The sequence below is a fragment of the Streptomyces rimosus genome, assembly GCF_008704655.1.
In the GTDB taxonomy this organism is placed as follows: Bacteria; Actinomycetota; Actinomycetes; order Streptomycetales; family Streptomycetaceae; genus Streptomyces; species Streptomyces rimosus.
The window spans coordinates 859144-914929 of record NZ_CP023688.1 but is presented as its reverse complement, the minus strand read 5'-3'; the positions used below and the strand labels follow the sequence as shown (position 1 = coordinate 914929).

Below are 55786 nucleotides of genomic sequence, written 5' to 3'. Positions count from 1 at the left end.
GATCTGAAGGCGCTTCTGACTGCTCTGGCCCAGTAAGTGCGCAGCCGCTTCAGCTCACCGGGCGCGCCATCGCCGACGGCTGTTGCTGCATCGATGCGTGCTTCCCTGGCTCCGGGCCCGAACCTGGTCAGAGCGGGAACGGTTCAGCTCGTATCGGAGCCTTTGACTGCTTCGGGTCATTCGAATTCTCAATTGAGTGTGTGAACAGGGGAGATGCATGTCTGCGGTGAAGCAGCATCTGATGAGCTGGGCAACCGGCCGTGCGGGGCGTTTCCCAGGCGGGCGGGAGTCTGCCCTGACGGTGGTCCTCGAGGATCCCCGGCACCTGTCGGTTCTGCTGGGCTCCGACGTGGTGGACGCCAGAACGATGGTCTTCGCACCCGGTCATACGGGCGGCACGGATGGTCCGGTGATCGTCGGCTATGAAGGCTCACTCAGTGAACCGGGCGCGGAGTTCTCCCACGATCCCGGCTTCTACCTGCAGATACAGGCATACGGGATCAGCCAGTACATGTCCGTGGTCGGCCCCACCCTGGTCCGGGTGGCGGACGGTACGGACTTCGAGATCTACCTTCGTGATGCCGACCGCGCACGCCACGAGGGTGTCTTCGCCGAGTTCCTGACCAACCCGGTCATTCAGCTCGCGGATCTTCCCGCTCTGGGTGCGGGTTCGCAGGGGGACGGACCCGTGCTGCGACTGCACGTGGGGCAGTACGGGGAGTTGTCGACGTCCCCGGGTGGCAGGCGACTGGGCACCGTAGGTGACAGTTTGTGCCAGGTCGTCGCTGAGTGGACGCGCGTGAACTCCGAGACCGCACAGCCCTGCGCGGTGTGCCTGGGGGGAGCGCTGCCGGAGTCGACCCGGTCCTCCGCGCTGGCCGACCGGCCATGGCTCGGACGTTATCTCGCTGCCCTGCACGGCATTCGTGACCTCCGGGCGCGAGGTTTGAACATCACCGGGGTGTCCGGCTTCGGCCGTCGCCTCGTGACCGCCCTCGGCGAGCTGCCTGATATGGCGGACGCCGTCGATCCCGCGTTGCCGCTCCTCATGTGGACAGACGATTCGGTGTACGCCCACAGCGCATCCCACGGGCGAAGCTTTCAACTGGATCGCGGCACCGCCGAGGTGGCGGAGGCTCTACTGGTGTGCGGTTCGGTGGAGGCCGCGGCTCGCTTCGCCAGCCGGGAGAACCTCGAACTGGTGCGTGCTCTGTTCGACCGTGCGGGCATCGAACTCGGCTCCCGCGTGCTCAGTGCCGCGAGGACGTGATGACGGACACGACGCTGAACAGACACCTGATCCCTGGCCGCGCCGGCATGCTCTTGGCCGAGCTCGGCGACAGAGCGGTGTGCTGCGACCTCTACGACAAGGCCGGCGCCCCCGTCTACCACGACCTGGCGGGGCAGGACACACACGAGGTGCGTGAACTGCTCACCCTTGTACGGGCCGTACCCGGGCCGGTGCTCGACCTGGCGGCCGGCTCCGGACGCCTGACCATGCCCCTCCTGGCGTCGGGACGGCACGTCACCGCACTGGAGCTCTCCGGCAGCATGCTGAAGCTGCTGGATGCACGGCTTGCCGGGGCGCCCGAGGCCCTGCGGAACCGGTGTACGACGGTGCAGGCTGACATGAGCCACTTCGCACTCGGACGGAAGTTCGGCGTGATCGTCCTGGGCACGACGTCCGTCTCGCTGCTGGACGCCCCTGGCCGGAAGGGCCTGTACCACTCCGTACACGCCCACCTCGCACCCGGTGGCCGCTTCCTGCTGTCCACCGTGGATCTGGCGGCCGGCGGCAAGGCGCTTGCCGAAACCGAAGTCGAATTCACCGCCGACAGCGGCCGAAGGTACCGAATGTTCGAGTACTGGGTACCCGGAGCGGAAGCCCGCACCGTCACGGTGTTCCCGGCGGTGATCGGAGATGGACAGGTCGACGTGTGCACCACCAGTATCCGCGTCCTGTCGGCCGACCAGCTTGAAGAGGAACTGCGGCAGAGCGGGTTCGCCGTGTGCTCCCGGAGCCTGCTGCCCGACATCGGCATGCGCCATCACAGTGTGCTGATCGAAGCGCAGGTGACCGCGTGACCTCCGGCCGACACGCACTGTGGCCCTCGCTGCTCGCGCCCGATCAGCACGGCCGGGACGACCTGTGCGCGGTGTCCGCGGAAGGCGTGCGCGTGAGGTTCGCCGACGGGCGGGAACTGCTCTGCGGCACCAGCGGCCTGTGGAACACCAACCTCGGATACGGCAATCAGACCATCGCCGATGCCGCTGCCGAAGCTCTGCGCACGGCCTCGTACTTGAGCGTCTTCCGCTACGAAAACGAGTACGCCCGACGTGCGGCGGATGCCCTGGTCGAGCTCGCGGGTGCCGACCACTACGTGCGAGTGCTGTTCTCCACCTCGGGCGGCGCGGCCAACGATCTCGCGATCAAGCTCGCCCGGCAGTACCAGGCACTGCGCGGCATGGGCGGGCGCAAGGTCGTGGTCGGCTTGCGCGGCAGCTATCACGGTCTGACCTTCGGCGGCTTCGCCCTGACCGGCGAGGACCTGGGACAGCAGGTCTACGGGGTCGACCAGCGGCTGGTCCGGCACGTCACCCCGAACGAGCCCGGGGAACTGGCAACGCTCATGGCCCGCCAGGGTGCTCAGGTCGCGGCGGTGGTGGTCGAGCCGGTACTGGGCTCGGGAGCCGTGCCGCTCAGTGAGGAGTACATCGCCGAGTTGCTGCGGCTGCGCGAGGAGCACGGATTCCTGCTGGTGGCCGACGAGGTGGCCACTGGGTTCGGCCGCACCGGGGACTTCTTCGCCTCCCAGCGGTGGCCGGCCCGGCCCGACCTCCTCATCACCTCCAAGGGCCTGACCAACGGCACCAGTGCCGCCGCTGCGGTGCTGGCCGCACAGTTGGTGGCAGACGTCTTCGACGATACGGGCGTGGTCCTCAGCCACGGCGAGACGCAGGCCGGAACACCGGTGACGTGCGCAACCATCCTGGCCACCATCTCCGAGATGCACAGGCTCGACGCGGTCGCCCTGGGGCGGAGGCTGGCCGGCCGACTGGAGGAAGAGCTGGGCACGCTTGTCGCCGAGCATCCCCTGGTGAACGGCACGACGGGTGTGGGCTGCTTTCGGTCGGTTCGGGTCACGGCAGCCGACAGGAGCGGAGCTCCGCTCCCGCAGCCCGAGGTCCCTTCGCTCGTCTCCGCGGTCCGGGAAGCGGGTGCCCTTGTGCACCCCGGTCTGCATGGCATCCAGCTCTTCCCCGCACTGACCTACACCGACACCGAACTGGACGAACTCCTCGCCTGTATCCGGGCGGGCCTTGGCCTGTATGCCGACCGGGTCGCCGCGCGAGCGGAGGCCCGGGGATGAGGACCACGGGCGGCAACAAGCGGCAGTCGCTGAGCGGGGCGGACGAACTGGCGCGGCTGCTGAGGAACGACGACGCCATCCGTGGCCAAAACGTCACGGTGCTCGTCGACGACGCTGTCCGTGACAGCGCTATTCACCAGCGCGTCGCGGGCGCCCTGGGCGCGGCCTGTGCCGAGACCCTCGTGTTCCACGGACCCGGCGATCTGCGCAGCGTGCTCGCTCTCGCGGAACGTCTGGCCGGTGCGGAACTGGTCGTCGGGCTGGGCGGTGGCTCCCTGCTTGATCAGGCCAAACTGGCCACGTTGGCGGTGGCGGGCCCGCGGGTGTCCGCCCGGCTGACGGTGCCCCAGCGCAGTGGCCTGATCGTGCTCGCTCCTCAGCCGGTCCGCCCTGTACCGCTGATCGCCGTACCCACCACCGTCGGCACGGGATCAGAGTCCAGCGCTGTCGCTTGCCTGACATACCCGCAGGGAAAGCGGCTGATCATGGGCAAGGCGCTGCGGCCCGAGATTGCCGTGATGGACCCTCTGGCCACCGCCACGCTGCCGCAGGAGCTGGTTGCCGAGGGCGTGCTCGAAGCGCTCTTCCGCTTGGTGAGCCCGTATGTCGGCGACCACGGCGATCTGCCGCCCCAGGACGCACGCGTAGCGGACACCGCAAGACGGCTGGTGCGACTCGGATACGAGGCGCGAGACGCGGCACGGGCCGGACAGCGGTGCTCCGACGGGCTCCGGCTCGAGATCGCCGAGCTGAGCGGCAGCAGCCATGACGCGTGGTTCCACTCAGGCCGCGATCCGTACGCGGTCAAGGGCTGGCTCGTCGCGAACGAGCTTTCCTCGGCACTCGCGATCCGCAAGATGACAGCGGTGGCCGCCCTGTTGCCACCGTTGTGGCGGGCGATCGACGCCGGCGAGGGGCGGCTGGGCTCGGCCCGGCGGCTACGGCGGCTGTGGTCCCTGCTCCGGTCGGAAGGGCCGGAGCAACTCCCCGCAGACCCGGCCGCCGGGGTTGCCGCACTCATCGACTCGTGGGGGGTCGACCGGAGCGTCCGCCTGACGCCCGACCATGCCGAGGCCGTCGCGCTGCGGATCGTACGGGCTTGGGGCGCGGGGCTGCCCATGCTCGGCGGTCTTGCCGCCGACGACTTGTCGAGCCTGCTGAACGAGGCGGCCGGATCGGCACCTCCGGTCCAGGACCTGCCTCCGCCGGCCTGAACAGCGCCACATGCGCTCATCGAGGACTTCTGCTTCGGCCCGCAGTCCAGCGGTTCGAAGCGGGGGAAGTGAAGAACTTCGACAGAAGAAGGAGGGGAAATGCAGGAGATAGAGAAGATCCAGCCAGTGCTGGAGCTGGGTATGCAGGAGCTGGAGGCCATGGACGCGCCCGGTTGGTGGACCGCCGCCGGTGTCAGCGCCGGAGTCGTCGTCAGCGCCTCCGCTGCCTACGGCAGCGCGGCGCTCTCGGCCGCGGCGATCACCTGATCCCGGTTGCGGTCAGGTCACCGGAGCAATCGGTGACGACACGATCGTAGGAAGCGTTCGGACCTGAACTGCGAGGGAGTGTCATCAATGCAGGAGACAGAGAAGATCCAGCCGGTGCTGGAGTTGGGTATGCAGGAGCTGGAGGCCATGGAGGCCCCGGGTTTCTGGACCGGTTTCTCGTACGGCGTCGCCGTGAGCGGTACCGCCGCCGCGAGCGCAGCCGTCAGCGTGGCCGCCAGCATCGCCACCTGATGACGTACCGGAACTGAAGCCGGGAGTCTGTGGTGGCGGGCAGCATCCGCCACCACAGACTCCCGGCCGCCACACAGAAAGTAGCACCGAGCGGTGGATGAGGAGCTGGCATGAACAGCAAGAGTCAGGCGGGCATCACATCAGTGATGGCCGGCCTCTGTGCGTTGATCGCACTGGGAGTGGTGATGGCCACGGTGAACCTGTCCGGAGGCGTACGTATCGGCGTCACCGCCGTGCTCGTCCTCGCGCTGGCGGGCGGCATGGCCGTTGTCGGCGCCGCCGTGGCACGGAGCCGTCGTGAGTGAGGTTCCCGTCGTTGAGTTCCACGCCGTCAGCAAGCGATTCGGGCCGGTCTCGGCCGTGGAGGACCTGTCCTTCACCGTCCGACCCGGACGGGTCGTGGGCCTGCTCGGCCGCAATGGCGCCGGCAAGACCACATCGCTCCGCATGCTCCTCGGACTGACCCGGCCCACCGCGGGGAGCGCGACCGTACTCGGCCACTCCTACGGCGATCTGCCCCATGCCGCCCGAAGGGTCGGTGTCAGTATGGACGCGATCGGGCCCACCCCGGGAACCACAGGCCGCCGCGATCTCCTGGTCTGGGCCAGAACGCTGGGCCTGTCCACGGCCCGGGTGGACGAAGTGCTCGACCTGGTCGGCCTCGCCGACAGCGCCGGTCGCAAGGTCAAGGGCTACTCGACCGGCATGAAACAGCGGCTGTCCCTGGCCACGGCACTGCTGGCCGACCCCGAACTGCTGGTGCTCGACGAACCGGTCAACGGTCTGGACCCGGACGGCATTCGGTGGCTGCGCGGACTGCTGCGCTCCCTCGCCGTCGAGGGACGCACCGTTCTGCTCTCAAGCCATCTGCTCGCCGAGGTCGAGCAGACCGTGGACGATGTGGTGATCCTGCAGCGCACCCTGCGCTATGCGGGCGAGCTCAGCGCCCTGACCTCCGGCGGCACGGAACGTCTGGAGGACCGCTTCTTCGAGTTGGCGGGAGCGGGCAGCGGAGGGAATACGCATGCGTGAGGCATTGTGGGGCGAGTGGACGAAGGCATGGACCGGCTGCGCCTGGGCCGTGTTGACCTCGATCGCCGTCTTCATGTCCCTAGTGACGAGCTTCGGCTACGCGGCCGAGGGCGACAAGAGGATCGGCACAGGTCAGAGCGATATCGCGGTCATCACCGACGACGTGGTGCGGTCATGGATGATGACCTTCCTGTTCGCCTCGCTGTTCGGCGCGCTTCTGGTGACCCGGGAGTACTCCTCCGGCTCCGTCAGCCGCTCCGTGCTCCTGACCGGCAGAAGCCGTCTGTTCACCGCCAAGCTCTTGGTCGGCACCGCCGTGGGCACTCTGTCCGGGCTGCTCGCCGTCCTGCTGGCGGCCGTATCGAGCTGGGTGACGCTTGCCGGGTACGACCGTAGTCCTGAGTGGACCTCGGAGACCTCGCTGATCGCCCTGGGTGTGTTCGCCTGCAATGTGCTGGCCGCCCCGTGGGGCGTCTTCATCGGCTGGATCATCCGGCACCAGATCGGTGCCGTGGGCACGCTGATGGCCCTGACCCTCCTCCTGGACCCCGCTCTGCAGCGCCTGGTGCCGGACGCCGCGAAGTACCTCCTCACGATCGCCATGAGCTCGCTCTACCGGGATGTGCACACCGACCTGCTCTCTCCCTCAGTCGCTCTCCTGGTCATAGCGGGCTGGCTGAGCGCAGCCGGGTTCGCGGCGCACAGGCTGTTCCGCTCCCGCGACATCACGTGAGGCCGACCATCATGTCTTCCAAGACCGCGCCGTCGGTCGAGATCGCCCCTGAGCTCCTGGTCCGGCCCAGGCTCGCTGCCGACGTGTCGGTGCACGAGCCTGCCGAGGAAGGAGCCCCCTGGGTCATCCAAAGCGGCCAGCACAAGTACTTTCGTGTCCAGCCCGACCTGGCTCGACTGGCGCTCGCCGTCGACGGAACACGCGATCACGCCGGTCTGGCAGACACCCTCGGACCGCCGTGGACCGTGGAGGCGGTCGGCACCGCCGTCGACAAACTCGCAGCGGGTCGGCTGCTCGACGATGGCGAGCGGGTCAGGCAGCGGGGTCGGTGGGTCAAGTTCGTCCCGCCCCTGACCGTGCAGTTCACCGTGCTGAGCCCCGAGCGCCTGCTGCACCGGTTCTCGCCGCTCGTCAGGCTCCTGACGAGTCGAGCGGGGGTGGCCGCGGCCGTCGCGCTCGCGCTGTGCGGTGTGCTGGCGCTGGCCTCTCAGGCACCCCAGGTGAGGATGGCTCTGGGGCAACCGCTGCCGTTGTCCACGTACCTGGCCGTCATCGGCGGAGTCCTCGCCACCACAGCGGTCCACGAGTTCGGTCACGGCGCCGTCCTCAGCCACCACGGCGGCCGGCCCGGACGGATGGGCGTGATGCTGTTCTACATGTCGCCCGCCTTCTTCTGCGATGTCTCCGACGGCTGGCGGCTCCCTCGTAGGCAGCAGCGTGTCGCGGTGGCCCTGGCAGGCATCGCCACGCAGGTGGTCATCGCCGGCGCGGCGGCCATGGCCTCGCTGTTCGCCGAGGCGAATGTACGGGACGGCCTGATCGTCTTCTCCGTCGTCACCTACATCTCCGGGCTGCTCAACCTGACTCCGTTCGTCAAGCTGGACGGCTACATCGCTTTGATGAGCCATCTCGACATCCCGCACCTGCGGGACCGCGCCCTGGACGACGCACGGCGCTTCACAGCCCGGATCCTGTTCGGGGGAAGCCATGAACGCCGACTTCCTCAGTGGTGGGCGATTCCCTTCGGCCTCGCCTGCATGGCCTTCCCCGTCTACATGGTCGCCACGGCCATGCGGCTGTGGGCGGACTCGCTGCAGCGCCTCGGAGCCTTCGGCGCGTCGCTGGTGCTGTGCGGCATCTGCTACCTCGCCTGTCACCTGGTGCGCGGTCTGGTGCGCGTGGTCCGTGAGGCGAGGACCGGACAAGCCCCTGCCCTGCGCATCGGCGCCGTGCTGACGCTGGCCGTGGCCGTGGCCGGAGCGGCACTCACGGTCGTCAAGGTGCCGTACTCCGTCACCGGCGGCTATCTCGTGCGAGACGGCGGGCAGGTCGAGCTCATCCTCGCTCCTTCGGCCGACCAATCGGTGATTCGCGAGAACACCACAGTGCGCCTGTACCGGGCGGGTGTAGCCGCCCGAACGGAAACCGGCCAGGCTGTCGTCGCCGGCGACGACGGCACCGACACGACCGCACCCCTGTCGGTGTTCCTGCCTGTGCGCACCGACGCGCTGCCCGCGCCCGCTGTCAGCTATCCGCTGACGACGAGCAAGACCCCCAAGACCCGGGTGGGTGTGGCCCAAGTGGATGCTGGGACCAAGTCACTCGGGGCGTGGCTGTACGCCAGGTACGTCGCTCCGGCCTGGCGCTGGTAGACGAGCGAGAGAACGGCAAGGAAAAACGCATGGACTTCCGGTACTTCAACTTCTGCCAGCCCGGCGGCCCCTTCTACGACGTGCCGGACACCGCTTCCTCGGAAGGGGACTTCGCCGCCGCGAGTGCCTCTCTCCCGGCTGGCTGGCGCAGGAGCACCAACGACGACTGGGTGGTACTCACGCCCCCCGGCCTTCAACTCCCTCTCCAGGGCTGGAAGATCCACGTCTCCGCGACCCCCGAGAACGCCGAGAAGATCATCGAGGTGGTCAGCGAGTACTGCCTGCCACGCAAGGTGACCTTCAAGTTCATCCGCGGAAGCGGCGTCCTGATGCGCCGCAACAGCAAGTACGGCGATCGCGGCAGCAGCGGCAAGTTCGTTACCGTCTACCCGCTCGACGAGGCGCACCTGGCCGAGATCCTGACCGAGCTCGGCGAACTCCTCGACGGCGAGACCGGCCCGTACATCCTCAGCGACCTCCGCTGGCGCTCCGGTCCGCTGTACGTACGCTACGGCGGATTCGTGGCGCACCTCGTGCGCTGCGAGTCGGGTGAACCCGTGCACTGCATCCAGGACCCGGACGGGAAGTGGGTGCCGGATGTCCGAGGCCCCGGGTTCCGCCCTCCCGCGTGGGTGGCCCTGCCCGCTTGCCTCGAAGAGCCGCTGGCGGCGCGCAACGCCGCAACCCTGGACGACTTCCCATTCAGTCCCACGAAGGCCCTGCACTTCTCCAACGGTGGTGGGGTCTACGAGGCCACCGACATCAGGTCGGGCGACGCCGTGCTGCTGAAGGAGGCTCGTCCGCTTGCCGGTCTGGATGCCGAGGGCGCTGACGCGCTGGCACGCCTGCGCCGGGAGCACTGGGCTCTTCAGCGTCTCGAAGGGCTGGACTGCATGCCCGCGCTGGTGGACTTCCGCAAGGGGCGCGAGCACTACTTCCTGGCCCGCGAGTTCGTCGAGGGACAGCCCCTGGCGCGCGAGATGCAGCAGCGCAACCCCCTCCTCGTCCCACGCACGCCGTCCGCCGACGACCTCGCCGACTACGCGCAGTGGGCGCAGTCCGTACTCGACCAAGTCGAACGTGGCATCCAGGAAATGCACGAACGGGCAGTGGTCTTCGGCGACCTGCACCCGAACAACGTCCTCATACGCCCTGACGGAACGATTGCCTTCATCGACCTGGAGGCCAGCAGGGAGTCCGGCTCCGCCGCGCAGCAGGCGCTCGCGGCACCCGGCTTCCAGGCCCCGGCGGGCTACAGCGGCCCGGACATCGACCGCTATGCCTTGGGCTGCCTGCGCCTGGGCGTCTTCCTTCCGCTGACACAGGCGTTGCCCTGGAGCCCTGCCAAGGCCGGTCAGTTCATCGAGCTGATCGCCTCGACCTTCCCGGTTCCCGCGGACTACGCCGAACAGGTCCGGCGTGACCTCGGCCCCGCCATTCGCCCTGACCGCACCGAACCCGCTGTCACGCCGCAGCCGCTCTGGCCGGCGGATGGCCCTGGGCAGGAGGACTGGCCCACGCTGCGCGAAGGCATCGCCGAGGGCATCCTCGCCGCCGCGACTCCCGAACGCGACGACCGGCTCTTTCCCGGAGACATCGAGCAATTCCACGGCCAGGGAGGCGGTGTGAACTTCGCCTACGGCGCGTCCGGTGTCCTCTGGGCACTGGTCGAGGCCGGCCTCGCCGTCCCCGACGACCACATCGACTGGCTCACAAACTCCACCAGTCGTCTGACGGAACCACCTCCGGGGTTCTACGACGGTCTCAGCGGTGTCGCCTACACCCTCGACCGGCTCGGCCGCACCCAGGAGGCACGAGAACTCCTCGGCCGCGTCGCGGACCTGCCCGACGAGGATGCCGACCACAGCCTTTTCAGCGGCAGGGCCGGGATCGGGCTCACCCTCCTGCACTTCGCCCGCCGCGATGGCGAGAGCGCATTCCTGGAGCACGCCGTTCGCCTCGCCGATCGCATCACCGGCCAGGCAGAGCGCGCCTCCGGGCTACGGCAGCGGCCGGGCCTGATGCACGGTCGCTCGGGCAGCGCGCTGTTCCTGCTGCGCCTGTACGAGCAGACACAGGACCGAAAGCACCTGGTCCAGGGCGTCGACGCACTCAGGCACGACCTTGCCCTCAGCGGCTGGGCGTCCGGGCAGCCCGCAGCGCAGGATGCTCCGTGGCGTACGCCCGTCCTGACCGGCGGTGCGGGGATGGCGCTGGTCCTTCACGAACTGCTCGCGCACGCTCCGGATCCGGAGCTGGCGAAGGCTCTCGACGACTTGCGCGAGACGATCGCCCCGCGTTTCTTCGCCCACGCGGGATTGTTCACCGGCCGCGCCGGTGCCGTACTTGCCCGACACCAGCTGCACAGGTCCGCCGGGCAGGACGACCCCCTGCGACAGCACCTGGCGGCCTTCGGCTGGCACGCCATCCCGCACGCCGGCAACGTCGCGTTCCTCGGCGACCAGTGCCTGCGGCTGTCGACGGACCTCGCCACCGGCGCGGCCGGAGTGCTCTTCGCAGTCGACGCTGTCCTGGGCGGCAAGAACCTCGGACTGCCCTTTCTGACCCCCCGGCCCGGTGGCTGGCCGTGGGCCGAGCAGTGATGAAGACCCCATCCGCCCCCCGCATCTCGGTGATATGTCCCACCTACAACCGTTCCCGGGCGATCACCAGCACGCTCGACTCGGTACGGGCTCAAACCGTCACCGACTGGGAACTGCTCGTCGTCTCGGACGGCAGCACCGACGACACGGACGACTGGGTACGCCGGGCCGCCGACGAAGACGCGCGCATCCGGCTGATACGTGCCGGGCGGCACGGCCACCCCAGTGGCCCCCGCAACATTGGACTGGTCGAAGCACGCGGCGAGTTCGTCGCCTACCTCGACCACGACGACCGCTGGCGCGAGGAGCACCTTCAGCTCCTGCTGTACGTCTTCGGCACCGGGGCCGATCTGGTGGCGACCGGCTTCGAACGCAGGGACACGTCCGAGCGCGTCACCTCCCGCTCCGATGTCCTCGACCTCTGCTGGCACCCGGAGATCCAGGTGCTCGGTCCGATGTTCGAGCCATCAAGGGTGGCGCACCGCCGCCGGCTCGCCGACCGGGTCGGCGGTTGGCGTTCGGGAGACGGCTTGGAGGACTGGGACCTGTGGCTGCGCATGGCGGATGACGGCGTGCGCTTCAGCACCGTGCGTGACCGCAGCGCGTTCCTTCTCGACGACAGCGGCACCCGCCGGCACCGTACGGTGCGCAGGCACCGCCTGCCGCTCGCTGTGTTCGACGACCCGCGCCACGCCCGCGCGGCGCTCGGAGAGCTTCGGCACGAACGCCACGAAGCCGCGTTCCGCGAAGCCTACGCCGCGGACACCATCGCCTGGTACGAGCGGATGCAGGCCACGGCGGAGTTCACTGCACCGCTCGGTTGGCAGGGAGACCTGACCGCAGAGATCGCGCGAGCGGCCCAGAAACCCGGCCCGCTCTGGCCCGATCTCGTCGTCGTACCCGGACAAGGGCGCTTCGTACTGGCTCAGCCCTTGTGGTGCCCTACCGCCGAGCATGCCGGCCGCATCGGGGAACTCGTGCGGCGCGTACAGAGCAGGCAGCTGGACCTGATCGCCGAGATCGCTGCGGGGTGCGCCCCGTGAAGGCTCTCGTCCTGGCCGGCGGAACCGGAAGCAGGCTGCGGCCGATCACGCACACCGCGGCCAAGCAGCTCGTACCGGTGGCCAACAAGCCCGTTCTCTTCTACGGCATCGAAGCGATCGTCGCGGCGGGCATCTCCGAGATCGGAGTCGTCGTAGGAGAGACGGCCGAGGAGATCAAGGCCGCTCTGGGTGACGGCGCGCGCTTCGGCGCACGCATCACATACCTGCCTCAGGAGCGCCCGCTCGGTCTCGCGCACGCCGTGTTCATCGCCCGCGACTGGCTCGGCGACGAAGACTTCGTGATGTACCTCGGCGACAACTTCATCGTCGGCGGTATCACTGCGCTGGTCGAGGAGTTCCGCGCCGAGCGGCCCGACGCACGGATCATGCTCACCCGGGTCAAGGAACCCTCGCTGTTCGGAGTGGCGGAACTCGGCCCCGACGGGCAGGTCATCGCCCTGGAGGAGAAACCACGCCATCCGCGCAGCGACCTCGCCCTGGTCGGCATCTACCTCTTCTCGGCGGCCATCCACGACGTCGTCGCCACTCTTGAGCCCTCGGCCCGCGGTGAATGGGAGATCACCGATGCGATCCAGAAGCTGGTCGACTCGGATCGCACAGTGCGTTCCACTGTCATCACGGGCTACTGGAAAGACACCGGCAACGTCGCCGACATGCTGGAAGTCAACCGGTCCGTACTCGAAGGCATCGAGTCCTGCGTGGAGGGATCGGTCGACGAGACCAGCGAGCTCATCGGGCGGGTCCGGATCGCGCCAGGAGCACGGGTGGAGCGATCACGCATCGTCGGGCCTGCCGTCATCGGGGAGAACTGCCTGATCCTCGACTCCTACATCGGTCCCTCCACTTCCGTCGCCGACGACTGTGTGATCGGCGGCAGTGCGGTGGAGTATTCGGTGATCCTGCAGGACTCGCGAATCGAGAACGCCGGACGTGTCGAAGGCTCCCTCATCGGGCGGTCGGTCCAGGTCAAAGGGGCGGAGCGACGGGCGCACGCGCATCGGCTCGTTCTCGGGGACCACAGCCAGGTCCGGATCGACAAGTAGGGGAATGGAAGCATGTACGCATGACGCCTCTCGTTACCGGAGGTGCTGGCTGCACCGGCTCCCACTGTGCACGGACGGCGCAGTGCCAGGCCGCGCCGTCGCGGCTGCCCGAAGATCCTCCGGTGTCGTCCGCCACCGTTCTTGACGCGCTCGGATACGTGGGCAACCGCCCGCACCTGGAGTGAGCGGCCCATGCCTGTCCGGAGTGGGCTGTCATGCTTGCTCCAACTGCTGTTCCCACGCGAAGGCGTCGGCTGTGGGGGAGTGGAACGCTTCGCACAGTTGCCGGACCCACGCGACCTCGGTGCCGAAGTCGAAGCTGAGGTCCAGGTGTTCCGATAGGACGGTGAGCTTTTCGGCGGAGTCGGCCAGCGGTTGGGCGCCGGCGAGTTTGGCTTCGCAAGCGGCCCGGAGCCATAGGGCCTCGGCCAGAGCGGTGCGGCGCTCACCGTCGCGCAGGACTTGCGCGGCACGCTGGTGGGCCTGTTCGCGCAGCCGCGGGGAAGCGTAGGAGGCGAGGACGAGCCTAGCGTCGTGAATCTCGATGACCTGACGGTGGAGCCGGATGCGTAGCGTGCGGTGGATGGGGCCTTCCAGGACGATGTCGGGTACCGCCTCGGTGAGAGAGCTCCACAGCGGCCGAAGCCGACGCAGGGTGCGCCAGTCGAACAGGGCGCGCCACAGGACGCCGCAGGCAGGTACCGAATTGCCGACGACGATGAAGACGACGGCGGTGTCCTCGATGATGTGGGCGACCGACAGGGCCGTGTGATCATCGGTCACAAAGGGCTGATGGGCGAGCCGAGTAAGCAGGCGCGCTGCGCAAAAGACGGTGTAGAAAGCACCGAGGCCGGTGCCGATGCCCAGCAGGCGTAGCCCGACGCGCAGCCAGGCATCTCCGGCGTGGCGGCTGTATCCCATGAAGAGACAGGTCGCGATCACCGTGCTGACGCCCAAGTAGCCAAGGACGACGCAACAGTACGCGGTTCCCAGTGGCCGACCGGTGCATGCCTCGAAGAAGTTGTCGGCGTTGTAAGGGCGCGGTGTGACGGCGAACAGGAAGACGAGCGCGCACGCACTGACGATTCCGCAGACAGTCAGCAGTCGGCGGCTGATGCGAATGGCCTGGGGGCGGGCCACGGAGATGACGAACTGCAGGAACGCGCTGTAACCGATGATGCCCAACAGATTTCTGACCAGGGTGGCCAGGTTGTTGATGCCGGTGACTTCGTTGAGGGGGCCTTCGACGGCGGGATGCGCCAGGGTGTTGGCGGCGGCTATGGAGGCAAAGGCGACCCACACTGACCGCTGCTTGGCCACGCGGACGGCGGATGGCAGGCGCCATGCGGTTACGGCCCAGAGCGCGGCAAGGACGACGTGTTTGAGGGGGCACATGCTATCGGCGTACCGGATGTCCAAAAGTGTCGTTGAGGTGGGCGAGTGCCCTGGTGGCCCTTTTGCAGGTGGCTCGCGCCTCGTTGCGACTGGCTCGCTCCAGTATGAGTGTGGCCAGAATTTCTGCGTCCCGTTCCTGACAGTTGTCGAATTTCGTGCGTCCGAGAAGATCGACTATACGGTCGGCGGACAGGCCAAGTTCATCGTCCACGGGCTCTGATGCCGCAGCCAGGGCACGGATACGGTCTGCTTCCGCACGCATGATCCCCGCGATCGGGAGGTGCGGTCGGCTCAGGGCATCGATGGCTTCGGGAGCGCGTGCCAGCAGCCTCTCGAAGTGGTCGCTCACCGTAGCCAGTTCTTCCTCGGAAACATCTTGGCCCACGCCGAGCTGAGGGGCGACATGTCCGAGGAGCATGTGCGCGATTTCATGCAGGATGATCTGTACGCGCAAAATGCCGGCCGCTGCCGTTTCGTAGAACACCAGGTCGAGGGTGTCTAGGCCGATCCAGATGCCACAGGGAAAATCCGGTTCGGGCGAGCCGTCGAGCGGAAGAAGAATAAGCGGACGGCCGCGCTGCTGAGCGATGGACGCACAGAAGCTTTGAAGGTCGAAAGGGATAGGGATATCCAGCTCATCCGCTGTAATGCGGCACGTGCTGACCGGGCGTTTTCTTCTCCACCGCATGCCTGGCCGATCCTCATTCCGTCCTGCCACCGCTGACTGGCCCGAGCCGCTGACGCCTGTCGGTGTTCATGTCCGTTTCACCTTGGATGGTTGGTGATGTTAGACGATATAGGTGCGGGCTGGTCAGCTTTGGTCCTGCGCGGGTGCGGGTAGGTGGTTACTGCGATCGCCTGTGGCGTCGGGAACTGTGCGTCTCCACTTTCGGCAGTCCTTCGGCCTGGCGGGCGCCTTCGACGATGCTCTTGATACCGCGAAGGGCGTTGACCGACAGTCCGCGTAGGCGAAAAGCCACGGCCCGGACATCTTTGTCCTCCAGGACATCGGCCAGCTCGTCGCTGGCGTCGGCTCGCTCCGCTTCCTTCCGGATCTCCCGGATGCGCGCGTCCACGGCTGCCGCGGCCTCCTCGTCAAGGAAGTAACGAGCCCCGACGCCGAAGAAGTCCCCCAGGGCGCGCAGGGAGTCCACGCTGGGATTGGTGACCTTGCCGATGGCGATGTTGTGAATCGTGCCGTGGGAGACCGTGGGACCCTCGTTGCCCGCCCGCTGCCTGATCAGCTCCGCGATCTCTTGGTAGCTGTAGGGTCCCCGGCCCTTGGGGTGGAGCGTCTCGATCAGGTAGCCCAGTTTCTGGGCAATGGTGCGCCTGGCGGCGGGCTGCTGGTCACCCATCGTCGCGATCACTTCTCCTGTCCCGTCGCCGGGTTGCCGCTGGTGGTGGTCGCATTCTAGCCGTCGTCCACTCTACTAGATGAATCTTCCGTGCCTGGTGAAGCTGTCCCTACGCGACTTGACAGGTGCTCGATGGAGGGGCTTATGGTTCGCGATGTCCAACGTACTAGTCGGCGCGGACGGCCTGATCCGTACCTGGTTAGTTTGTTAGATGGCGCTGTTCGAGCCCTCGGCCTCCGACGGCCACACAGCTTCTCATCGCCCGAGAAGACCTGGTGGAGAGCGCTGCCATGAGGCTACGAGCTGGTCCGCCGAAAGCGTATTGCCCGAGCGAACCTCATGCCGACGGGGCGGCCACCTGCCAGGACAGAGCCATCGATCATCGAGAACGGACCCCAGGATGACTGCCTTTTCAGCCTCGGCCCCGTCGGCCGGAACAGGCGCTGCCACCCGCAGCGATGGTGCACTGAACCCATGCCGAACGGCTGTGGCAAGGGCGGACGCTCCTGGTGGAGCCGCATCCAGGGTTTCCCTGTGGCAGACGAGGCGGACGACATGACTATTTTCCTCGGACTCGGCATTGTGGGCATCGTCGTGCTGGCGCTCTCACTCGTCTTCGGCAACATCCTTGAAGGGCTGCTCGGCTTGGGCGGTCTGCTCGACGGCTGGCTGTCACTGCCGGTCGTGGCGGGGTTCGTCTCCATGCTCGGTTTCACCGGCGCCATCGTGCTGGGCACCAGTGACGCGGGCGCCGGCGCGGCCTCGGCCATGGGTACCGTCATCGGCGCTGCCGCCGGCTGGCTGACGTGGAAACTCAGCGGTGCCCTGATGAGTGACCAGACGGCGGTCACCCCACGCCGTGACGACCTGATCGGTGCCGCGGGTTCGGTCATCACCGCGATCCCCGCCGAAGGCTACGGCGAGGTGCTGGTGCGGGTGGCCGGCCAGCCGGTGAAGCTGTCGGCCAAGAGCACAAAGCCTGTGATGCGCGGCACCGAAATCTGGGTGGAAACCGCGCTGTCGACCACCTCCGTCGCCGTCCGCCCCGTCGAACGCTGACCCTTTTGTCAACAGCCCGATTCGATCTGCTGTCCCCTGGGTGGCAGAGGGGATTTTTCATGAGTCCAGTTCTCATCGCCGTGGTGGGAGTCGTCGTACTCCTGGTCCTGCTGGCCCTCGTCGTGATCACGCGGTACAAGGTCGCCGGGCCCAGCGAAGCGTTCATCATCACCGGCCGCCGCGGCAAGAAGTCCACCGACCCGGAGACCGGCCGCATCTCCATCGACAACAGCGGCCAGAAGGTCGTGGTCGGCGGCGGCGTCTTCATCGTCCCCTTCGTCCAGCAGAAGTTCACCCTCGACCTGTCCAGTCGGCACATCCCCATCGCTGTGCGCGGCGCCGTCACCCTGCGCGGCGTCAAGGCCAACCTCGAAGGTGTCGCGATCGTCAAGGTCGGCGGCAACGAGGACGCCATCCGGGCCGCCGCCCAGCGCTTCCTCCAGCAGCAGGACGGCATCGTCGGCTTCACCCAGGAAGTGCTCTCCGGGGCACTCCGGGCCATCGTCGGACGGATGTCGGTCGAGGACATCATCCGTGACCGCGCCGCCTTCGCCGGTCAGGTTGCCGAAGAGGCGGAGACCAGCCTGTCCGGACAGGGCCTGGTCCTGGACGCCTTCCAGATCCAGGACATCACCACCGAAGGCTCCTACCTGGAGGACCTGGGCCGCCCCGAGGCCGCCCGCGCCAAGCAGGAAGCCGACATCGCCGAAGCCAACGCGCGCCGCGCCTCCGAGCAGGCCCGGCTCAAGGCGGCCGAGGAAATCGCGGTCGCCGAGCGGACCTTCGCCCTCAAGCAGGCCGAGATCCGCGTGGAGACCGAGGCCGCTGCCGCCCAGGCCAATGCGGCCGGCCCGCTGGCCGAGGCCGCACGCCGGCAGGAAGTCCTCAGCGAGCAGGAGAAGGTCGCCCAGCGGCAGGCCGCCCTGACCGACCGTGAGCTCGACACCAAGATCCGCAAGCCCGCCGATGCCGCGCGCTACCAGGCCGAGCAGGAAGCCGAAGCCCGCCGGGTCGCCCTGGTCAAGCAGGCCGAGGCGGACGCCGAACGTTCCCGCCTGACCGGTGAGGGCGAAAAGGCCCACCGCGCCTCGCTTGCCGACGCCGTACGCATCGAGGGCGAGGCCGAGGCCGCCGCCATCGCCGCCAGGGGCGCGGCCGAAGCGGAGGCGATGCGGAAGAAGGCCGACGCGTTCGACCGGTACGGGGACGCAGCGGTCATCCAGATGCTGACCGAGGTCCTGCCGCAGGTTGTCGCCAAGGCGTCCGAGCCGCTGAGCGCCGTCGACAAGATGACGGTGATCTCCACCGACGGCGCGAGCCGGCTCTCGCGTACGGTCACCGACAACGTCGCCCAGGGCTTCGAACTCCTCAGCTCCACCACCGGAGTCGACCTCGCTGAACTGCTCAAGGGCTTCACCCGGCGCGCAACAGCCCGCAAGACCAGCGGGGTAGGTACCTCCCCGACCCCTGCCGCCGCCAACCGGAAGGTCAAGGTTATGGAATAACCCCTGCCCGCCACAGCTCCCGCAGTGGCCGGTGAGGCTCTCGCGCGTGGCCGGAACCATTCCATTCCCGGCCACGCCGAGCAGGAATGCTGAGCGGAGACTTCATCCACGCATCGCGTGGTCCCGTAGACAGGCTGAAGACAGTCGCCGCGGTACGCAAACACCCTCCCGGCAGTGTCGGGTTGTTGAGGGCCCCAGGGCCGTGCAGCCCGTTACAGCGGGCGAGTTCCTCCCTGGATCGCTTGTAAGGCTCGTTCGAGCCATACAAGCGATACGACAGCCATGTGAGTCAGAAGCCGGCCCCACGGGCTCTGATGCGATGAGGACTTCGCCGACTGGCCTCCACTGTCTCCACACACGTTCCGTGAAGGACAGCAACCGTGTCCGCGGGTCACCCACTCCGTATCCTCCGTTCTGAACCGCCTCCTAAATAGCAGATACGGGAGAAGCAAGGACTCAACATGAGCGAAAACCGCAATTATCAACAAGGCTACAAAAAGTCTTACATCGCGTCCATGGTTCTGCTGTTGGCGCTTCTGGTGCGTAATGCGATATCCACCGGCGCCGCCCAGTGGGTCTTCCTGGGGGTGGTTGCCGTGGCCATCATCAGCTGCTCCGCGCGCGTCGTCGCGAACATTCACGCCGAGCACTCAGGGGCGACGAAAGACACCACCACGGTCTGCGATATTCGAGCGGGCTGCAAGCGCTAGCAACCGCGCTATCCCCCCCGGAATCGGCCTGCACCCTGTGTTCTCACTCACACTCGCATCAGCGGGAAAATGATGATGCTGCCCGTTTTTCTGCCCGCCACGGGGGCGCGCGTATTCGTATCCGGCAACCTGCACAAGGAGAACGTTATGAGCGCAATCGAGAAAGCCAAGGCCAAGGTCGAGCAGCTCTTGGGCGCCGTCAAGAAGGAGACCGGCCGCGCAGCGGGAAACGATCAGGCGCCGGCCAAGGGGGCAGGCGATAAGATGAATGGAAATCTCCGGGAAGCCAAGGAAAAGGTCAAGGACGCCTTCCAGGACTGAGCTTCGGCCCGGTCGGCATGACACTGCCGGGGAAACAGCCTGCCGAGGTTGCTGCCCCGGCCTGATGAAATCTGCATTCATCAGAGTGCCCCGCCCGCGTACGGCCCGGACGGATAAGCGGGTGTATCGGCTTTTTCATCCCTGCTTGCTCGCTCGGAATGCGCGGACCGGACCGGAGCACGGGGACTTCGAGCGAAACCCATCACTCCGCAGGCCAGTTCGGCGTCATGCCGGCAAACGATGTCCTACGGACCGCGCTGAATGGGTGACCAGGAAGGCCGGGAGGGGAAATCATGACAGTACAGAGCACACTTTCCAGGAGACACAGGTGGCCGAGACTCTGAAGAAGAGTAGCTGGGTGACCGGCGCCGTGCGCGAGAAGCTCGCGGCAGACCTGAAGGAGAAGTACGACTCCGGAGCGAGCATCCGGGCGCTGGCCGAGGAGACCGGCCGCTCCTACGGGTTTGTGCACCGGGTGCTCAGCGAATCCGGTGTGACCCTGCGTGGTCGTGGCGGAGCCACCAGGGGCAAGAAGGCCGTCTCGGCCTGACCGGCAGAAAGCGCATGGCGACGCTCGGCGCGGTCTATGACGCCGAGCCCGCACCCCGCCGACCGCACGATGTGATCGTCCCGCCCGGCGGCTTCGCAGACGGGCACGTTCGCCGGCCCGGTCCCGTCGCCCGCGGCAAATGGCTGTGCGGTTCGGTCGAGCACGACGCAGAGCACGTCGTGGCGCAGGTCTTCGACCACGCCCAGGCCCGCGACCCCGACCACCGTCGCACCTGGGTCGTCCTGGTCGACGGCGCCCGCCACCAGCTCGACCTTGTCCAGGCCGAAGCCCGCCTCCACCACGTCGACGTGCGCATCGTCATCGACATCATCCATGTTCTTGAAAAGGTGTGGTCCGCGGCCTGGTGCTTCCACCAACCGGGCGACAAGAGTGTCGAGGACTGGGTCGCCGTCCATGCCCTCGCCATCTTGAACGGCGACGCCGCCGAGGTCGCCGACACCCTTCACGTCCAGGCAGGTCAGGCCGAGTTGACCGCGGAGCAGCGTCACGGTGTCGATACATGCGTCCGCTACCTGCGCAGCAACAGCGACTTCCTGCACTACGACCAGGCCCTCGCGGCCGGCTGGCCGATCGCCACCGGGATCATCGAGGGAGCCGCACGTCATCTGATCGCCGACCGGCTCGATATTGGCGGCGCCCGCTGGGGACTCGACGGTTCCGAAGCCGTCCTCAGACTCCGTGCTGTCGACTCCAACGGTGATCTTGATGCCTACTGGGAGTACCACGTCGCCAAGGAGCACCGACGCCTCTACCCCACCGGCGACCAGATCAGATACGCCCTCACCGCGTGATGCCACCTGGGCCACCACGAATACAGAACCATCTGGCCGTGGATGTCGCCGTGAGGGATGCCAGGTGGCCGACGGCTCTCCTCAGGAGTGGGCCTGAGCGATCCACCGCTGCCATTGACCAGCCAGGATGAGATCGGCCAGCTGCCGATAGCCGCCGCTGCTCGGGTGAGCACCATCACCGGCCAGGACTTCCCGAGTCCAGACCAGGTTGTCGGCCAGACGCAGGGTTGTGGCGATGAACGGGATGCGTTGCGCATCACACAGATCGTTCATCTCCTCAGCGAGTTTCACTGTCCGCTCCAAGTGCTCGGCGCCGGCGCTGATGACCGGCGGCGGACCAACTACCAGCGGGGTGACGGCCCGCCGTCGACACTCGTCGAGGATCGAGATCAAGTTCTCCAGACAACGGACCGGATCGACGCGCACCGCGCCGTTCTCCTCGACCATGTCGTTGCTGCCGAAGGAGATGACGAGTCTGTTGTCGGCACCGGGCAGCATCCGGGGCAGGACTTCCTGCCAGCAGCGACTCACTACGTCCTCGGAAGTGTTGCGCCTGATACCGAGATTGAAGGCCGTGATGTCACCGCCCCCGGTCTCCAGCACCCGGCCGACCCAGCCCCGGTATTCGGGGTCACCGACCCCTTGAACAAACGAGTCACCGATGAAGCAGATACGTATGTCCTCGATCACCCAGCCAACCGTAGCGACCGACTGGGCAACTACTCCTCCGAGTTCAAGGGGCGGACTGCCACCCAGACTTTGACAGCGATCTCACTCACCAAGAGCCGCACCCAAGTCATGTGGGAGCAATCGCCAGGCGCAGCCGGCCCGTACCCAGTACGCCAGGGCATCGATGATCTCCCGGCGCGGACGTTTCGGCGGCCGCCCGCCCGGTTTCGACGGAGGAACCAGTGGTTCGAGCACCACCCACTCCGCATTGGAAAGATCCGTCGGATACGCCCGCCGACCAGCCATCCCCACCTCCCCGAAGTGCAGGAACTACCAAGTCACCTGCCCTGAACGGAGCTTCTCAGACACCCTCTAACCGTCGGGCGGTGCGCGTTCTGGAACGGGGAAGCGGGGCGCCCGCGTCTGCGAGCGCCCCGCCAGGAAACGTCTGGCGTCAGGTTGTGGGGGCGTCAGGCTCTCAGAGCTCCGATGCCGCTTTTTCTATGTCGCCCGCGAAGGTCGACACCTCGGTGTAGATACCGGGGGATTCGGGGCGCGCGCAGCCGTCGCCCCAGCTGACGATGCCGACCTGGACGTACTCGCCGGCCTCGTCTCTGCGGAACATCGGGCCGCCGGAGTCGCCCTGGCAGGTGTCGACGCCGCCCACGTGGAGCTTGCCGGTGCAGATCTCCTCGCCGGGGGTGAGCCGGTCGCCGTACGCCTTCTGGCAAGTGGCGTCGTCGACGAAGGGCACCTTGGCCTTGAGGAGGTAGCGCTGCTGCTGGCCACCCTCCTTGTCGGCGCCCCAGCCGGCTATGTCGAACTCGCCCTCGTTGTACTTGGGGTCCTTGGCGATCTTCAGTGTGGGCTGGTCGATCGGCTTCTCGAGCTTGACGAGGGCCCAGTCCTTGCCCTTGCCGTCGTAGCCGGGAGCCACAAGGATCTTGGTGGACTTCACCTTGATCGCGTCGGGGCTCTCCAGGTCCACGACGGCGCCGGTGACGGTGATACCGGTGGCGTCGGAGCCGTCGACACAGTGGGCGGCGGTCAGGACGATGTCCTTGGCGTACAGAGCTCCGCCACAGCCCATCGACAGTCGCACTATGAACGGGAATTCGCCCTGCTCGGCGCGGGTGCCGCCGACGATACGGTTGCTGGGGTTCGGGTCCGGGTGGGGAGCCGCCTGAGCGGCCACGGACTGAAGGCTGACGGTGGCCAGAGCGATCACACCGAGTGTGACGGCTCTCTGCAATCTTCGCGGCTTGGTCTTCAACTGGCTACTCTCCGTGGGCGGGATGGGGTAGCCCCATTGGGCATGAGCCCGCCAATGCGGCTACCGCAGATTGTGGAGATCACCATATATACGGACCAGAGGGTTGGGAACCGGCCACCGTGTGCCGCCGAGGTCCGATAGGAACGGGGGGACCGCCGTACCGTGGAGGCGGATTGCGGTGGCGTCAGGAGGTGCGGACGTGCAGTCGACGGCGGTCCAGTCGTGCACAGCTACCCCCCGCCTGGTGCTGCCGTTGATGCCGAAGGGTTTGGTCAGCAGGTCTCGGGGGCCGAGTTGGCGCAGGTAGAGCACGGTGGCCAGGACTCGGTCGGCCGCGGTCAGCTTGTCCCTGGCTCCTGCTCCGCGAGCCCTGCGTCGATCGGCCCCACATTGTCGAAGGCGAAGGCGTCCACGCTCACGCAACTCGTCCAGAGCCGGCGCCGGATCGCCGACAGGGCAGTCCAGCCCCTCCTGGGGCATCCCGGCCAGTACTACCGCCCCTCCAAACAATCGGCGGGGCTCGGGCCGCCTTCGGCCTCCGATGCGCCAGCGCACCCGTACCGCCCAGCAGCTCTTTCGACGGCGAGCTCGTCCTTGCTGATGTCGGGCGACAGCCGCCCCGTTGGGGCGGCGTAGTAGCCCCGCTCGATCTGCAGCAGATGGACGTCGCCGACCGGTACGAAGGCGCGGATGTTAAAGGGCAGTGGTCGGCAGCGGCAGCCGGGCCAGGTCGTCGTCGATGAGCGACACGCGATGCCGGGCACGGTGCCGCGGCCGAAGTCCTCGGTCGGTACCTAGACCTCATCTTCCAGGAAGCCCACGGGCTGTTAAGGGCACGTCTTGAGACTCGGGAAGGTTCTGTTGGCTGAGTAATCATCGCCCATCCTGCGCACGGTGTTGTTCCTTGTCCGAATGCCTAGGGCCGAACGGCCCCTTCTGTGATTTGGATCCGTTTTCTGAACGAGGTAAAAATAGGTCGAGTTGCGCGGCTGTCGGCGCAATGGCCGGCACATGGGTCACTTGCTCGCGTGATGGACGAATGGCGGTCGAGTGAGAGCGAGGCACGCGGGTGGACAATCTCGTTGAAGCGCCTGCTGTCGGGCCAGTCCGTCCGGGAGGCCGAGACTATGGCAGTCCATCGTCGGCACGACCTTCGAGGACCATCGGGCACGGCCGTATCGAGACCGTTGCTATCGCTTCGCTGATACTTACGGACACACCGAGGACGAGCGGAACGGACCCGGAACACGTCCTGCGCCTGGCGGAAGTCAAGGAGGGGCTGCCGCCGATCCTGGTTCAGCGTTCGACCCTGCGGGTCATTGACGGCATGCACCGGGTTAAGGCCGCGATGCTGCGCGGCGATGACACCATTCCGGTCCAGTATTTCGAGGGCAGCGACGCGGAGTCGTTCGTGCAGTCCGTGCAAGCGAACGTAGCCCACGGGCTTCCGCTGTCGGCCGATGAGCGGGAAGCGGCCACCGAGAGAATAGTTCGCATATACCCCGACTGGTCGGATCGTGCGATCGCTGCAGTGGCGGGCCTCAGCCCTCCGACCGTCGCGGGCATCCGTCGCCGTTCAACTGAAAAATCCTCGCAGTTGAACAGGAGAGTGGGGCGCGACGGCCGCAGGCGCCCCGTGGACGGAGCGCCCGGGCGGAAGAAGGCCGTGGACATCATGCGGGAACGTCCGGAAGCGCCACTGCGGGCGGTGGCACAGGAGGCGGGGGTCTCCGTAGGCACCGCACACAACATACGCGCGAAACTCCGCAGTGAAACAAAGGCGGATGCGGATGGGCCCGGCCGGGAACGTAAGGACACGGCAAGGAAGAAAGGCGCTCCCGTACCGTCCGGGGAAACCACCTCCGGCGCGGCGCCGCAGCCCGCAAAAGCCCAGCAAACCCAGCGGCAGTTGCTGAGCAGCCTGCGCCAGGACCCCTCCGTGCGAATGACCGAGAAGGGCCGTCTTCTGCTCCAATGGCTCGGCATCCTCACTCTCGACGCCAAGGAGCTGCAGCAGTTCGCCGACTCCACGCCTGCCCACCAGCTGCTCTCCATGGCCCAGCTCGCCCAGGACTGCTCCGCAACCTGGCGGCAACTGGCCACCGAACTACACCGGGCGGTCCGACGAGGTCCATGAAAGCTGCTCCGGTAGCGCGCCGGCCGCGAGCCGGACGGTGCGCAAACCGGCCGTACGGATGGACGGGAACAGCCGGTGGGGTACGCCCAGGATGTGCAGTTTGCTGCCGCCTCCTCGCGAATGACGGGTCCCTCGCAGATCAGGCGGGCCCCTCGCAGGTCTGGTGAGCGGTCCGGGCCCGGCCGCCGGATCGGTGACACCACCTCGTCCCGGCCGCCGCGCGGCCCTCCTCCGCCAGCGCGCCCGCGACACCGCGGACCGCACCAGCGCCCGCGAAAGACCGCCAACCTCATCGACGTGGTCGAGCAGGAGACCGCACCGCAGATCGATCTGCCCGTCGCACGAGCCTGACAGCTCCTGGCAGCCGCACAGGACGGAGACACCGCCGCCCGTCGGCTGCTGGCCCTGGCCGCCGACCGCGGCGACGACTACGAGCTCTACCTGGACGTCCTCCCCAGCCTGGCCATGGAGACAATCGTGCCGCTCCTGCTGGACCACCCCGAGCGAATCCGCACCCTGGTGCAGGCGATGACCGGGCACGCCCGCGGTGACGGGGCACGGTTCCGTCCGCAGTGAAGTGGTGAACGACGTCGGAGGATGCTGAGCCACGTGGGGAGTCCAGGACCCGGTGCCCCCACGCGACAACGCCCTGCCGGACTCGGGGGCGGGTCCTGGCTGACCGTCGCTCACGTGCTCGGGGCCGGGCTGCCGGCTGTGGCCCGACCTGCTGACGATCGCCAGCCTGGCGCAGGCCCTGCTGTGGCCCCGCCGGAGCCATGCCGAAGAATCGCAGTCGGCGGTCCGTGCGCGGGCCCCGGGGCGCCGTGGCGGGACGTCCTGGCCGGCCTCGACGCCCACCGGGTGCGCTGGCAGCAGCAGCGGGACACGGCCATCGCCCGGGCATGTCACTACGACATCCTCCTGGCCTCCCTTCCCCGCCAGCCGGAAAAGATGACATGCGGGAGGGGCCTCCTCAGCTCATGGGCTGACGCTCCGGTGCGGAGCACGATGCTTGGTGAGCCACTGTCTTCGGGAGCGTGAGGAGGCCCCGTTATGGCCATCGTAGGCGGGTTGGACGTTCATCGCAGGCAGATCACCTTCGACTGTCTCGACGGCGCCACTGAGCAGGTCCGCCGGGGGCGGATCGTGCCCGCGACGCGGGCACGGTTCCGTTCCTGGCTGGAGCAGTTGCCGCGGCCGGCGGCACTGGCGGTCGAGGGCTGCACCGGCTGGCGGTTCATCGTCGAGGAATGCCAGGCGGCCGGCATCGAGGTGCAGTTGGCCGAGCCGGCCGATACCGCGGCGGCCGACGGCCCAAGCGCCGGGCCAAGACCGACCGGGCGGATGCCCGCAAGATCCGCGAACTGCTCGCCGACGGGCGTCTTCCCCCGTCCTGGATTCCGCCCCGGCAGGTCCTAAAGATGCGCACCCTCCTGCGGCTCTACAAGGACCTGCGCGACGAGCACACCGCCTGGGTCCAGCGCATCCACGCCACGCTCTTCCACCACGGCGTCGCCGCGCCCACCGGGGACCTCCTCGCAGCCGACCACCGGGCCCGGCTGGCCAGCGGCGACGGACTGTCACCCGCCGCCCACCAAGCCGTCCTGGCCGCGCTGCGGACGCTCAATGCCCTGGAAAACGAAATGGCCCCGCTCCGCCGCCGGCTGACCGCCTTCGCACGCAAGCAGCCCGGATGCGCAACCCTGCTGGAGCACTACGGCGTCGGGCCGGTCACCGCGGTGGCCATCTGGGCCGAGCTCGGCAACGCGCGCCGCTTCTCCTCCTCCCGCCAGGCCGTCCGCCACACGGGACTGGACGTGACCGTCTATTCGTCCGACACCAAACGCAGCCCCGACCGCCTGGCCCGCCAGGGACCGCCGCTGCTGCGATGGGCGCTGTTCGAAGCCGCCAAGTGCGCCGCCCGGCCCAGTGCCCCCGACTACGCCTACTACCAGCAGGTCAAAGCCAGGTGCGGTGGCAACCGGGCCGCGCTGTCGGTGGCCCGCAAACTCGTCCGCCGGGCCCATCATGCCCTGCGGGCCCTCGGCGGCGAGGCGCTCGCCGCGGTGTGACGAACTCCGGCACCCGGTGCGGGGCCCCGCCCGATCCCTTTAACGATGCCAGCGGCCAGCTCCTGCAGGCACCCTGCCCAGCGGCTCCACTCCGCCCGAGGGCCTCAAAAGACTGAGCGGCCGCATCCGTGAGCCCGACCCCATCGATCATCATGTCGCCGGACGCCACTCGAGACGTCCGCGCACATGCCCACACACCGCTTGACCCTGCCCCTCAAACAGATAAGCGGGCGAACTTGCAGGTCCGTCACCCGTGGACCGGGGTAAACCCGGTTCCAAGATGCACATCCTGTCCGATGCGGCAGGACTGCCCCTACGGGTCGGAATCTCCGCGGCCGGACCCACGACAGCCTCGCGCTGAAGCCGATGCTGTCCTATTTCCACAAGGGACACGAATCCCGCGCAGACCAGTCAAAGCCTCGGCGTCTGCACGCGGATAAGGCATACGACATCCCCCACCTGCGGCGATGGCTGTGGGCCATCGCATCGGTGTCCGCATCGCCCGCAAGGGCATCGACTCCAGCGAATGCCTGGGGCGTCGCAGGTGGGTGATCGAGAGGACGATGTCGTGGCTGACCGGCTACCGCCGGCTCAGTCCCCGCTACGAACGCCATGCACGCAACTACCTGCCCTTCCTCGGCCTCGCCGCCGCCCTCTGCTGCTACAAACGGCTCCTCAACCTCACCATGTAGGACACCGTCTTAAGCAGCTACCTCAGCGACGAGTTGCGCAATCGCTTCGGACGGCAGGCCCGTGATCCTCCGGTTGCTGACCATCACTGCTCGAGGCGCGTTCCCCACTATGCATGCATGATGAACGATCACGGGTTCGGCCTCTCGCCACCTGCCGTGCAAGAGCTCGTTACCCTCCCCGAAATTTCGGCCACGCTCCCGCCGTGCAGGTACCGCAAGGAAACGTGCCTGCACGCGCCTGTTCATCGTCCTCTGGCAGGAATTGCTGTTAAAGTCCGATTGCCTGCACAGCAACGAGCAGGCCAGTCCCAGGTGTTGGGCGTCTCCAGTCGGAAGGGCGGCCATATCGCGATGGCTAAGACGGCTGGTCCGCCCAAGCAGCCCGGCCCGGCACCCCGCCCCCGGGCGATAAGACCAGGCCGCAGCTCCCGGCTTAGCGTGATGGACCTTACCCGCTTCTGGCAGGGCAATGCTGAGCGAGCACGGCGGCTGATCCTGAAAAATTTGGCAAGAGAGGATTTGGCGATGAGTCGTAGCGTCACCCACGGAGCCCGAAGCGGACGTCACGTCATCATGGCAGTGCTGGTGGCATCCACCCTGGTGGCTGTGGTGCCCTCGCCAGCGCAGGCCGTAACTCCCGAACCCGGCTTGGCGACGTGGAATATTCAATCCAAGGCCGGAAACTGGGCCGACGTCGGCAAGCTGGTCAATGAACACAAAACGGACGTGGTCGCACTTCAAGAAGTTCCGAAGAACCCCCCCGCCGGCGCCAAAGCGGTACAAACTGGCGGCCGCCTGGAAGAGTATGAGTGGAATATTGGGTCGACCAGTCGTCCGAACATCCGCTACCTGTATGTATTGAGGGAGCCTTCGAAGAATTTGGGGCTCGTGACCAAATGGCAGCCCGGTACCGCCAACATCAAGACGATTACCGGGCCATACCGGCCACTGTTGTGCGTCAACGACACGAACACTTCCACACTGTTCTGCTCCGCGCACGCCAGCGCTAGCGGCGGCGGGGATGCAGCTGCACTAGTGCGGAACACGGCCAATGAGGCAAAGGTTCTCAACATACCCAACTGGGCGGTGCTGGCCGACTTCAACCGCGCGCCCGATGACCTCGCGAAGGACAAAAAGCTGCCGTCTGCAGCGCACATCTACCGCCCGAATGATCCAACTCAGCTGAGTGGCGGAGAACTGGACTATATGGTCTCCAATGTCGACTCGGACTGGCGGCGGGGCCATGTCGAAGTCGCCAGGTCTGGGGCTAGCGATCACTGGGCTGTGGTGTGGTCGCCGAAACCGAACTGATAGCGACTCGCGAAACAGCTGTGGCTCGAAGCCTGCTCGGTGCAGCGATGACGCCTCGCTTGGCAGCTTGTGAGGCAGGCAGGAGGTGTTCTCCGCGACCGGGCGGGCATGTGACGCGCAACCCAAGTGGGCCAGGTGTTATCGGCTCGACCCCGAGCAGACCATCGCCTTCCTCAATGCCTGCTACGTGATCCGCTTCGTCGGCCTCGAATCGTGTCTCGCCGTAGCGGTGGGCTCACGTCCACCTCGGCACGGGGACAACAAGTGGGCCAGGGCGCACCAGGAACTGCTCGCCCGAATCAAAAGGAGCCAGCAGCAGGATGGGAAGGCGGCGGCCCCGACCCGCTTCCGCACCGCCGTTCGTCAGCGGCGAGGACATGGCCGCGTAAGACCAGCCGTCTCACCCTCCCGGGCCGTATCGACCGCAGTCGGTACGGCCCCGCTGCGCATCCCAGCTCAGGCTGCTGCCCATTCGATGCCCATAAGCCCAGCTTCACGACCACCGGATCGGTTGCGCTGTCGACCGTGATCTCCTCGGCGTGTCTGCGCGGCACCGGCCGGTCGGCGCCCTCCCGGCCACCCACTGGGCGAGGGCTGTCAGGCTCCGCTGGAAGGCATGCCGCGCCTTGCCTGGGCCCTTCCCGCCGCCCGCCTGGCCGCCGGTGCGGGAGACGGCTCCTCGAGCGGCTTGATGCCCAGCGTGGACAGCCGCTCCTGCTGCTCTGTGATGGAGCAATGGTTGTGAGAGTACTGGGTGGCTCTGGACTGGTGCCCCGGCATTTGGTTGGAATTTGGAGCTAAGAGGGTGTCCTACGTGGTGAGCTGGGCAGGTTTCTCGTATGGCGAGCAACCGTTGGGGGTGGATCGTCCCGGACGGGTTATGGGAGATCACCCGGCCGCTGCTGCCGCCGCCACGTCTGCGACCTCAGGGCGGCGGAACTGCGAACACCGACGATGAGGCGGTGTTCGCCGCGATCGTGTACGTGCTGGTCTCCGGGTGCGCCTGGCGGGCCCTGCCGCCGTGCTTCGGCATCTCGAAGTCCACCGCCCACCGTCGTTTCCTGATCTGGTCCAGGGCCGGGGTGTGGGGCCGCCTGCATCAGCGGGTCCTCGACCGGCTCGCTGGCCGCGGCCTTCTCGATCTGACCCGCCTGGTGCTGGACACCGCCCACGTGCGGGCGAAAAGGGGGGCGAACTTACAGGTCCGAGCCCCGTGGACCGGGGCAGGCCCGGTTCCAAGATGCACATCCTGTCCGATGCGGCGGGACTGCCCCTCGTGGTCGGCCTCTCGGGCGGCAACACCGCCGACAGCGACGGCCTCAAGCCGATGATCGGCGGCTACCAAACGAAACACGACCCCGAACGCGGGCGGAACTACCCGGTGGGCAAGGTGCATGCCGACAAGGCATACGACCGGCCGCACCTGAGGCGATGGCTGCGCGGACGGCGCATCGCGGTCCGTATCGCCCGCATCGGCGTCGAACCCAGCGACCGCCTGGGCCGTCACCGGTGGGTAATTGAACGAACGTTGGCCTGGCTGTCCGGCTACCGCCGGCTCAACCCGCGATACGAGCGCCACCACGACAACTACCTGGCCTTTCTCGGCCTCGCCGCCGCCATCGTCTGCCACAAGCGCCATGCCCAGCTCACCACATAGGACACCCTCTTAAACGTGATATGGCCGAGGGGTCATGCACACGAGGGCGTAATGATTCGCGTGATGATCGTCGATGACGAAATTCTGCTGCGGACGTGTATGCAGCGTATTTTGGAGTGCGAGCCGGACATCGAAGTACCGGTGGTCTGCGACGGGCGGGACGTACTCGAAGCGGTGGACACCCACAGGCCCGACGTGGTCCTGCTGGACCTCAGGATGCCGGACGTCGACGGGCTCACCGCTCTCGAATGGATCCGCTCGCGCCCGGCTCCACCCACAGTCGCCATCCTCACGACGTTCCTGACCGACGAGGACATCGCCGCGGCGCTGCGCTCCGGCGCGGCCGGCTTCCTGATGAAGGACGCCACACCACAAGAACTGGCCCACGTGGTCCGGGTGCTGGCCGCCGGCGATACCGTACTGTCCGCTGCGGCGGCCCGGATCGTCATCGACGGTTACCTCGACACCGGCATGCGTCACGACGAACCGGACCCGCGCCTGGGCACACTCACCGAGCGCGAGCACCAGGTCCTCGAACTGCTCGCCGAAGGACTGACCAACGCGGAGATCGGACGCCACCTGCTGCTCAGCGCGTCCACCGCCAAGGAGCACGTCAGCACGATCCTGACAAAGCTGGGCCTGACTAACCGGGTGCAGGCCGCCGTGGTCGCCCACCGCGCCGCGGCCGCCCGGAGACGCCCACTGGCCACCCCGCCGGGACCCGCTGAGCGATCGGGGGAGCCTGGGGCGGCACGGGGCGGATCCGGGCCGACAGCACACCCCCCTCACCGCCACCACCCCACCCCTCGGAGACCAGCACCATGACCCTCGGCAACGCGATCTACGACCAGAAGCTGGCGAACGTCTACGACCGGATGTACCCGATCGGCGAGGACACGGACCAGGCGGTCGAGTTCATCGCCGCGCACACCCCGCCGGGCGGCCGCGTCCTCGAACTCGGCGTCGGTACAGGACGGATCGCCGTCCCGCTCGCCAGGCGGGGCCTGACTGTACACGGCCTCGACGGCTCCGAGGCCATGCTTGCCGAGCTGCGCAGACGTGATCCGCAGGAGACGGTGACCGCGCAGCTCGGCGACTTCACCGAAGAGGGCACCGGCCAGGTCTTCGACACCGTGACCCTCGTCCTCAACACCTTCTTCGTGGCCATCACGAAGGAGCAGCAGCTCGGCTGCCTCCGCCTGGCCCACGAACAGCTCGTCCCCGGCGGCCGTTTCATTCTGGAAGCGTTCGACCCGGCGCCGTACCACCACCTGCAGAAACCCGACTTCTCTATGCGGCACCTGGACGAGCGGGCCGTCATGCTGGACACCCTGACCGTGGACCGCTCCCAGCAACTCATGCTCTCGACCCACACCATCGTCGACGGCGGCGGCGCCCCGGAGACCCGGAAACACGTACTGCGCTACGCCTTCCCCTTCGAGATCGACCTGCTGGCCCAGCTGTCCGGCCTGCGCCTGGTCGACCGCTCGGAAGACTGGCGGGGCACGCCGTACACCGCCTCCAGCCTGCGGCATGTCTCGGTGTACGAACCGGACACCCACTCCCCCTGGCCGTCAGCCACCGCCGGCTGACGCACCGGCGCGCTCTTCCCGGCGGCAGGGCGCCCGAGCGGCAGTGCGCTCGACGAAAACGGTAAGCTGAACCCGGCCATGGCCGACGAAATGGCCGCCATCCGACTCATCTTGAGCTGAGGGTCGGCTGGAAGCACGGCCGTGGGCGCTGGGCTTCAGCGACATGTGCCTGCTACTAAGCGTTTTGTCCCGTCTCGGTACGAAACGGTATTCCGCCTTTGCCGTCCTGTGAGCAGGGACTGACGAGCCAGCGCATCGGGGGGGCGTCGGAGGGCCGCCGATGGCGCACCGTGTGTGGTCGCGCCCCCGACATCGTTGTCAGAGGCGCGGCCTGTGCGGGGCATATTTCTACTGGATGCGGTGAGGGCCAGAGGGGCGCCGCGTGCCGAGGCGTGTGGGCGTCTTATGGCGTGTATACGGCGTCACTGCCATACAGCTCCCTGGTGAACGCGGAGACATCGGTGCTGCGGTCGGTGCCGTCGAGGTTGTAGGTGAGGTATACGCCGTATCCTTCGCGGACGGTGCGGCGGGCGAGGCTGGCGGCTGTGCTCTGCGAGGTGCTGCCGATCGCGACGGCCGCCGGGGAAAGCTTCGTCTTGGGCAGGGCGATGCCGGGGACGCGCCAGGTGCCGTAGTACGGGTTCCAGGCGTAGTCGAACTTGGAGGAGATGTTGACGCCGCCGTAGGAGAGGCGCGATGCGGACGGGCCGATGTTGTAGAGGCTGATGATCTTGTCCGGCATGTTGGCGCGCAGCGCCGTCACCAGGTGCACGAACGAGCTGCTGTTGGGCCGTCCGGTGCCGTTGGTGCCGTACTTGGCGTACTCGTCGTCGAAGTCGATGCCGTCCAGGCCGTACTTGGCCACGGTGTCCGACAGCTGTTTCGCGAACGCCGAAGCCGCCTGCTGCGACGGGAAGTTGGCGAAGCCCGCGCCCTGGTGGTTGCCGAGCACCGAGAGGGTGACCTTGAGGCCTTTCCGCTGCAACGGCCGAACCTCGGTGGCAACGTTGTCAAGGACGCGCTGCACGTTCTCGTTGAAGTGCAGGTACGCCGTCTTCGTGTCCGTGTTGTAGTTGATGTTCGCTGCGAAGATCACGGCGACGTCGAAGACGTTGCCGCCGCCGTTGGCGAGGGTGTACTTGCCCACGTTGAGCATGCTGTGGTCGTTCACCTCGACGTAGGCCACCGAGGTCGGCCCCTGCTTCCCGGGAGCGGGGGCGGGGGCCGCTGCCGCGCCGGTCGGGGCGGTCGCGCCGAAGGTGAGGGCCGCGATGGCCGAGACCGTGAGCGCGGCCGTCCGCACTCTGCGCCGTATCAGATGGAACATGGGGGATCGGTCTCCCGTCGTAGGGGCCGGCGCCCGACCTGTTCGATGCGCCGGGTGAGCCCTGCGAGTTCTACACCCCGCCCCGTTGTCCCGGAAGAGGTCCGCAGTGTGTGAACACCGACGAGGTCACCGGCGGAGCGAAAAATGCCGTACAGGGGCCGCCGGGGCCGACGCGCCTTCGGCCGCGGACGGGACGTCGACGGCCGCGCCGAGCCCGCCAGGTGTTTCGCTGCAACGCGACCATTGCGCGGTCGCGCCGCAGAGAGGGAGGCAGTAGGCGCCTTCGAGTCCCGCCCCCTTCCGGTAACCTTTACTTACCAGCTCCGGTAAGTAAAGGTTACCAAGGAGGTAGTGTCATGAATCCGGCCCCTCAGCAGGCCCTTGAAACGGTCGGCCGGGCCCGCGACACCGAACTGGCGGTGCGCATCGCCAACAAGGCCCGCGCCGCGCTCGCCCACGAACGCACCGCCTTGGCGGCCCTGGCCGCGGCCGACGCCGGTGCCTCTCACCGCGCCATCGGCGCGAAGCTGGGTATCTCCCATGTCGCCGTCGGCGCCCTGGTCGCCAAGGCCCGGGCGCTTCCGCCTCTCGTGGAAGGGCGCGCCGGCCGCAGCCCGCTGCACATCGCCATGCGTCACGCCGCCGGCGAGATCGACCGGGACACCCTCGTCGAGGCGCTGGCCACCTGGCCGCCCTTCGCCCCGCCAGACACGCTTCCTGTGGGACTGCCCGACCACGGAGCCGCGCTGCCGGCACCGGGCGCCTTCGACGAGGTGCACGACGCACTGGTCCACGGCTACCTCGACGAAGACGTGTACGACGCGATCCTGCGCCGCCGCGCTGAGCAGCAGTAACACCCGGACGGAGTTCCCTGGCGCACCCGGAGCAGGTGTCCGCCCGCCGCCGCACCCGAGGAAGCTGCAGCCGCCGTGGAGGACCGGCTGCCCGAAACCTTGATGACGGCACAGCCGTGGCGGTGATCGCGTGACGACAGAACTGAGCGGCGACAACCTCGCGCGCCAAAGCCCGGCCCCCACCCGAGCGGCGGACAAGGATCCTCTCCGTACCGCTGTGCAGCCTGCTGTCCGGCGGCATCGACTCCACCGTCCGGGCTGCTCTGCTCGCCGGCGAAATCCGTCTGCACGGGGGCCCGGACGCTCGCATCCGCTCGTACACCGTCGACGACAGCGACCAGACCGGGAAGTTCACCAGCGACGTGCTGCGCGCCGGCCACGACACCCCGTAGGCCACCGGGGCTGGCGCCTTCATCGCCACCGACCACTCGACGGTCGTTCTCGACCCGAGTGCCGCAAAGCGGTCGTCGTGGCAAGGGACTCACCGATCGGCGTCGGCGACATGGACACCTGGCTCTACCTCCTCTTCGGAGAGATACGGCGGCATTCCACCGTCGCCTTGTCCGGCGAGGCCGCCGACGAGGTCTTCGGCGGCTACCCCTGGTCCCAGTGCCAAGGCACTCGCCGCTATGGCATTGCCCTGGCTGCTGGCCACCGGTGACGAGGCCGCCATGCCGCTCGACCACGGACTCGGCCTGCCACGTCGACGAGTTTCGCGGCGACACCTACCGCAGCGCGCTGGCTGCCGTATCGCACCTGGACGACGAGGTTCCTGTCGGGCACCGGCAGCGCGAGATGCAGCACATGTTTCTCACCCGCTGGCTGCGCCAACTCCTGCACCCAAAGGCCGGTTGAGTATGGCCCAGGGCCTGGAAGTGCGCGTGCCGTACTGTCACCACAGGCTCGTCCAGTACGCCTTCAACGTCCCCTGGGCGATGAAGAGCTACGACGGCCGCGAGAAGAACCTGCTGCGCGCCGCCGGAGCGCGGCTGGTGTGGCGCGAGCGCGTCACTTGTCGCCCGTGCGTTGGCCCAGGGTTACCTGGGCGGTGTGCTCCTTGCCGTCGCGCTTGTAGGTGAGGGTCACCTTGTCGCCCGGCTTGTGCTGGTAGATGGTGCTGATCAGGGTGGGGCCGCTGTCGATGATGGTGTTGTCCAGCTTGGTGATCGTGTCGCCGGGCTTCAGGCCGGCCTGGTCGGCGGGGCCCTTCGGGGTGACCGAGGCGGAGCCGTCGGCGCCGCCGTTCTGGGCGGTGGTCGCGCCGTCGCCGGTGTCGCGCATCAGGACCTGGGCGCCGATCTGCGGGTAGACCGGCTGGCCCTTCTTGATCAGGTCGCCCGCGACCCGCTTGGCCTGGTCGATCGGGATGGCGAAGCCCAGGCCGATGCTGCCGGACTGGCTCTCGCCGCCGAAACCGCCGCCGCCGTTGCCCGCGGACTGGATGGCGGAGTTGATCCCGATGACGCTGCCGGTGGCGTCCATCAGGGGGCCGCCGGAGTTGCCCGGGTTGATGGAGGCGTCCGTCTGGAGGGCGCTCATGTACGAGGGGGTCGCACCGCCGCCGTCGCTGGAGGCCACCGGGCGGTTCTTGGCGCTGATGATGCCGGTGGTGACCGTGCCGGACAGGCCGAAGGGCGCGCCGATGGCGATCGTCGCGTCACCCACCTGGACGTTCGCGGACTTGCCGAGCGGGAGCGGCACCAGGTTGGCGTCGGAGGGGTTCTTCAGCTTGATGACGGCGACGTCGTAGCCCTGGGCCCGGCCGATGACCTCGGCGTCGTACTTCTTGCCGTTGGAGAACGTGGCGGTCAGCCGGCCGCCCTGGGCGGCGCTCGCGACGACGTGGTTGTTGGTGAGGATGTGGCCCTGCTTGTCGTAGACGAAGCCGGTGCCGGTGCCGCCCTCGCCGGTCGCGCCCTGCGCCTCGATGGTCACGACGCTGGGCAGCGCCTTCTGCGCTATCCCGGAGACGGAGGTGGGCTTGCGGTTGAGCGCCTCGGGGTCGCCGGAGGCGGAGACCGTCGTGGAGTTCGTGTCGTTGCGGTTGGCGGCCCAGAAGCCGATGCCGCCGCCGATGCCGCCGGCCACCAGGGCGGCGACGAGCACGGCCGCGATCAGACCGCCGTTGCGGCGCGGACCTGCCAGCGGGGGCCGGGCAGGCGGGTATGCGCGATCGTGTCCGACCGGTCCGTAAGTGATGCGGTAGCCGCACAGGGCGCATTCCTCGGTGACCATGACACCGTCCTGAAGTTGGACGCGGTGCTGTTCGGGCGGACAGCCGTGTGTCGCCATGGTCGGAATCATTGCTCGTTGCCCGGGCCGCACTGCGTTCGCACAGTGCTCGGAACGGGCCAGCGCCATTTTCCTGCTGTCAGGCAGCGGGGCCAAGGCCGGCCGCCATCCGTGGTACATGAACATGTGTTTCCAGGCGGTGTGGTGCGCCGCTGCTCCCGTCCGGCAGCGGCGCACCTGCTGACGGGGCCGCTGGGAGCCGGCCCGGTCAGGTCAGCGGCGGCCCCAGTGCTTGGTGTCGACGACGCGGTGGTGGTCGTTGCGCAGGGTGGCGGTGTCGCGGTGGTTGTCCCAGACGTAGTCGCGGCGGTTTTGGAAGACGTCGCGCCAGGTGTCACGTCCGTGGCCGGTGTGCACCCGCACCTCCTGGTGGCCGGCCAGGCGCAGGTGGTGGAAGCGGTAGGTCTTGTGGGTGCGCTCGCTGGTGAGCGTCCAGTTGTCGAGGTTGACCGCGCGGCGGCTGGTGTTCTTCACGGTGACCCACTCGGCGTTCAGCGACCGGTTGGAGCCGTCGTCACGGCCGGGGGAGTCGGCCTGTACCGCGCCGATCAAGACGGGGGAGCGGTACGCGGCCGGCGGGGTGTGGGCGCCGGTGGCGGAGGCGGGCAGCGCGGCGGCGGTGACCACGGCGGCCGCGCCGAGCGCGACGGCGGCCAGACGAGCGGAGCGGATCATGACGAACCTCCTGCGGACAGCCCCGCCGCGGGCGGGGCCGGTGGGAGCCGATGCCCGGTCTTGTGCCGGGCGGACTTCACTGTGCGCCCGCCCTCGCCCCCGTGGTTGAAAATCGGACTGCTCATTACAGAACACGGACATTTGCACAACCGCGGCGCGCTGGCAGTGCACGCCCCCGCGTGCGCCCGACGATCACACGCCCCCGCCACGCCAGCCCGCCCCAGGCTGTTGAGCTGCGGGATTCGACCAGGCCGGGAAGTCTGTCCCCCCGGGGGTGTGGCCTCCCGTACGGGCGTGGCACCGCGCCGAACGTCCGCCAGCGCCCCATCACGCCGCTCCCGTGTTATGGCCGCGCCGCAGGTGGACTCGGCCGCTTCATCGAAACTGGCTCCGACCGGCCCGGTGGGGCGGGCGGTGTGCGGGCGCCCGTCCCACCGGACGGTGACACGGTGCGCTGTCCCCGAGCGTCAGTGCGGCAGTGAGCCGACCCGTGCGCGGGGCGCCTGCCCGCCTGGGTGGGCAGCAGACTCCGCCGGACGGGTGCAGTCGACTTCGCCCTGCGACGGCCCGGGAAATCGGCGGTGCCAGAGCAGCCACGCGGACGGCTACACAGTTTCTGGAACACTGTGCCCTGGGCGGTCGGGAGGGCGTCGGCACTGTGGTGCCCGTTGGCGTTCGAGACTGCTGCGGGCGCTGGGGGCAGGCGATTTGGGAGCACGCGTCGATGAACCGACGGCTGTTCTCGATCACCGCTCGGGCCGTGCGCTACCGTTCACCGGCGACCGCGGGCGACGGTCAGGCGCTGCGGCAGGGTCTTCCCGTGTCCCTGACTGTCGAGTTCGCCGAAACGGCACGGCGCCGCCTGTCCGCGCTCCCGGGAACCCGCCGGCGGTGAAGGGCGCATCGTGATGATGGGGCACCTTGACGGCTCGCTGGCAGTGGCCCTCGTGCCGGTCGCGGGTGGCGTGCGGTGTGCGTCCGGTGGCGTCAGGCCGTGCTGTGGTGCGAGGGGTCGTTGGGCTGCGCGGTGCGCTCCGCCTCATCCTGGACGAGCAGGGTCAGCAGGGAGGCCACGGTCAGGCCCATCCCAGCTTCGGCCGGGTGGCGCAGCACCTTGCCGGTGGCGATCTCGTAGGCACTGCCCGGCCCATGAGGTGCGCGTCTTGTGCGCCGACGAGCGCACAGGCGAGGCGCTACGCGGAGAACTCGGCTTACCCTCCAGCCCGTTGGTCGAGCGCGCACTGCGCGACGTCCTGCGGCGCACAGTCCGCCATCTCGACCTTCATCTCGCGGTGCCGTTCTGCGACTTCGCCGGGCTCAACATGCTGTTGCGCCCGCGTTTGCGCGCCCTGGTGCACAACAAGACCGTCACCATCGCCTCCAGCAGTCCCGCCGTCGAGCGGCTGCTGGAGGTGACCGACGCCCGCAAACTGGTCACCGCACCGGCCTGCGAACTCCGGCAGGCCACCGGCCCTGCCATCCACGGGCCGAACACCTCGCACCTACGAGCCGCCGAGGACTGGTCCGAGGAGGTCACGCATCTACGCCGTGCCATGCAGACTCGCCCGGCCATCGACCTGGCCCGCGGCATTCTGATGGCCACCTTCAGTCTCACCCCCGAAGCCGCCTGGGCAGCCCTGGTCAACACGTCCCAGAACACCAACACCAAACTGCACCGCCTGGCCGAGGACCTGGTCAACAGCGTTCACGGTCCCCTCCTGTCGGAGAACGTCCGCGGGCATCTGGGCGCTGCCGTGGCCAAAGCCAAACAAACCCCACCGAAGCCGGACGCCGGGCCTGCCCCGAGGAACAGCGTGCCCCGCAGTGGCGCATCGCAGTCGGCCGGTGACCCCTGCCCGGCGACATCCGCCCAGCGGCTGAGACGGCGACGCCTCGGGGGGCTGCTGTCGTAGCACGGGCACATACCGCACCGGACCGCTGGTCATAACCCTTGGAAAACCATAGTGAGGGTGCCGTTCGATTGGGTGTCATGACCGGTGTGTCGAACGATGCTTGCTGTGAGCTGTGGAGCCACGCACCCCCGGCTGCCTCACGTGCCTGTCACCAGGTCCGGGGGTAAGGCTCCAGGTGTTCCGGCAGGTCAGGGAAGAGCGTGCTGGGCTCGGCGCCCAGGTCTACCTGATGCCAGGTGCGGCCGTCTTGGGCCAGGGCGCGCACCGCGGCGGCACGGCCTGCAACGGCCCGTAGGAGCGGGGCGGTTCCAGTCCGTTCGATCAGTTTGCGGACGGCCGGGCAGGGGCCGGCGAGCAGGAGTTCGCCGCCGACCGAGCGCAGCCGCATGGCCTTGCGGACCAGGATCGCCAGGGCGTCGATGGTCATCCGGTTTACTGCCGACACATCGACGATCACGGTCGGCACGGTGGCGCGGCAGCGGATGGCAGCAGCTATGAGGCTGACCGTCTCCCACGATCCGTCGGGAAGCGGCAGGAGGTGGTACTGGGCGGGTCGGGGCAACGAGATCTAACCTTCCATACGCCGAGTCGAACGCCTCGAACCTCCGGGAGCGTCGTGACCCCAACGGCACAACGCGCGCTCCGTGCCGGGGACATACCCATTCGTCGCCGCTCTACCCCTGTGGCTGCGACGTCTTCGCGACCGCCCTACAGATCCACATCAGGGAAGAGACACAGGCTCAAAGGAATCACAGGGCCCCGGCCAGCTCCAGCACGCTGAGCCCGTTCCGTTCGGCGAGGCGGCAATCGAGTGCGGCCCGCAGGTTGGCGTGGTCGGCGACCGCCGCGGAACCCGCGCGCACAGACGGACGCAGCCCTGAGCGAGAGGAGACGATGGGCGTGAGCATTTCGGAGGATGAGGTGGTGCGGTGAAACAGGCCAGCACCCGGCTTACCGCCGGACCGATGGGGACTTGCAGAACCGGGCGGAGCCCGGCGAGGTTTTTCAGGAGGGTTGCGGGCCGGTGATTGGCCGGTATCGCCGTATCCTGGGGGGCGATCGTTTTTTACACTGTCCGCTACCAGGAGCAGTGGCCGCTTCAGTGGCCCCGGCGGTGCTGTGTGCCTCGCCCCGTACTTGCCCTTCCGCACCAAGGAGGCCGCGATGGCGCTCCTCGATCTCCAATCCCTGCCTGTGCGCGGTTCCGGCTGCCTCGGCGACAACCCGGGTGCCGCCGCCAGCTCAACCAGCATGGTCCATTGCTGCAGTTGCGCAAGCATCGTTTTGTGTAACTGACGCCGCGCCGGGCCGGGCGCCCTGCGCCGACGGACTCTGTCCGGCCTCGTAACCCAGGACTGCACCAGGCGGAACCAACCGCGGCCGTCATCCGGCTCTTTGCCATGCACCCTGCCGTGCCCCGGAAAGCCCGTGTAAGCGGGCGTGGGCTTGGAGATATCGAGGGGCTGCGCGCTCGGCGACGGCGGGAAAGGACGGGTGCTGGCGCCGTCCCCCCACTCGTTGTCCACCCGAAGACCGTACTCAACGGGCAGCGGAGCGCGGGAGTGAAGTGTTGGTGCCGCGCCCGCCACGCGGGAGACATCACCCAGGTCGGCTCCATCTGTTCGAGCTCCGGGGGACGGTCGCGAGGTCATCGCCACATGTGGCCGTGGGCGGCCATGGCCGGTTCTCTGAGCGAGGCGCGTTCGTCCAGCCGTCCCTGGCCGTGCTGCAGCAGATGGCCGGTGTGCGGATGGCGCCAGACGGTGCTGCCGGTGGTGTCGGCCCAGAAGATGCTGTAGTCGCCGTCCGGTGCCACGGCCCAGGCGGCGTAGGCGTCCACCGTGTCCCAGCCGGCGAAGGCGACGCCGCGCAGGGTGCGGGCGGGTACGGGGGCCGGCTGTGACCAGTGCTGGGCGGCGTCCTGGGAGAGCGCGCACCATACGGCGCCGTTTTGGTCGGGCCAGGCCAGCAGCAGGCGGTCGGCGCGCCCGGCCCCGCTCCGGCCGACCACCGAGGGCCAGGAGCCGGCCGCGCTCTGGGGTCCGGGCAGGATGTTGCGGGGGTTCCATACGGTGCCGTCGGGGGAGGGGCACAGGCGAATCGTGCGGTCGCGGCCTGCGCCGGTGAAGGACAGCCAGGTGCGGGTGGTGTGGGTGGTGGTGGCGCTGGGGCGTGAGGAGGTCATGGGCCAGCCGTTGAACAGCGCCTGCCCGGGTATCCAGAACCGGCCGTCGAAGGCGGCGTGGAACAGCCGCTCGTCGGCGCCCGGCCCTTTCCAGTACAGATGCAGTCCGTGGTGGCCGGCGACCAGGGCGGGTGAGTGGCTGGAGTGGGCGCCGGGGACCGCACGCGGTCGGCTCCAACTGGATCCGTCGCTCACGGCCCACCACAGTGCCTGGTCGCGTTCGTCGCGCCAGGCCAGGTGGAGCAGGCCGCGCCAGGCGGCTAGTACTCCAGTGGGACTTCACCATTCCTGCTGGTCAGACGCGGTCTTTCGAGCCTAGCGGGCGGACGGTGCCCCGCGGGCCGGTTCCGGGATGTCGTCGTGGACAGCGGGGCGGAACGCTCAGGCTCGGGGCATGATGGCGGACTTTGTCACGGGACGCTGGAGCGCCGAGCTCGAAGACCTGTTCTTGCGGGTGAGCGGAAGGTTCGGCCGGGTCGAGGTGCGGCGTCGGATGCGGGATTACGTGCGGGGCCTGCTGGGCCCGGTGAGCCGCAAGAACAGCTGGCAGCTGGCCGAGTACGCCGGTCACAACGGCCCCTACGGCCTGCAGCACCTGCTGTCGTGGAGCCGGTGGGACCCCGACGAGCTCCGCGATGACGTGCAGAGTTACGTCGCCGAGAAGCTCGGCGCCCCGGGCGGCGTCCTGATCGTCGACGACACCGGGTTCGTGAAGAAGGGCACCGTCTCGGCCGGGGTGCAGCGGCAGTACTCCGGCACGGCCGGACGGACCGAAAACTGCCAGATCGGCGTCTTCGCCGCCTATGCCTCCAGCCGGGGGCGGGCGCTGGTGGACCGGGAGCTGTATCTGCCCAAGTCGTGGATGAACGATGGGGACCGCTGCCGGGCCGCCCGCATCCCCGCCGAGCGTGGCTTCGCTACCAAGGGGGAACTGGCCCACACCCTGGTCCTGCGGGCGCTGGCCTCGTCGCTGCCGATCGCCTGGGTGACCGCCGACAGTCTTTACGGGCAGGAGTGGCGCTTTCGTCACCTGCTCGAGCAGGCCCAGGTCGGCTACGTGCTCGCGGTGCCCAAGTCCCAGCAGCTGAAGTCGCTGTTCGGGATCTGGCGCATCGACCAGGTCATTGCCGATGCGCCGGACGACGCCTGGCAGATCTTGTCCTGCGGCGACGGTGCCAAGGGACCGCGCGTCTACGACTGGGCCGCGGCGAAGCTGCCCGCCAACCTCGTCTTCGACCCTGATCCGCCCACGCACGAGCGGTGGGTGCTGGCCCGACGCAGCCTCAGGCGTCCCGACGAGATCGCCTATTACCTGGCCTACGCGCCCGTTGGCACTGCCGTTGAAAGGCTGGTCGGTGTCGCCGGCTCCCGCTGGGCGATCGAGGAGTGCTTCCAGGCCGCCAAGGGCCAGTGCGGCCTGGACCAGTACGAAGTGCGCCGCTACCCAGGCTGGTATCGGCACATCACCCTGGCCATGCTCGCGCACGCCTTTCTCGCCGCCATGGCCGCGGCCGCGGTCAAAAAGGGGGCGGCCGAAACGACACAGCCGGCCTGGCCCCGCTCACCGTGGCAGAGGTCCGGCGTCTGCTGGCTGCTGTCCGCCCCTGGCCGGCGCACCGCGGTGGCGGCGCACTGACCTGGTCCCGTTGGCGCAGACGCCACCAGGCCATCGCCCGCGCCTGCCACTACCGCAGACGTGTCCGCGACTGACGCGGTATCCCGGAACCGGCCCGCGGGGCACCGTCCGCCCGCTAAAAGTTGTCCCGTAACTGATGGGGCCGCTGGGACGTTGATCGGGGCATGGGTGGGGTGATGTCAGCAGACGATCCGAAGTGGATCGAGCCGTTCACCGGGCTGAGTCCGGCACAGTTCAACCGCCTGGTCGCGCTGGTGCGTCGTCGTGGCGGTGACGTCCAGCGAGGCCGGCCGTGGCGGTTGCCGCTGGAGGACCGGGTGTTACTGGTTGCCACGTACTGGCGCACGAACCTCACGTTGCGGCAGGTCGCGCCGCTGTTCGGGATCTCCAAGTCGGCCGCGGACCGGATCCTGGACCACCTCGCGCCGCTGCTGGCGATCTCACCGGCCCGCCGCAAGCGCGAGGACACCGTCTACATCGTCGACGGCACCCTGATTCCCACCCGGGACCGCAGCGTCGCCGCTTCCAGCAAGAACTACCGGTACTCGACGAACCTGCAGGTCGTCATCGACGCCAACAGCCGCCTGGTCGTGGCCGTCGGCGCTCCCCTGCCCGGCAGCCGTAACGACTGCCGGGCCTTCACCGAGTCGGGTGTCGACATCGCCTGTCGAGGCGTTCCGGTGCTCGCCGATGGCGGATATCAGGGCACCGGCCTGCTCATTCCTCACCGCCGTCGACGCGGGCAGGAAACCCTGAGCCCGCAGCAGGAAGCCGAGAACAAGGTCCACCGCAAGGCCCGCGCACGCGTCGAGCACGCCCTGTCCCGCCTGAAGAACTGGAAGATCCTGCGGGACTGCCGCCTCAAGGGCAGCGGCGTTCACCAGGCCATCCTGGGCATCGCCCGCCTCCACAACACAGCCCTCACCGGATAATCCCCACCCCATACGGGACAGCCTTTAGGCTCGAAAGACCGCGTCTGACCAGCAGGAATGGTGAAGTCCCACTGGAGTACTAGGGCCGGGCGTTCCATCGATGTTGCGCCGAGCACCTGTTGTTGTGGTGTCCAGGTGGTCCCGTTGCGGGTCTGGGACCACCACAGTCCGGTATCGCCCAGCGCGCCTCGCCAGGCCATGTACAGCGGCACACCGCCTCCTGCCCGAGGCTCCGTACGGGCCCGACCACCCGCATCACCAAAGATGGCCCGGCATCCGCCGGCGTTGCCCGGATCGGCAGATGTGCCCCGTGCGGCTTACGGGTCTGGAGGTGCTGTCGGTGCCTTGGCCGGGGGCCCTTCCGGCGGGGTGGGGCGTGACCGGGGCGGTGTGCGGCGGCGCGCGTGCGCCCGGGCGTGTGCGCCTGGGGGCGGCGGAGCGTGGGGGAAATGAAGAGGTCCATGTTGCGTAATGGCCCGTCAAACCGGCAACCACCCGCGTCCGGGTGGTTCCACAGTGGTCTTCGTCCGGCGATCGGTCGGCACTTGGGTACTACCCGCCCCGTACGTCGGGGCGGCCTTCTGGAGGATCACGTGATGCGTTTCGTACCGCGTCTGGCCGCTGCTGTGGCGGTATCGGCCGCCCTGGCCACCGCCCTGGCGGGTCCGGCGTCGGCCGCCGGCCACCAGCTGCCGGTCGGCCACCGTTCTCCGGTCGTGCTGGGCGCGGTTCAGGCCGACAGTCCCGGACGGGACGACGGTTCCAACCGGTCGCTGAACGCCGAGTGGGTCACGGTGAAGAACACCGGCCGCCACGCGGTCAACCTCACCAGCTGGACGCTGACCAGCCGGCGCACCCACGCCACCTACCGCTTCCACCTGCGCCTGGGAGGCCACCAGCAGGTCCGCGTGCACACCGGCCGCGGCCACGACACGATGCGCGACGTCTACCAGGACCGCCGCACCTACGCGTGGGACAACCACCGCGACACCGCCGTCCTGCGCAACGACCACCACCTCATCGTCGACACCAAGCACTGGAACCACCGCTAACAGGCCAGAGCCGGCACCGGCCCCGGGTGTGCCGCAGCCGAGGGGGCTGCGGCACACCCGGGGCCGTACTCCCGCGCGGCGGCACGCTGCGGGGCCAGGACGCTGGCCCCGCAGCATGCACGGACGGAAGCAGGCCACGCAGTCACAGCAGGTACCGAAACTTCACGCTCCCGGGGGCTTCCCGTACCGCTGGGGCCTGCCAGTCTGGTCATGTCCCCGCACTCCCGGAGGCCGCGATGTTCCTGTCTTCGTCTGCGCTGCGGCCGACGGTGGCCGTGCTGCTGGGTACTGTGCTGCTCACCGGCTGCAGCGGCGGCAACGGCGGTGGGTCCGCCAGCGGCAAGCACCGTGAGAGCGCCGGGGCGTCCGGCGCCGCGCCGGTCCGCTCGGCCGCTTCCGGGAGCGGCGGTGCCGCCGCGTCGCTGATTGCGAAGGGGCCGGGCCCGCAGGCGCACTATACGGTCCAGGCCCAGCCCGCTCCCGGTATGTGTCACTACCGCACCGTCCACGGCCAGCCCCTGCAGGACGCTTCGTGCACTCCGGGTGCGCTGAACCCGGACGTCACCCAGGCCACGCTGAAGACCACCGTGTGCCGTACGGGCGGCTACACCTCGAAGATCCGGCCGCCGGTGTCCGTCACCAGCGTCGAGAAGGCCGCGAACGCCCGCTCCTACGGCTACACCGCGGGCCTGCACGACGCCGAGTACGACCACCTCGTCTCCCTGGAGCTCGGCGGCGACCCCAACGATGCCAGGAACCTGTGGGTCGAGCCTCCGTCTCCTGGTCATACGCCCGGCAGCGGCCCGAACAACCCCAAGGACGCCGTGGAGAACAAGCTGCACCAGTCGCTGTGCTCCGGGCAGATCACCCTTGACCAGGCCCAGCAGGCCATCGCCACCGACTGGACCACCGCTTTGGCCACCCTCCACCTCACGTAAACGGCATCACTGTGGGTCGCATGCACCCAGCCCGGACATCTCACCAGTCCATCACCGGACCGAGGTGGATGCAGTGGCTGCCCAGGAGGCCGCGGCTGCGGAGGCACTGTGGTGATCCTTGTCCTTGCGGCCCAGACGAGGCTGGAGCACGAGTGTCGGCCTATGCGGGTACCTGGCGGGAGGGCCTGCCCCGGTCGTTGTGGTGCGGCGGGGTGGTCTGCGATGACGCAGCGACCGGCGGAGTGCGCGCAGGGCTGCCGCTCGCGCTCGGCCTGCGTCCCGGCCGGCGCCATGGAGATGCTTGGCCCCTGCCTGCTGATCGAGCGTCCCGGCATCGTGGCCGCCGCCCAACGCACGCTGTGCCGGCGCCGCCGTGAGCTGTTCGTCGTCGACCGCCTGGAGGCCGGCGGCACCCAGCGCACGGGGGGCTGGGCGGCGTCACGATCACCCGGACGGTCACGATGCTCAAGCCGGGGCGGCATGCTGCTGGGTGAGATGGGGCAGCTCGAGACCTCGCCGAGGCCTGCCGCGCCGACGGCCACTGGGACGACTGCTTTCTCACGGCCACGGCGCTGCGCATCACCGGCGGGGCCGGTTCCCCCGTCAGCCCGGTCGCTATCCGCTGATCCGGCTGCGGGGCCGTCGGGTTACGGTGGACGGCAGCTCGTTCGAGACATGAGGGTGAGGGCGAGGATGATGGCGGTGGCGAACACGGCGCAGGCAGCGGCGGTGCCCGAGTGGGTCGTGAAGTTCATGGGCGCCATCGACACGCTGGAGTTCGATGAGGGTTTCGCGCCGTTGACGGAGGACACCGACATGTTCTTCGGCACCGCGCACATCCACGGTATCGAGGCCATCAAGGCGTTCTTCGTCAAGATCGACGAGCCGCTGGTCATCACGCACGAGGTCCTGGAGTTCTGGACCGCGGGCGACGGTGTCCGCCTTCTGCGGGGAGAGGCCACCATGGCCAAGAAGAGCGAACCGGACCGCGTGGTGCGCGCCCCGTTCACGCACATCTTCTACCTCGCCGACGAGGATCCGGTGCGCGTTCGTGAACTGCGCTTCACCGCAGGCCCGTTGCAGACCGACGCGGTGATGTAGCCGCTCGCGCCGCCTGGGCGAGCTCGGGCCCGCAGGTGGCGCAGTCGCAAAGGTGCCATGCACTGCGGCGACCGTTCAGTGTCGTTTCTCGCAAGCAGCACTCGCCCCACCGCCGCTGGTCTCCCTGCGACAGTGCGACGAACACATCGGCAATGGAGTCCGCCCCGGGAGCCATTCTGCCCCCGAATCTCACAACGCCACCCTGCCGCAGGGCCGGCAAGAATGGCGCAGCCATTGAAGCGCTACTCGGGAAGCGAGACGTAGGCGATCCATCCGCCCGTATTGCGAAGTGGGTGTGAAAGCCAGTTCTGGGCCAGTGCGGGCGGGGGAGCGCTGATGCTGGTGGTGAGGACGGCGGTGGGTTCGCGGGCGGCTCGTCGGCGCAGCTCGTTCGGGGTGAGCGAGTGGTTGTTGCCCTGAAGGTCGCCGGAGGCGCAGCCGAGGTTGTAGCCGACAGGTTGTGAGTGGGGGCCGGAGACCAGACACGGCGGGTGGACTCCGAGCCGGCGCAGGGTGCTGGCGGCCTGTCGGTAGCGTCCAGAGAGGGCGGCTGCCTGGGCCGTTGTCTGGGTGAGGACGCCGACCTGGCTCGCCAGGTGGGCCAGAAACAGCAAGCCGATGGCGGTTGCGGTGGCCGAGCGGCCTGGGAGGCGGGCGAAGGAGGCAGCGCGCTGGCCGGAGTCGCGTTGTGTGCCTGCGATCAGTGTGGCGATCGGTGGTGCCAGCGGGGCATAGGCGGGCAGGAAGAAGCGCGGCGCGGAATAGTCGATGAGGAAGAGGTAGGGGAAGGCCAGGAAGCGCAGCAGGCCACCGGCAGGGCGGTGAGGGCGAGTCTGTGGCGTCGGCGCGCGGTGGACGCCAGCGCCGCTGCTGTGAGCAAGGGGAGGGCCAGCCACCACAGGACGAGCGCGGGGGCGTGCAGTGGGACGTCGCAAGGGCGGCAGAGAAGCGGCCCGTTGAGGCTGTGCAAGGCGCTTGCGACGCCGGAGGCGAAACCGTTCCCGGGCCCCATGCCGCCTTCGGTGGCGCTGGACAGGTGCAGCCGTTCACCGACTCCGCCGAAGCGTATATACGCTTCCACGACCCATTGGACGCTGCCGGACGCGACTCCTCCGATCACTGCGGGAGCGGCGGTCCGGTACGTGCGCACGCAGATGGCCGTCGCCAGGAGCGGCAGGGCGAGCCAGCAGCCATCAGGAAAGCGGAGGAGTATCGCGAGGCCGATGGCGCCGGCCAGCCACCACCGGGCGGACGGTTCCGCGGGGGCCCGCAGGAACCATCCGACCGCCGCGACGACCGCCAGTGCCTCCCACAAATTGGGGCATGACCTGGGAGCCGTTGAGCATGGTGGTCCACAAGCCGGCGAACAGCGATGCGGCGAGTGCGGTCGTACGACGGCCGAGCAGCGGCGTCCACACGCGAAACGCGCCGTACAGAGCCATTGCCGAGGCGAGCGCCAGCACCGTGCGCAGCAGGGTGACGGAGGGCGAGACGGCGAGGATCGGTGCGATCAGGAAACTGATGCCGCGTGAGCGCGGGGCGCTGAAGTAGGCGGCTGGTGTGCGCGGGTCGCTCTGGGAAACGTACACCGTCTCGTCCCAGCCGAGCCCGTCGCGGGTGTGCGGCAGTACGAGAATGACCTGGATCAGTGCATAGGCGAGGGCGACCACGGCGGGACTGGACGGAGCCACCCGAAGAGGGGGAGCGGCGCGGCCATGCGTGGTGTGTCTGTACCAGGTGTGCCGTCGGTGCGAGGCGCGTCCATACGGCTCCTTCCGATGCGTACGGATTCTCGCTCCATCGTGCGGGTGGCAGGAGGGCCGTGCCGGTCGTCCCGCCGCCAGGTGGAATCGACCGGTCTTCGGCTCCGCCGGGGATCGGGCTCAGTGGGACGGCCTTGGCGGGAGCGGCGGCAGCCGTGGCTCGGAGAGCCATCGGCACAGCAGCGGCCGTACGGGCCGGTCGGCGACCGCCTCGGCGTGGGCCAGGAACGTCTTGGTATCGCAGCTCCCGCCGCGGTGCGCGTCGTGCCAGCCGCGCAGCAGCGCGAAGAACCGCGCGTCGCCGTCGAGGGTGAGCCGCAGGGCGTGCAGGGTGCAGGCGCCGCGTACGTACACTCGGTCGTCGAAGATGCGGCGCGGTCCGGGCTCGGCCAGCCGCAGGACCCGGTCACCGGGCCCGATCCCGCACCGGACCAGCGCCCGTGCCCGCCGCTCGGACTCGGCGCACACAGGGACCGGTAGTCGAGCCGGGTGTCACCCGTATCGAGGGCCACGGCGTCGGGGTGGCGCGCCGCGGTGGCGTCCAGCACGTCGAGCAGGGTACGGGGCGATGCCGCGGGGGCGCTCCGGTAGATGGCGGGGCCGTCGGGCGGCGCGACGGTGGGCGGTTCGGGGTCGGCCGGCCCGTACACGGACCCGAGCAGGGGCGAAGACATCGGCAGCCTTTGTTCGACGCGGATGAAGCGGATGGAAGGATGTCCATGGACAGCTGCTTCTGGAGAGGTGCGGTCACCTGCGGGGGGTTCGCATGGCGACGTCAACATTCCGCAAATCGAACACCGGCTTCTGTCCGGCTCCGGCGCTTTCCGGCTGGTCCTTCGGCGGGCACACATTCGTGAGCTGGCCAGGCCATGGAAAAATCTTGACGTATACAGTGCACTGTTTTCGCGCCATGCACGCGCCGTACACCGGCGGTGTCATGTGAAGCCGGGGCTTGGCATTCTCCGGGCACGTGGAACGTCCTGCTGACCAGCGTGCTGGTACTGCTGATATTTCCCGTCTGGGCCGCTGCGATGTTCGCCCTGGAGGCGGACCGCGCATCAATTCGGGGCACACCTTTTCGACCGGGTTCTTTTTCCGGTAACACGGGGAGCACTCGGAAGCTCTCGACGAGCGCCTGGGGGAAAGCCGCGTCCGAGCGCAGCCAGGGGAGACGCCCACGGCGAGCACGATCCATCCCTTGAAGCGCGGCATCGGCAGCGATGCCAGCAGGTCACGCAGGGCCTCGGTGTCGAGCCGGCCGTGATTGAGGGCGCCGTACAGCGAGCCGTAGCCGCGCTGGTGTTCGGCAAGCAGTGACAGCTCCACCGGCGTCCGCGTCGGGCCGTCCACACACCGCAACGCGTCGGTCAGCTCGAAGAACGCATAAGCCCGCGCGGACAGACACTCATAGAAAGCCGTCCGGAAGCGCGACAGTTCTGCGAGGGCCTCCCGTCCGCCGGCCCACACCAGCTCACTCATCCCCACGGCCTCCACCACGAACTCGCTTACCTAGAGACAGGGTTCAGGGCCATGAGGAGGACGGGCCACCTACCCGTCCATCACTTCGGAGAGTCACCGAACGACCAGATCCGTGGTTAAGGAACAAGTTTACAGTCTGTGCCTGAAGCCCTGATGTGGATCTTGAAGCTGGCTGCGGTCAGTGTCCGGGCTGGCGTGTCGGTGAGGCCCTTGGTGCTGTCGCCTTCTGCGGGGGCACTAGGCTCGGTTGCGGCCTGCGCCGGTATGGGGTGTGCGGGTCAGGCCCCGGTGCCCTGTGACGGGATGAGTACGCAGCCGGGGCCGCACCCGAGCCTGCGGCCGCCGTGGGAGACGGCCGATACGGAACCCACCGGCGGGGCAGGCTCCAGGTATGGAACCTGACTTACCCGATGACGAGTTCGCCGATGAAGACGACGACGATTTCGTGGGCCTGATCGACTGCGACGAGTGCGGGAAGATCATGGAGCCGGACCTGTTCGACGGGGACGATCCGCTGCTGGCGGCGCTGCCGGACTCCTCAGCGATCTATGAGGACCCGACGAACGACGGCAAGCGGTTGGTGATGCTCTGCTCGCCGGAGTGCCTGGAGAAGATCCAGGAACGGTTCGGCCGACAGCCGTTCGTCCGCGAGGAGCTGTGGGCAGGCAAGATCGTCCGTTCGGTGATGAAGCATCCGCAAGGCGTCAGCCCGCGCGTCCTGGAACAGGAGACGGGGCTGTCCCCTGCGCAGATCCTGGCGGGGTTCGCCTGGGTGGAGCGGATGCGTCCGGCGGGGCGGGGAAAAGGGCCCGGGCCGCAGGCGGGAGGGGCCGGCGGCGCATCCAGATGAGATCAGGCGGGCCTGAGTCATCACGTAGCCGTGGGCGGCGTCGCGGCGTTCGGCGGGCCGGGCCTGGCGGCGGGTCAGCCGCCGGGTCATCAGGGTGATGCAGGCCCAGGTGATCAGTGATTCGCTCATCTCGGGCAGCCGTTCGTGGTCGGGTCCAGCAGGCCATCTCCACCGACTGGACCACTGCCCTGGCCACCCTCCACCTCACGTGAACGGCATCCCCGCCAGTGGGGCGGGCCCACTTCGGACGTCTCGCCGGGCCGAGGCGGATACCGCGGCCGCGGCTACGGAGACACTGTGGTGCCCCAGTGGTCCTTGCGACCCTGGCGAGGCTGATGCAACGGTGTCAGCCTACGCAGAGCTCTGAGGGACGAACATGGCTCGGATGTCCAGGCTGATCTGGTTGTTGTGGTGCGGCGGAGTGGTCTGAGGCGGCACGGCGACCGGGCCGACTCGACCACGGGTACGGCTGGTACGTGCCGCCGTTCCCGCTGCCCGCCGACCTCGCGCGGGCCCGCCCCGCCAGCCAGGTTCGCACCGGCCCGGGGTGGAGCTTTGAGGCCAAGGCCGACGGTTCTGCCAACACGAGAATGTGTTTCACCGCAGGTGCTTGATAACGGCCTTGCTGCCGTGAAGCTGCTGCCAGCCGTGTGGCGGGCGGGTTCAGGGAGGCCAGGTGCTGCTGTTCTTCACTGACAAGCGGAAGGTCTGGTGGGCCGGGGAAGTCGCCGGCCTTGACCACGGCCAGCTGCGGTCGCTGTTCGAGCGTCGCCGGGTACCGGCGGGATGCCGCTGCTCCTGGGCGAGGCGATGCGTCCGGTGGAGCCGCTGTGCTCCTGGTTCCGCCGTCTGGCGATGGGCCGTATGGATCCGAAGTCGATGAAGGCCTACGCGCACACGGCTGTGTTGCTGGCCGGCTTCCTGCGTGCCCGGCAGCAGGATCTGCTCTACTTGCCATCTGCTCCGTAGCGTCTGGCGAGGGCGTGGAACGCCTCCTTCGGTTCCCAGGGCATATCCGGGTAGGTGCGCTGGCTGACGGGGTAATCACTGTGTTCATCCAGTATTTTGACGATGCCGTAGGAGGCGAGATCCTCGTCCGGCCCGGTCGTCCGGTGGGGCGTGCTGAAGCCGGCGAAGCTGAACCAGAAGGCCGAGTCGACGCCTACCTCCTCGAAGACGGTCATGAGGTCTTCGAGGTACCTGACCTGCTCGCCCTCGTCGCGCACGAGGCCGGGCCTGAGGGTGATGCCGTCGCTTTCCTTGGCCATGTACCAGCCGGCGCCGCCGTGGTCTCCTGCTCCCCGGTAGGTGCAGCAGCCGGCCTCCATGACGGCGACGGGCTTGCCTCGGGCGCATTCCGCGCGCAGGTCGGCCCGGTAGGTGGCAGCGTTGCGCTGCCCCCGGAAGGCGTCCAGGCCCACGATGTCGAACGGGGTCCAGTCCACGCCGTCCAGGGGGCAGGAGGCGTAGCTGATGCGACCGCCGAAGAGCGGCCGCACGGTGTCGACGACCTCTGCCAGGAAGGTGTTGACCTTGTCGGGGATGCCCCGGAGTGCGGCTTCGCGGCCGGGGCCCGCCAGCACCGGGACGCGCTCGTTGAAGATGTCGCCGGGCAGGTAGCCGCGGGCGAAGATGCTGAGTTCGCAGCCGGTGACGAGGACGACCTCGGCGCCGTCGCGCCGCAGCCGCTCCGCCCGCTCGGCGCAGTCGGCGAACAGGGGCAGCATCTCGGCGTTGGTCAGCTCGCAGGGGAACGGTGAGAACCAGACCTCCAGTCCGGCCTGCGCCGCGTACCGCGCCGTGGTCTCGATCCGGTCGGGGTCGCCGCCGGTGATGCGGACTGCGGTGCAGTGCAGGTCTTCGGCGACGACCTGTATGTCCCGTTCGGCGTCCCGTGGGTCGAAGACGGGGCGCGAGGTGTCGCCGTTGGGGAAGGTGCCGGTGTCGTAGTGAATGCCTTTGCCGCGCAGCATGACAGGTGCCTCCGGATGGGATCGCTGGGTGAGCCGTACGTGCCGTACCAAGCGATCGTCCACGTTGCCGCTGCGTCAGTTTCAAGTCTTGCGGCATCGAGCGATGACGCATCGCGGCACGTCCACGGACGTGACACCGGCTCCCAAGCGCGACCGGCAGGCGCCGACGGGAGCGTGCGCAGGCCCGCACGACAGGGGTTCGATCGCACCGGGAACAAGGGCGGGCGGTGGACGGAGTCATCACGGATCCGGCCTCGTCCTCGAACACTAGCCAGGCGCCTAGCGGTGCCGAGCTCAAGCGGTCAGCGCATCACCGCTGTTCAGGAGGTCAGCGTAAACCTCTGCCGGAGTGCGATAGCCATGCGTCTTGCGTGGACGATGGTTAAGTTCGTGGGCGATGGTGTCCAGATCGGTCTGGCTGAACGTGCGGAGGTCCGCTCCCTGGGGAGGTACTGCCGAAGCAGCCGGTTGGTGTTCTCGTTGGTGCCGCGCTGCCACGGGCTGCGTGGCTTGCAGAGGTAGATCGGCATCCCGGTCCGTGCGGTGATGGCCTGGTGCTCAGCCATCTCCCTGCCCCGGTCCCAGGTGAGCGTCCGCCGCGGAGGGGGCGGGATGCCGAGGAGACTGCGGGTGAGGTGCGGAGGACGGCGCGGGCGTGGCCCAGGCCGTTCGGCGGCACAGCCCGGACGTCGTTTTGATGGGCATCCGGATGCCGGGCATGGACGGCATCGCCGCGACCCGCGCCGTGGCCGGCGGTGACCAGGCGCCCCAGGTGATCGTGCTGACCACCTTCGACACCGACGGCCTCATCCTGGAGGCCGTACGTGCGGGGGCCGCGGGCTACCTGCTCAAGCACACCCGGCCCGAGGAGATCGTCGACGCGGTACGCCAGGCAGCCCGCGGCACACCGGCCCTTTCCCCCACGGCGGCACGCGCCCTGATCGACCATGCCGCGGCGGGGGCCGGCGCCCGCACCGAGCAGGCACGGCGCAGGCTCGCCGTACTCTCCGAGAGGGAACGCCAGATCGCCGGCGCGGTGGCCGAAGGGCTGTCCAACTCCGAGATCGGACAGCGGCTGCACCTGTCGACCGGCACCGTCAAGGCCCATCTGTCGAGTGCGCTGACCAAACTGGACCTCGACAACCGCATCCAGCTGGCCCTGCTGGCCCACGACGCGCAAGCCGAATAGCGCACCGGGCGGCCGGCGGCCGGCTCGCGGGTGTGCTGCCATCGGGCTGCCCGGCTTTCCCGCAGGCCGTCCGGCCAGGTGGCCGACACCTCTGGCCGGATGGCAGAGGCGCAGGTCAGGGGGCCGATTTAGCGTCGTACGCATGCACGATGTCCGGGAAACGCCGCACCGGTGGCGCTCAGCCTTCGCCTTGGTCCTCCTGGCCCCGCTGGTGGGCGAGTACCTCCTGGGCAACACGCCGATCAGCGACCTGGGAGCGCTGTTCCTCTATCTTCCGCTGTACGGGTGCGCAGCCCTGCTCATCAGGGAAATCGCCCGGCGCACCGGACGCGGCTGGCCGACGATGCTGCTGCTCGCGGCGGCCTACGGGCTGTTCGAGGAGGGGCCGGTCGACCAGATGCTGTGGAATCCCCACTACGGTACGGCCGACTTCGGCCTCGTCTACGCGGGCACCCACGTGCCACTGCTGGGCACCAGCCTGTCCCTGCTCCAGGACGTCGTCTCGATGCACATGATCTGGAGCATCTGCGTACCGATCGCGCTCGTCGAAGCTTTCAGCCGTGACCCGCGGCGGCCCTGGCTGGGGCGGCCGGGCATGAGTGTGACGGTGTTGGTGTTCGCTGCCGGTTCGCTGTTCCTGGCCTGCCTGCAATATCTCTACAATGACCGGTTCCTGGCCTCGGCATGGCAGTGGTCCACCGGCACGGTCATGATCGTCGGCTTGGTCGTCGTGGCCTTCCACACCGGCCGCGGACTCAGGCGCCCGGCCCGTGCCCCCGCCCCTGCTCCCGGCCCGTGGCAGGTGGGCGGAGTGGCCTTCCTCCTGACCAGCGCCTACTGGGCCGGCCAGTCGCTGCTGCGGGACCGCGTCTCCGACTGGCTCCTGGTCGTCCTCTGGTCGGCACTGGCCGTGGCGGCCGTGACTGCCGGCAGCCGCTGGTCGCGCCGCCGTGGCTGGGGGAGCCGCCACCGTGTCGCGGTGGCCGTCGGCGCCTTGCTGACCTACGTCTGGCTGGGCTTCACCCACGCGGCGGACATGGGTGTCCCGCCGGCCATCGGATTGGCTGGCAACGCGGTCTTCGGGGCAGGCGCCCTCGTACTGGCCGCAGTCGCCATCGGCGCAGCCCGCCGGAACCTGGCCGAGCAGCCCGAGATCGTGCCGGAAACCGCCGGCGCCGTACCCGCACCGAAGGATCCCCCGAGCTGACAGGAGCTTTGGCTTCGCTTTTACCTATGCTTCGTGGCCGTCCGTGCCGCAGCGTGCAGTAGTAGAGGACCGCTGA

57 protein-coding genes and 4 pseudogenes (1 of these 61 cut by a window edge) are annotated in these 55786 nt (G+C 68.4%); 43 read left to right on the top strand and 18 right to left on the bottom strand.

Annotation, left to right across the window (positions count from 1 at the left end):
• The 14 genes from CP984_RS03740 to CP984_RS03685 all read left to right on the top strand — a co-directional run.
• Window positions 1–36, top strand: the 3' portion of a protein-coding gene (locus CP984_RS03740; RefSeq protein WP_003980804.1) for an LLM class flavin-dependent oxidoreductase. It extends 927 nt beyond the left edge of the window; only the last 36 of its 963 coding nucleotides appear in the window; its start codon lies off the left edge, out of view; its stop codon occupies window positions 34–36.
• A gap of 181 nt (window positions 37–217) precedes the next feature.
• Entirely contained in the window at window positions 218–1270 is a 1053-nt protein-coding gene (gene mpaB, locus CP984_RS03735) for a daptide biosynthesis RiPP recognition protein (RefSeq protein ID WP_003980803.1), read from the top strand.
• Entirely contained in the window at window positions 1270–2085 is an 816-nt protein-coding gene (gene mpaM, locus CP984_RS03730) for a daptide-type RiPP biosynthesis methyltransferase (RefSeq protein ID WP_003980802.1), read from the top strand. Before mpaB ends, mpaM begins: the two co-directional genes overlap by 1 nt.
• Complete coding sequence (gene mpaD, locus CP984_RS03725) at window positions 2082–3371, top strand: daptide-type RiPP biosynthesis aminotransferase (protein ID WP_003980801.1); 1290 nt, start codon at window positions 2082–2084, stop codon at window positions 3369–3371. The genes mpaM and mpaD overlap by 4 nt, the downstream gene beginning before the upstream one ends.
• A complete protein-coding gene (gene mpaC, locus CP984_RS03720) occupies window positions 3368–4585 on the top strand; it encodes a daptide-type RiPP biosynthesis dehydogenase (protein ID WP_003980800.1) in 1218 nt (405 codons plus the stop codon). Before mpaD ends, mpaC begins: the two co-directional genes overlap by 4 nt.
• A gap of 99 nt (window positions 4586–4684) precedes the next feature.
• Window positions 4685–4852: a daptide-type RiPP gene (locus CP984_RS41125; RefSeq protein WP_165417107.1), complete on the top strand. Its 168-nt coding sequence runs from the start codon at window positions 4685–4687 to the stop codon at window positions 4850–4852.
• Between the two features lie 87 nt (window positions 4853–4939).
• Complete coding sequence (locus CP984_RS41120) at window positions 4940–5104, top strand: daptide-type RiPP (RefSeq protein ID WP_003980799.1); 165 nt, start codon at window positions 4940–4942, stop codon at window positions 5102–5104.
• 110 nt (window positions 5105–5214) lie between these two features.
• Window positions 5215–5409 (top strand): hypothetical protein, encoded by a 195-nt coding sequence (locus tag CP984_RS03715; RefSeq protein WP_003980798.1) that lies wholly within the window; start codon window positions 5215–5217, stop codon window positions 5407–5409.
• Complete coding sequence (locus CP984_RS03710) at window positions 5402–6136, top strand: ATP-binding cassette domain-containing protein (protein WP_003980797.1); 735 nt, start codon at window positions 5402–5404, stop codon at window positions 6134–6136. Before CP984_RS03715 ends, CP984_RS03710 begins: the two co-directional genes overlap by 8 nt.
• The gene (locus CP984_RS03705; protein ID WP_003980796.1) at window positions 6129–6869 is read left to right on the top strand and encodes an ABC transporter permease; all 741 of its coding nucleotides are present in this window, start codon (window positions 6129–6131) and stop codon (window positions 6867–6869) included. The genes CP984_RS03710 and CP984_RS03705 overlap by 8 nt, the downstream gene beginning before the upstream one ends.
• Before the next feature lie 11 nt (window positions 6870–6880).
• Complete coding sequence (mpaP, locus tag CP984_RS03700; protein WP_003980795.1) at window positions 6881–8521, top strand: daptide biosynthesis intramembrane metalloprotease; 1641 nt, start codon at window positions 6881–6883, stop codon at window positions 8519–8521.
• Between the two features lie 29 nt (window positions 8522–8550).
• Window positions 8551–11124, top strand: coding sequence for a class III lanthionine synthetase LanKC (gene lanKC / locus CP984_RS03695; protein ID WP_003980794.1), 2574 nt, complete (start codon window positions 8551–8553; stop codon window positions 11122–11124).
• Window positions 11124–12167, top strand: coding sequence for a glycosyltransferase family 2 protein (locus CP984_RS03690; protein ID WP_003980793.1), 1044 nt, complete (start codon window positions 11124–11126; stop codon window positions 12165–12167). The genes lanKC and CP984_RS03690 overlap by 1 nt, the downstream gene beginning before the upstream one ends.
• Window positions 12164–13231, top strand: coding sequence for a glucose-1-phosphate thymidylyltransferase (locus CP984_RS03685; protein ID WP_003980792.1), 1068 nt, complete (start codon window positions 12164–12166; stop codon window positions 13229–13231). The genes CP984_RS03690 and CP984_RS03685 overlap by 4 nt, the downstream gene beginning before the upstream one ends.
• A gap of 213 nt (window positions 13232–13444) precedes the next feature.
• Here CP984_RS03685 and CP984_RS03680 read toward each other — a convergent pair whose 3' ends face one another.
• The 3 genes from CP984_RS03680 to CP984_RS03670 form a co-directional block, all read right to left on the bottom strand.
• The gene (locus CP984_RS03680) at window positions 13445–14626 is read right to left on the bottom strand and encodes an MAB_1171c family putative transporter (RefSeq protein WP_030182082.1); all 1182 of its coding nucleotides are present in this window, start codon (window positions 14624–14626) and stop codon (window positions 13445–13447) included.
• 1 nt (window position 14627) lies between these two features.
• A complete protein-coding gene (locus CP984_RS03675; protein WP_078586987.1) occupies window positions 14628–15314 on the bottom strand; it encodes a hypothetical protein in 687 nt (228 codons plus the stop codon).
• Window positions 15315–15471: 157 nt separating this feature from the next.
• Window positions 15472–15996, bottom strand: a complete 525-nt coding sequence (locus tag CP984_RS03670) for a hypothetical protein (protein ID WP_003980788.1) — start codon at window positions 15994–15996, stop codon at window positions 15472–15474.
• A 543-nt stretch (window positions 15997–16539) separates the two neighbouring features.
• Between CP984_RS03670 and CP984_RS03665 the strand changes: the two genes are divergently transcribed.
• From CP984_RS03665 to CP984_RS41115, 6 genes are all read left to right on the top strand, one after another.
• On the top strand, window positions 16540–17043 hold the full coding sequence (locus CP984_RS03665) for a hypothetical protein (protein ID WP_030182084.1): 504 nt from the start codon (window positions 16540–16542) through the stop codon (window positions 17041–17043).
• Between the two features lie 59 nt (window positions 17044–17102).
• Window positions 17103–18548 carry a flotillin family protein gene (locus CP984_RS03660; protein ID WP_030182087.1) on the top strand — a complete coding sequence of 482 codons (1446 nt, stop codon included), beginning with the start codon at window positions 17103–17105 and terminating at the stop codon, window positions 18546–18548.
• A 461-nt stretch (window positions 18549–19009) separates the two neighbouring features.
• On the top strand, window positions 19010–19258 hold the full coding sequence (locus CP984_RS03655; RefSeq protein ID WP_003980785.1) for a hypothetical protein: 249 nt from the start codon (window positions 19010–19012) through the stop codon (window positions 19256–19258).
• Window positions 19259–19405: 147 nt separating this feature from the next.
• The gene (locus CP984_RS03650) at window positions 19406–19579 is read left to right on the top strand and encodes a CsbD family protein (RefSeq protein WP_003980784.1); all 174 of its coding nucleotides are present in this window, start codon (window positions 19406–19408) and stop codon (window positions 19577–19579) included.
• A gap of 328 nt (window positions 19580–19907) precedes the next feature.
• A complete protein-coding gene (locus CP984_RS03645) occupies window positions 19908–20129 on the top strand; it encodes a helix-turn-helix domain-containing protein (protein WP_003980783.1) in 222 nt (73 codons plus the stop codon).
• A gap of 14 nt (window positions 20130–20143) precedes the next feature.
• On the top strand, window positions 20144–20941 hold the full coding sequence (locus CP984_RS41115; protein ID WP_003980782.1) for a hypothetical protein: 798 nt from the start codon (window positions 20144–20146) through the stop codon (window positions 20939–20941).
• Window positions 20942–21022: 81 nt separating this feature from the next.
• On the opposite strand, the gene CP984_RS03630 is transcribed toward CP984_RS41115, so the two are convergent.
• The 4 genes and pseudogenes from CP984_RS03630 to CP984_RS43100 all read right to left on the bottom strand — a co-directional run.
• A complete protein-coding gene (locus CP984_RS03630) occupies window positions 21023–21631 on the bottom strand; it encodes a GDSL-type esterase/lipase family protein (protein WP_003980781.1) in 609 nt (202 codons plus the stop codon).
• A gap of 81 nt (window positions 21632–21712) precedes the next feature.
• Window positions 21713–21916 (bottom strand): transposase, encoded by a 204-nt coding sequence (locus tag CP984_RS42945; protein WP_197049357.1) that lies wholly within the window; start codon window positions 21914–21916, stop codon window positions 21713–21715.
• 172 nt (window positions 21917–22088) lie between these two features.
• Complete coding sequence (locus tag CP984_RS03620) at window positions 22089–22883, bottom strand: S1 family peptidase (protein ID WP_030182092.1); 795 nt, start codon at window positions 22881–22883, stop codon at window positions 22089–22091.
• A gap of 243 nt (window positions 22884–23126) precedes the next feature.
• Window positions 23127–23372: pseudogene (locus CP984_RS43100) on the bottom strand (ISAzo13 family transposase); the annotation flags it as partial.
• A gap of 580 nt (window positions 23373–23952) precedes the next feature.
• Between CP984_RS43100 and CP984_RS03610 the strand changes: the two are divergent.
• The 8 genes and pseudogenes from CP984_RS03610 (at window position 23953) to CP984_RS03575 (ending at window position 32344) form a co-directional block, all read left to right on the top strand.
• Entirely contained in the window at window positions 23953–25020 is a 1068-nt protein-coding gene (locus CP984_RS03610; protein ID WP_078605230.1) for a ParB/RepB/Spo0J family partition protein, read from the top strand.
• Window positions 25021–26073: 1053 nt separating this feature from the next.
• Complete coding sequence (locus CP984_RS42580; protein WP_231512651.1) at window positions 26074–26439, top strand: hypothetical protein; 366 nt, start codon at window positions 26074–26076, stop codon at window positions 26437–26439.
• Window positions 26376–27092 (top strand): transposase, encoded by a 717-nt coding sequence (locus CP984_RS03605; protein ID WP_231512650.1) that lies wholly within the window; start codon window positions 26376–26378, stop codon window positions 27090–27092. The genes CP984_RS42580 and CP984_RS03605 overlap by 64 nt, the downstream gene beginning before the upstream one ends.
• A gap of 229 nt (window positions 27093–27321) precedes the next feature.
• A pseudogene (locus CP984_RS03600) lies at window positions 27322–27784 on the top strand (IS5 family transposase); the annotation flags it as partial.
• Window positions 27785–28225: 441 nt separating this feature from the next.
• Window positions 28226–29095, top strand: a complete 870-nt coding sequence (locus tag CP984_RS03595; protein WP_129821011.1) for an endonuclease/exonuclease/phosphatase family protein — start codon at window positions 28226–28228, stop codon at window positions 29093–29095.
• An 839-nt stretch (window positions 29096–29934) separates the two neighbouring features.
• Window positions 29935–30752, top strand: a protein-coding gene (locus CP984_RS03585; protein ID WP_086026205.1) for an IS5 family transposase whose coding sequence is annotated in 2 segments (ribosomal slippage) — window positions 29935–30277 and window positions 30277–30752 — 819 coding nt in all. Because the reading frame shifts where the segments join, the coding sequence is not laid out codon by codon here.
• Window positions 30753–30803: 51 nt separating this feature from the next.
• Entirely contained in the window at window positions 30804–31577 is a 774-nt protein-coding gene (locus tag CP984_RS03580; protein WP_003980775.1) for a response regulator, read from the top strand.
• Window positions 31574–32344, top strand: a complete 771-nt coding sequence (locus tag CP984_RS03575) for a class I SAM-dependent methyltransferase (protein ID WP_003980774.1) — start codon at window positions 31574–31576, stop codon at window positions 32342–32344. The genes CP984_RS03580 and CP984_RS03575 overlap by 4 nt, the downstream gene beginning before the upstream one ends.
• A 403-nt stretch (window positions 32345–32747) precedes the next feature.
• Here CP984_RS03575 and CP984_RS03570 read toward each other — a convergent pair whose 3' ends face one another.
• Window positions 32748–33671: an endo-beta-N-acetylglucosaminidase H gene (locus tag CP984_RS03570; RefSeq protein WP_003980773.1), complete on the bottom strand. Its 924-nt coding sequence runs from the start codon at window positions 33669–33671 to the stop codon at window positions 32748–32750.
• A gap of 356 nt (window positions 33672–34027) precedes the next feature.
• Between CP984_RS03570 and CP984_RS03565 the strand changes: the two genes are divergently transcribed.
• The 5 genes from CP984_RS03565 (at window position 34028) to CP984_RS42925 (ending at window position 35604) form a co-directional block, all read left to right on the top strand.
• Complete coding sequence (locus CP984_RS03565) at window positions 34028–34525, top strand: hypothetical protein (protein WP_053799566.1); 498 nt, start codon at window positions 34028–34030, stop codon at window positions 34523–34525.
• A 200-nt stretch (window positions 34526–34725) separates the two neighbouring features.
• Entirely contained in the window at window positions 34726–34917 is a 192-nt protein-coding gene (locus tag CP984_RS42940) for an asparagine synthase-related protein (protein ID WP_199820223.1), read from the top strand.
• A 77-nt stretch (window positions 34918–34994) separates the two neighbouring features.
• Window positions 34995–35186: an asparagine synthase-related protein gene (locus CP984_RS42935; protein ID WP_003987534.1), complete on the top strand. Its 192-nt coding sequence runs from the start codon at window positions 34995–34997 to the stop codon at window positions 35184–35186.
• A complete protein-coding gene (locus CP984_RS42930) occupies window positions 35183–35380 on the top strand; it encodes a hypothetical protein (RefSeq protein ID WP_003987535.1) in 198 nt (65 codons plus the stop codon). The genes CP984_RS42935 and CP984_RS42930 overlap by 4 nt, the downstream gene beginning before the upstream one ends.
• Window positions 35381–35382: 2 nt before the next feature.
• On the top strand, window positions 35383–35604 hold the full coding sequence (locus CP984_RS42925) for an asparagine synthase-related protein (protein ID WP_391878551.1): 222 nt from the start codon (window positions 35383–35385) through the stop codon (window positions 35602–35604).
• On the opposite strand, the gene CP984_RS03555 is transcribed toward CP984_RS42925, so the two are convergent.
• Together CP984_RS03555 and CP984_RS03550 are read right to left on the bottom strand one after the other, a co-directional pair.
• The gene (locus tag CP984_RS03555) at window positions 35534–36817 is read right to left on the bottom strand and encodes a S1C family serine protease (protein WP_226048605.1); all 1284 of its coding nucleotides are present in this window, start codon (window positions 36815–36817) and stop codon (window positions 35534–35536) included. The two genes, CP984_RS42925 and CP984_RS03555, sit on opposite strands and share 71 nt — an antisense overlap.
• 213 nt (window positions 36818–37030) lie before the next feature.
• Window positions 37031–37492 carry a lamin tail domain-containing protein gene (locus CP984_RS03550; RefSeq protein ID WP_003987177.1) on the bottom strand — a complete coding sequence of 154 codons (462 nt, stop codon included), beginning with the start codon at window positions 37490–37492 and terminating at the stop codon, window positions 37031–37033.
• A gap of 1154 nt (window positions 37493–38646) precedes the next feature.
• Between CP984_RS03550 and CP984_RS41890 the strand changes: the two genes are divergently transcribed.
• Entirely contained in the window at window positions 38647–39405 is a 759-nt protein-coding gene (locus CP984_RS41890) for an ANTAR domain-containing protein (protein ID WP_324604675.1), read from the top strand.
• Between the two features lie 148 nt (window positions 39406–39553).
• Here CP984_RS41890 and CP984_RS03535 read toward each other — a convergent pair whose 3' ends face one another.
• Both CP984_RS03535 and CP984_RS03530 read right to left on the bottom strand, forming a co-directional pair.
• Window positions 39554–39967: an STAS domain-containing protein gene (locus tag CP984_RS03535; RefSeq protein WP_226048604.1), complete on the bottom strand. Its 414-nt coding sequence runs from the start codon at window positions 39965–39967 to the stop codon at window positions 39554–39556.
• Window positions 39968–41053: 1086 nt separating this feature from the next.
• Window positions 41054–41785, bottom strand: coding sequence for a hypothetical protein (locus CP984_RS03530; RefSeq protein ID WP_226048603.1), 732 nt, complete (start codon window positions 41783–41785; stop codon window positions 41054–41056).
• 199 nt (window positions 41786–41984) lie between these two features.
• Here CP984_RS03530 and CP984_RS03525 point away from each other — a divergent pair, with 199 nt between their 5' ends.
• The 5 genes from CP984_RS03525 (at window position 41985) to CP984_RS03495 (ending at window position 47249) form a co-directional block, all read left to right on the top strand.
• Window positions 41985–43226 carry an IS701 family transposase gene (locus CP984_RS03525; protein ID WP_003987480.1) on the top strand — a complete coding sequence of 414 codons (1242 nt, stop codon included), beginning with the start codon at window positions 41985–41987 and terminating at the stop codon, window positions 43224–43226.
• A 164-nt stretch (window positions 43227–43390) separates the two neighbouring features.
• Window positions 43391–44158 carry an IS5/IS1182 family transposase gene (locus tag CP984_RS03520; RefSeq protein ID WP_030191976.1) on the top strand — a complete coding sequence of 256 codons (768 nt, stop codon included), beginning with the start codon at window positions 43391–43393 and terminating at the stop codon, window positions 44156–44158.
• Window positions 44159–44754: 596 nt separating this feature from the next.
• Window positions 44755–45210: a lamin tail domain-containing protein gene (locus CP984_RS03510; RefSeq protein WP_003985711.1), complete on the top strand. Its 456-nt coding sequence runs from the start codon at window positions 44755–44757 to the stop codon at window positions 45208–45210.
• Between the two features lie 236 nt (window positions 45211–45446).
• Window positions 45447–46148: a hypothetical protein gene (locus CP984_RS03505; RefSeq protein ID WP_003985712.1), complete on the top strand. Its 702-nt coding sequence runs from the start codon at window positions 45447–45449 to the stop codon at window positions 46146–46148.
• Window positions 46149–46841: 693 nt separating this feature from the next.
• A complete protein-coding gene (locus tag CP984_RS03495) occupies window positions 46842–47249 on the top strand; it encodes a nuclear transport factor 2-like protein (RefSeq protein ID WP_003985713.1) in 408 nt (135 codons plus the stop codon).
• A 242-nt stretch (window positions 47250–47491) separates the two neighbouring features.
• On the opposite strand, the gene CP984_RS41885 is transcribed toward CP984_RS03495, so the two are convergent.
• From CP984_RS41885 to CP984_RS03480, 4 genes and pseudogenes are all read right to left on the bottom strand, one after another.
• The gene (locus tag CP984_RS41885; protein WP_226048602.1) at window positions 47492–47863 is read right to left on the bottom strand and encodes a hypothetical protein; all 372 of its coding nucleotides are present in this window, start codon (window positions 47861–47863) and stop codon (window positions 47492–47494) included.
• 579 nt (window positions 47864–48442) lie between these two features.
• Window positions 48443–48919 carry a hypothetical protein gene (locus tag CP984_RS41880; protein WP_003985714.1) on the bottom strand — a complete coding sequence of 159 codons (477 nt, stop codon included), beginning with the start codon at window positions 48917–48919 and terminating at the stop codon, window positions 48443–48445.
• A 213-nt stretch (window positions 48920–49132) separates the two neighbouring features.
• Window positions 49133–49480 (bottom strand): hypothetical protein, encoded by a 348-nt coding sequence (locus CP984_RS03485; RefSeq protein WP_003985715.1) that lies wholly within the window; start codon window positions 49478–49480, stop codon window positions 49133–49135.
• Between the two features lie 679 nt (window positions 49481–50159).
• Window positions 50160–50491 (bottom strand): annotated as a pseudogene (locus CP984_RS03480) (transposase); the annotation flags it as partial.
• Window positions 50492–50882: 391 nt separating this feature from the next.
• Here CP984_RS03480 and CP984_RS03475 point away from each other — a divergent pair.
• On the top strand, window positions 50883–51341 hold the full coding sequence (locus tag CP984_RS03475; protein ID WP_003985717.1) for a hypothetical protein: 459 nt from the start codon (window positions 50883–50885) through the stop codon (window positions 51339–51341).
• A 786-nt stretch (window positions 51342–52127) separates the two neighbouring features.
• Window positions 52128–52310: a hypothetical protein gene (locus tag CP984_RS03470; protein WP_003985718.1), complete on the top strand. Its 183-nt coding sequence runs from the start codon at window positions 52128–52130 to the stop codon at window positions 52308–52310.
• Here the strand turns inward: CP984_RS03470 and CP984_RS03465 are convergent.
• Window positions 52289–53314: a hypothetical protein gene (locus CP984_RS03465; protein ID WP_003985719.1), complete on the bottom strand. Its 1026-nt coding sequence runs from the start codon at window positions 53312–53314 to the stop codon at window positions 52289–52291. The two genes, CP984_RS03470 and CP984_RS03465, sit on opposite strands and share 22 nt — an antisense overlap.
• Before the next feature lie 294 nt (window positions 53315–53608).
• A pseudogene (locus CP984_RS03460) lies at window positions 53609–53928 on the bottom strand (IS30 family transposase); the annotation flags it as partial.
• Between the two features lie 41 nt (window positions 53929–53969).
• On the opposite strand from CP984_RS03460, the gene CP984_RS03455 reads away from it, so the two are divergent.
• Both CP984_RS03455 and CP984_RS03450 read left to right on the top strand, forming a co-directional pair.
• The gene (locus CP984_RS03455) at window positions 53970–54503 is read left to right on the top strand and encodes a LuxR C-terminal-related transcriptional regulator (protein ID WP_226048601.1); all 534 of its coding nucleotides are present in this window, start codon (window positions 53970–53972) and stop codon (window positions 54501–54503) included.
• 142 nt (window positions 54504–54645) lie between these two features.
• Entirely contained in the window at window positions 54646–55710 is a 1065-nt protein-coding gene (locus tag CP984_RS03450; protein WP_003985721.1) for a hypothetical protein, read from the top strand.
• Window positions 55711–55786: the final 76 nt, after the last annotated feature.

Excerpts from the sequence above, each read along its gene's own strand:
- mpaB (WP_003980803.1), top strand. The coding sequence starts at position 218 with ATGTCTGCGGTGAAGCAGCATCTGATGAGCTGGGCAACCGGCCGTGCG.
- mpaM (WP_003980802.1), top strand. The coding sequence starts at position 1,270 with ATGACGGACACGACGCTGAACAGACACCTGATCCCTGGCCGCGCCGGC.
- mpaC (WP_003980800.1), top strand. The coding sequence starts at position 3,368 with ATGAGGACCACGGGCGGCAACAAGCGGCAGTCGCTGAGCGGGGCGGAC.
- CP984_RS41125 (WP_165417107.1), top strand. The coding sequence starts at position 4,685 with ATGCAGGAGATAGAGAAGATCCAGCCAGTGCTGGAGCTGGGTATGCAG.
- CP984_RS41120 (WP_003980799.1), top strand. The coding sequence starts at position 4,940 with ATGCAGGAGACAGAGAAGATCCAGCCGGTGCTGGAGTTGGGTATGCAG.
- CP984_RS03715 (WP_003980798.1), top strand. The coding sequence starts at position 5,215 with ATGAACAGCAAGAGTCAGGCGGGCATCACATCAGTGATGGCCGGCCTC.
- CP984_RS03705 (WP_003980796.1), top strand. The coding sequence starts at position 6,129 with ATGCGTGAGGCATTGTGGGGCGAGTGGACGAAGGCATGGACCGGCTGC.
- mpaP (WP_003980795.1), top strand. The coding sequence starts at position 6,881 with ATGTCTTCCAAGACCGCGCCGTCGGTCGAGATCGCCCCTGAGCTCCTG.
- lanKC (WP_003980794.1), top strand. The coding sequence starts at position 8,551 with ATGGACTTCCGGTACTTCAACTTCTGCCAGCCCGGCGGCCCCTTCTAC.
- CP984_RS03690 (WP_003980793.1), top strand. The coding sequence starts at position 11,124 with ATGAAGACCCCATCCGCCCCCCGCATCTCGGTGATATGTCCCACCTAC.
- CP984_RS03680 (WP_030182082.1), bottom strand. The coding sequence starts at position 14,626 with ATGTGCCCCCTCAAACACGTCGTCCTTGCCGCGCTCTGGGCCGTAACC.
- CP984_RS03675 (WP_078586987.1), bottom strand. The coding sequence starts at position 15,314 with ATGCGGTGGAGAAGAAAACGCCCGGTCAGCACGTGCCGCATTACAGCG.
- CP984_RS03665 (WP_030182084.1), top strand. The coding sequence starts at position 16,540 with ATGACTATTTTCCTCGGACTCGGCATTGTGGGCATCGTCGTGCTGGCG.
- CP984_RS03660 (WP_030182087.1), top strand. The coding sequence starts at position 17,103 with ATGAGTCCAGTTCTCATCGCCGTGGTGGGAGTCGTCGTACTCCTGGTC.
- CP984_RS03655 (WP_003980785.1), top strand. The coding sequence starts at position 19,010 with ATGAGCGAAAACCGCAATTATCAACAAGGCTACAAAAAGTCTTACATC.
- CP984_RS03650 (WP_003980784.1), top strand. The coding sequence starts at position 19,406 with ATGAGCGCAATCGAGAAAGCCAAGGCCAAGGTCGAGCAGCTCTTGGGC.
- CP984_RS41115 (WP_003980782.1), top strand. The coding sequence starts at position 20,144 with ATGGCGACGCTCGGCGCGGTCTATGACGCCGAGCCCGCACCCCGCCGA.
- CP984_RS42945 (WP_197049357.1), bottom strand. The coding sequence starts at position 21,916 with ATGGCTGGTCGGCGGGCGTATCCGACGGATCTTTCCAATGCGGAGTGG.
- CP984_RS42580 (WP_231512651.1), top strand. The coding sequence starts at position 26,074 with ATGGCCATCGTAGGCGGGTTGGACGTTCATCGCAGGCAGATCACCTTC.
- CP984_RS03595 (WP_129821011.1), top strand. The coding sequence starts at position 28,226 with ATGGACCTTACCCGCTTCTGGCAGGGCAATGCTGAGCGAGCACGGCGG.
- CP984_RS03580 (WP_003980775.1), top strand. The coding sequence starts at position 30,804 with ATGATTCGCGTGATGATCGTCGATGACGAAATTCTGCTGCGGACGTGT.
- CP984_RS03575 (WP_003980774.1), top strand. The coding sequence starts at position 31,574 with ATGACCCTCGGCAACGCGATCTACGACCAGAAGCTGGCGAACGTCTAC.
- CP984_RS03570 (WP_003980773.1), bottom strand. The coding sequence starts at position 33,671 with ATGTTCCATCTGATACGGCGCAGAGTGCGGACGGCCGCGCTCACGGTC.
- CP984_RS03565 (WP_053799566.1), top strand. The coding sequence starts at position 34,028 with ATGAATCCGGCCCCTCAGCAGGCCCTTGAAACGGTCGGCCGGGCCCGC.
- CP984_RS42925 (WP_391878551.1), top strand. The coding sequence starts at position 35,383 with ATGGCCCAGGGCCTGGAAGTGCGCGTGCCGTACTGTCACCACAGGCTC.
- CP984_RS03555 (WP_226048605.1), bottom strand. The coding sequence starts at position 36,817 with ATGGCGACACACGGCTGTCCGCCCGAACAGCACCGCGTCCAACTTCAG.
- CP984_RS03550 (WP_003987177.1), bottom strand. The coding sequence starts at position 37,492 with ATGATCCGCTCCGCTCGTCTGGCCGCCGTCGCGCTCGGCGCGGCCGCC.
- CP984_RS03525 (WP_003987480.1), top strand. The coding sequence starts at position 41,985 with ATGATGGCGGACTTTGTCACGGGACGCTGGAGCGCCGAGCTCGAAGAC.
- CP984_RS03520 (WP_030191976.1), top strand. The coding sequence starts at position 43,391 with ATGGGTGGGGTGATGTCAGCAGACGATCCGAAGTGGATCGAGCCGTTC.
- CP984_RS03510 (WP_003985711.1), top strand. The coding sequence starts at position 44,755 with ATGCGTTTCGTACCGCGTCTGGCCGCTGCTGTGGCGGTATCGGCCGCC.
- CP984_RS03505 (WP_003985712.1), top strand. The coding sequence starts at position 45,447 with ATGTTCCTGTCTTCGTCTGCGCTGCGGCCGACGGTGGCCGTGCTGCTG.
- CP984_RS03495 (WP_003985713.1), top strand. The coding sequence starts at position 46,842 with ATGATGGCGGTGGCGAACACGGCGCAGGCAGCGGCGGTGCCCGAGTGG.
- CP984_RS03475 (WP_003985717.1), top strand. The coding sequence starts at position 50,883 with ATGGAACCTGACTTACCCGATGACGAGTTCGCCGATGAAGACGACGAC.
- CP984_RS03470 (WP_003985718.1), top strand. The coding sequence starts at position 52,128 with ATGCCGCTGCTCCTGGGCGAGGCGATGCGTCCGGTGGAGCCGCTGTGC.
- CP984_RS03465 (WP_003985719.1), bottom strand. The coding sequence starts at position 53,314 with ATGCTGCGCGGCAAAGGCATTCACTACGACACCGGCACCTTCCCCAAC.
- CP984_RS03450 (WP_003985721.1), top strand. The coding sequence starts at position 54,646 with ATGCACGATGTCCGGGAAACGCCGCACCGGTGGCGCTCAGCCTTCGCC.